This is a genomic window from Pseudomonas sp. RL_15y_Pfl2_60, from assembly GCF_963970595.1.
GTDB lineage: Bacteria > Pseudomonadota > Gammaproteobacteria > Pseudomonadales > Pseudomonadaceae > Aquipseudomonas.
Window position 1 is genome coordinate 288,358 of sequence record NZ_CAXAOE010000005.1, and the last position, 57,671, is coordinate 346,028.

48 protein-coding genes (2 of these 48 only partly in view) are annotated in these 57,671 nt (G+C 56.1%); 27 read left to right on the forward strand and 21 right to left on the reverse strand.

The features are described from left to right. Both AACY26_RS15575 and AACY26_RS15580 read right to left on the reverse strand, forming a co-directional pair. Nucleotides 1–516, reverse strand: partial view of an efflux RND transporter permease subunit gene (locus AACY26_RS15575; RefSeq protein ID WP_339515510.1) — the start only. The gene continues 2,622 nt to the left of window position 1, outside the view; 516 of the gene's 3,138 nt are visible here — the first part of the coding sequence; the start codon lies at nt 514–516; its stop codon lies off the left edge, out of view. 12 nt (nt 517–528) lie between these two features. Next, the gene (locus tag AACY26_RS15580) at nt 529–1,713 is read right to left on the reverse strand and encodes an efflux RND transporter periplasmic adaptor subunit (protein ID WP_339515511.1); all 1,185 of its coding nucleotides are present in this window, start codon (nt 1,711–1,713) and stop codon (nt 529–531) included. A gap of 207 nt (nt 1,714–1,920) precedes the next feature. Between AACY26_RS15580 and AACY26_RS15585 the strand changes: the two genes are divergently transcribed. Beyond that, nucleotides 1,921–2,292, forward strand: coding sequence for a MarR family winged helix-turn-helix transcriptional regulator (locus tag AACY26_RS15585; RefSeq protein ID WP_339515512.1), 372 nt, complete (start codon nt 1,921–1,923; stop codon nt 2,290–2,292). Between the two features lie 67 nt (nt 2,293–2,359). On the opposite strand, the gene AACY26_RS15590 is transcribed toward AACY26_RS15585, so the two are convergent. From AACY26_RS15590 to AACY26_RS15610, 5 genes are all read right to left on the reverse strand, one after another. Then, on the reverse strand, nt 2,360–3,217 hold the full coding sequence (locus tag AACY26_RS15590; RefSeq protein WP_339515513.1) for a glycine betaine ABC transporter substrate-binding protein: 858 nt from the start codon (nt 3,215–3,217) through the stop codon (nt 2,360–2,362). Nucleotides 3,218–3,445: 228 nt separating this feature from the next. Next, nucleotides 3,446–4,390: a choline ABC transporter substrate-binding protein gene (locus AACY26_RS15595; RefSeq protein WP_339515514.1), complete on the reverse strand. Its 945-nt coding sequence runs from the start codon at nt 4,388–4,390 to the stop codon at nt 3,446–3,448. 36 nt (nt 4,391–4,426) lie between these two features. After that, nucleotides 4,427–5,311 (reverse strand): ABC transporter permease, encoded by an 885-nt coding sequence (locus AACY26_RS15600; RefSeq protein ID WP_339515515.1) that lies wholly within the window; start codon nt 5,309–5,311, stop codon nt 4,427–4,429. A 2-nt stretch (nt 5,312–5,313) separates the two neighbouring features. Next, nucleotides 5,314–6,510, reverse strand: coding sequence for a quaternary amine ABC transporter ATP-binding protein (locus AACY26_RS15605; protein ID WP_339515516.1), 1,197 nt, complete (start codon nt 6,508–6,510; stop codon nt 5,314–5,316). 758 nt (nt 6,511–7,268) lie between these two features. Then, nucleotides 7,269–7,526, reverse strand: coding sequence for a hypothetical protein (locus tag AACY26_RS15610; protein WP_339515518.1), 258 nt, complete (start codon nt 7,524–7,526; stop codon nt 7,269–7,271). A gap of 26 nt (nt 7,527–7,552) precedes the next feature. Between AACY26_RS15610 and AACY26_RS15615 the strand changes: the two genes are divergently transcribed. Together AACY26_RS15615 and AACY26_RS15620 are read left to right on the forward strand one after the other, a co-directional pair. Then, nucleotides 7,553–8,932 (forward strand): L-serine ammonia-lyase, encoded by a 1,380-nt coding sequence (locus AACY26_RS15615; RefSeq protein WP_339515519.1) that lies wholly within the window; start codon nt 7,553–7,555, stop codon nt 8,930–8,932. Between the two features lie 515 nt (nt 8,933–9,447). Next, complete coding sequence (locus tag AACY26_RS15620; protein ID WP_339515520.1) at nt 9,448–10,551, forward strand: GlxA family transcriptional regulator; 1,104 nt, start codon at nt 9,448–9,450, stop codon at nt 10,549–10,551. A gap of 111 nt (nt 10,552–10,662) precedes the next feature. Here AACY26_RS15620 and AACY26_RS15625 read toward each other — a convergent pair whose 3' ends face one another. The 8 genes from AACY26_RS15625 to AACY26_RS15660 form a co-directional block, all read right to left on the reverse strand. Continuing rightward, on the reverse strand, nt 10,663–10,914 hold the full coding sequence (locus tag AACY26_RS15625) for a hypothetical protein (RefSeq protein ID WP_010485833.1): 252 nt from the start codon (nt 10,912–10,914) through the stop codon (nt 10,663–10,665). Nucleotides 10,915–10,937: 23 nt separating this feature from the next. Continuing rightward, entirely contained in the window at nt 10,938–11,732 is a 795-nt protein-coding gene (etfB, locus tag AACY26_RS15630; RefSeq protein ID WP_339515521.1) for an electron transfer flavoprotein subunit beta, read from the reverse strand. Further along, nucleotides 11,722–12,945 (reverse strand): electron transfer flavoprotein subunit alpha, encoded by a 1,224-nt coding sequence (gene etfA, locus AACY26_RS15635; RefSeq protein WP_339515522.1) that lies wholly within the window; start codon nt 12,943–12,945, stop codon nt 11,722–11,724. Before etfA ends, etfB begins: the two co-directional genes overlap by 11 nt. Further along, the gene (dgcB, locus tag AACY26_RS15640; RefSeq protein ID WP_339515523.1) at nt 12,942–14,891 is read right to left on the reverse strand and encodes a dimethylglycine demethylation protein DgcB; all 1,950 of its coding nucleotides are present in this window, start codon (nt 14,889–14,891) and stop codon (nt 12,942–12,944) included. Before dgcB ends, etfA begins: the two co-directional genes overlap by 4 nt. Before the next feature lie 170 nt (nt 14,892–15,061). Continuing rightward, nucleotides 15,062–17,122 (reverse strand): dimethylglycine demethylation protein DgcA, encoded by a 2,061-nt coding sequence (gene dgcA, locus AACY26_RS15645; RefSeq protein WP_339515524.1) that lies wholly within the window; start codon nt 17,120–17,122, stop codon nt 15,062–15,064. Nucleotides 17,123–17,161: 39 nt separating this feature from the next. Next, a complete protein-coding gene (locus tag AACY26_RS15650; protein ID WP_339515525.1) occupies nt 17,162–17,692 on the reverse strand; it encodes a DUF5943 domain-containing protein in 531 nt (176 codons plus the stop codon). A gap of 88 nt (nt 17,693–17,780) precedes the next feature. Further along, nucleotides 17,781–18,758 (reverse strand): dipeptidase, encoded by a 978-nt coding sequence (locus tag AACY26_RS15655; RefSeq protein WP_339515526.1) that lies wholly within the window; start codon nt 18,756–18,758, stop codon nt 17,781–17,783. A gap of 241 nt (nt 18,759–18,999) precedes the next feature. Then, nucleotides 19,000–19,941 carry a GlxA family transcriptional regulator gene (locus tag AACY26_RS15660; RefSeq protein WP_339515527.1) on the reverse strand — a complete coding sequence of 314 codons (942 nt, stop codon included), beginning with the start codon at nt 19,939–19,941 and terminating at the stop codon, nt 19,000–19,002. A gap of 268 nt (nt 19,942–20,209) precedes the next feature. On the opposite strand from AACY26_RS15660, the gene choX reads away from it, so the two are divergent. From choX to AACY26_RS15680, 4 genes are all read left to right on the forward strand, one after another. After that, on the forward strand, nt 20,210–21,145 hold the full coding sequence (choX, locus tag AACY26_RS15665) for a choline ABC transporter substrate-binding protein (protein ID WP_339515528.1): 936 nt from the start codon (nt 20,210–20,212) through the stop codon (nt 21,143–21,145). A gap of 75 nt (nt 21,146–21,220) precedes the next feature. Further along, nucleotides 21,221–22,105: a 3-keto-5-aminohexanoate cleavage protein gene (locus AACY26_RS15670; protein WP_339515529.1), complete on the forward strand. Its 885-nt coding sequence runs from the start codon at nt 21,221–21,223 to the stop codon at nt 22,103–22,105. Nucleotides 22,106–22,150: 45 nt separating this feature from the next. Next, nucleotides 22,151–23,116 (forward strand): L-carnitine dehydrogenase, encoded by a 966-nt coding sequence (locus AACY26_RS15675; protein WP_339515530.1) that lies wholly within the window; start codon nt 22,151–22,153, stop codon nt 23,114–23,116. Nucleotides 23,117–23,307: 191 nt separating this feature from the next. Then, nucleotides 23,308–23,781: a thioesterase family protein gene (locus AACY26_RS15680; protein WP_339515531.1), complete on the forward strand. Its 474-nt coding sequence runs from the start codon at nt 23,308–23,310 to the stop codon at nt 23,779–23,781. A 273-nt stretch (nt 23,782–24,054) separates the two neighbouring features. Here the strand turns inward: AACY26_RS15680 and gbcA are convergent, their stop codons facing one another. Beyond that, the gene (gene gbcA, locus AACY26_RS15685; RefSeq protein ID WP_339515532.1) at nt 24,055–25,347 is read right to left on the reverse strand and encodes a glycine-betaine demethylase subunit GbcA; all 1,293 of its coding nucleotides are present in this window, start codon (nt 25,345–25,347) and stop codon (nt 24,055–24,057) included. 364 nt (nt 25,348–25,711) lie between these two features. On the opposite strand from gbcA, the gene gbcB reads away from it, so the two are divergent. Beyond that, nucleotides 25,712–26,815 carry a glycine-betaine demethylase subunit GbcB gene (gene gbcB / locus AACY26_RS15690; RefSeq protein WP_339515533.1) on the forward strand — a complete coding sequence of 368 codons (1,104 nt, stop codon included), beginning with the start codon at nt 25,712–25,714 and terminating at the stop codon, nt 26,813–26,815. Between the two features lie 14 nt (nt 26,816–26,829). Here gbcB and AACY26_RS15695 read toward each other — a convergent pair whose 3' ends face one another. Further along, entirely contained in the window at nt 26,830–27,612 is a 783-nt protein-coding gene (locus AACY26_RS15695; RefSeq protein WP_339515534.1) for a 3-hydroxybutyrate dehydrogenase, read from the reverse strand. Between the two features lie 28 nt (nt 27,613–27,640). After that, nucleotides 27,641–28,042 (reverse strand): GFA family protein, encoded by a 402-nt coding sequence (locus AACY26_RS15700; RefSeq protein WP_339515535.1) that lies wholly within the window; start codon nt 28,040–28,042, stop codon nt 27,641–27,643. A gap of 435 nt (nt 28,043–28,477) precedes the next feature. Between AACY26_RS15700 and AACY26_RS15705 the strand changes: the two genes are divergently transcribed. The 5 genes from AACY26_RS15705 to AACY26_RS15725 all read left to right on the forward strand — a co-directional run bounded on the left by AACY26_RS15705 (nt 28,478) and on the right by AACY26_RS15725 (nt 37,044). After that, nucleotides 28,478–28,993, forward strand: a complete 516-nt coding sequence (locus AACY26_RS15705) for an Hcp family type VI secretion system effector (RefSeq protein ID WP_339515536.1) — start codon at nt 28,478–28,480, stop codon at nt 28,991–28,993. A 278-nt stretch (nt 28,994–29,271) separates the two neighbouring features. Continuing rightward, nucleotides 29,272–31,353 carry a type VI secretion system Vgr family protein gene (locus AACY26_RS15710; RefSeq protein ID WP_339515537.1) on the forward strand — a complete coding sequence of 694 codons (2,082 nt, stop codon included), beginning with the start codon at nt 29,272–29,274 and terminating at the stop codon, nt 31,351–31,353. Beyond that, a complete protein-coding gene (locus AACY26_RS15715; RefSeq protein WP_339515538.1) occupies nt 31,350–32,153 on the forward strand; it encodes a DUF4123 domain-containing protein in 804 nt (267 codons plus the stop codon). The genes AACY26_RS15710 and AACY26_RS15715 overlap by 4 nt, the downstream gene beginning before the upstream one ends. Next, nucleotides 32,150–35,962: a hypothetical protein gene (locus tag AACY26_RS15720; protein WP_339515539.1), complete on the forward strand. Its 3,813-nt coding sequence runs from the start codon at nt 32,150–32,152 to the stop codon at nt 35,960–35,962. Before AACY26_RS15715 ends, AACY26_RS15720 begins: the two co-directional genes overlap by 4 nt. A gap of 20 nt (nt 35,963–35,982) precedes the next feature. After that, on the forward strand, nt 35,983–37,044 hold the full coding sequence (locus AACY26_RS15725; RefSeq protein WP_339515540.1) for a hypothetical protein: 1,062 nt from the start codon (nt 35,983–35,985) through the stop codon (nt 37,042–37,044). A gap of 235 nt (nt 37,045–37,279) precedes the next feature. Here AACY26_RS15725 and AACY26_RS15730 read toward each other — a convergent pair whose 3' ends face one another. Together AACY26_RS15730 and AACY26_RS15735 are read right to left on the reverse strand one after the other, a co-directional pair. Next, nucleotides 37,280–38,323: a threonine aldolase family protein gene (locus AACY26_RS15730; protein ID WP_339515541.1), complete on the reverse strand. Its 1,044-nt coding sequence runs from the start codon at nt 38,321–38,323 to the stop codon at nt 37,280–37,282. 122 nt (nt 38,324–38,445) lie between these two features. Next, on the reverse strand, nt 38,446–39,303 hold the full coding sequence (locus AACY26_RS15735; protein ID WP_339515542.1) for a DMT family transporter: 858 nt from the start codon (nt 39,301–39,303) through the stop codon (nt 38,446–38,448). Between the two features lie 525 nt (nt 39,304–39,828). Here AACY26_RS15735 and glyA point away from each other — a divergent pair. The 7 genes from glyA (at nt 39,829) to fdhA (ending at nt 48,664) form a co-directional block, all read left to right on the forward strand. Further along, nucleotides 39,829–41,082, forward strand: a complete 1,254-nt coding sequence (glyA, locus tag AACY26_RS15740; RefSeq protein ID WP_339515543.1) for a serine hydroxymethyltransferase — start codon at nt 39,829–39,831, stop codon at nt 41,080–41,082. 37 nt (nt 41,083–41,119) lie between these two features. After that, entirely contained in the window at nt 41,120–42,370 is a 1,251-nt protein-coding gene (locus tag AACY26_RS15745; RefSeq protein WP_089360846.1) for a sarcosine oxidase subunit beta, read from the forward strand. Between the two features lie 15 nt (nt 42,371–42,385). Beyond that, on the forward strand, nt 42,386–42,712 hold the full coding sequence (locus tag AACY26_RS15750) for a sarcosine oxidase subunit delta (RefSeq protein WP_339515544.1): 327 nt from the start codon (nt 42,386–42,388) through the stop codon (nt 42,710–42,712). Further along, complete coding sequence (locus AACY26_RS15755) at nt 42,709–45,726, forward strand: sarcosine oxidase subunit alpha (RefSeq protein WP_339515545.1); 3,018 nt, start codon at nt 42,709–42,711, stop codon at nt 45,724–45,726. Before AACY26_RS15750 ends, AACY26_RS15755 begins: the two co-directional genes overlap by 4 nt. Continuing rightward, nucleotides 45,719–46,348 (forward strand): sarcosine oxidase subunit gamma, encoded by a 630-nt coding sequence (locus AACY26_RS15760; protein ID WP_339515546.1) that lies wholly within the window; start codon nt 45,719–45,721, stop codon nt 46,346–46,348. Before AACY26_RS15755 ends, AACY26_RS15760 begins: the two co-directional genes overlap by 8 nt. 83 nt (nt 46,349–46,431) lie before the next feature. Next, nucleotides 46,432–47,289 carry a formyltetrahydrofolate deformylase gene (gene purU / locus AACY26_RS15765; protein WP_339515547.1) on the forward strand — a complete coding sequence of 286 codons (858 nt, stop codon included), beginning with the start codon at nt 46,432–46,434 and terminating at the stop codon, nt 47,287–47,289. A gap of 175 nt (nt 47,290–47,464) precedes the next feature. Continuing rightward, on the forward strand, nt 47,465–48,664 hold the full coding sequence (fdhA, locus tag AACY26_RS15770; protein ID WP_339515548.1) for a formaldehyde dehydrogenase, glutathione-independent: 1,200 nt from the start codon (nt 47,465–47,467) through the stop codon (nt 48,662–48,664). Nucleotides 48,665–48,736: 72 nt separating this feature from the next. Here the strand turns inward: fdhA and AACY26_RS15775 are convergent, their stop codons facing one another. Next, nucleotides 48,737–49,633: an acyltransferase gene (locus AACY26_RS15775; RefSeq protein WP_339515549.1), complete on the reverse strand. Its 897-nt coding sequence runs from the start codon at nt 49,631–49,633 to the stop codon at nt 48,737–48,739. Nucleotides 49,634–49,893: 260 nt separating this feature from the next. Between AACY26_RS15775 and rloA2 the strand changes: the two genes are divergently transcribed. The 7 genes from rloA2 to AACY26_RS15810 form a co-directional block, all read left to right on the forward strand. Continuing rightward, nucleotides 49,894–50,418, forward strand: coding sequence for a retropepsin-like aspartic peptidase RloA2 (rloA2, locus tag AACY26_RS15780; RefSeq protein ID WP_339515550.1), 525 nt, complete (start codon nt 49,894–49,896; stop codon nt 50,416–50,418). A gap of 304 nt (nt 50,419–50,722) precedes the next feature. Then, nucleotides 50,723–51,406, forward strand: coding sequence for a hypothetical protein (locus AACY26_RS15785; protein ID WP_339515551.1), 684 nt, complete (start codon nt 50,723–50,725; stop codon nt 51,404–51,406). Between the two features lie 268 nt (nt 51,407–51,674). Next, the gene (locus AACY26_RS15790) at nt 51,675–53,705 is read left to right on the forward strand and encodes a methyl-accepting chemotaxis protein (protein ID WP_339515552.1); all 2,031 of its coding nucleotides are present in this window, start codon (nt 51,675–51,677) and stop codon (nt 53,703–53,705) included. A 118-nt stretch (nt 53,706–53,823) separates the two neighbouring features. Next, nucleotides 53,824–54,519: a two-component system response regulator CreB gene (creB, locus tag AACY26_RS15795; RefSeq protein WP_339515553.1), complete on the forward strand. Its 696-nt coding sequence runs from the start codon at nt 53,824–53,826 to the stop codon at nt 54,517–54,519. After that, the gene (gene creC, locus AACY26_RS15800) at nt 54,519–55,946 is read left to right on the forward strand and encodes a two-component system sensor histidine kinase CreC (RefSeq protein WP_339515554.1); all 1,428 of its coding nucleotides are present in this window, start codon (nt 54,519–54,521) and stop codon (nt 55,944–55,946) included. The genes creB and creC overlap by 1 nt, the downstream gene beginning before the upstream one ends. Nucleotides 55,947–56,048: 102 nt before the next feature. After that, nucleotides 56,049–57,401, forward strand: a complete 1,353-nt coding sequence (creD, locus tag AACY26_RS15805) for a cell envelope integrity protein CreD (protein WP_339515555.1) — start codon at nt 56,049–56,051, stop codon at nt 57,399–57,401. A gap of 46 nt (nt 57,402–57,447) precedes the next feature. Beyond that, on the forward strand, nt 57,448–57,671 hold the 5' portion of the coding sequence (locus tag AACY26_RS15810; protein ID WP_339515556.1) for a hypothetical protein. It continues 79 nt past the right edge of the window; 224 of the gene's 303 nt are visible here — the first part of the coding sequence; the start codon lies at nt 57,448–57,450; its stop codon lies beyond the right edge, outside the window.

Sequence of the window (57,671 nt, forward strand, 5' to 3'; positions counted from 1 at the left end):
TACACCTTTGGCCCGCAGTAGCGGATCCTGGATATTGGAGACAATGTAGTCGGCGAGATCGTCGCGATCCATGCTGCCATCTGTCGAGACCACGCCGACAATCATCAGGAAGTTACGCACAGCCTTGGTGACACGAATGCCTTGCTGCTGCACCTCTTGTGGCAGTAGCGGCGTTGCCAGTTGCAGCTTGTTCTGCACTTGCACCTGGGCGGTATCGGCATCGGTGCCCTGATCGAAGGTTACTGTGATGGTCATGGTGCCATCTGAGTTACTTTCCGAGGAGATGTAGCGCAGGTTGTCGAGGCCGTTGAGTTGCTGCTCGATCACCTGGGCGACAGTATCCTGGACGGTTTGCGCAGACGCACCGGGGTAGTTGACTCTGATGCCGATGGCCGGTGCTGCGATGCTGGGGTACTGGTTGATCGGCAGATTGAGGATGGCCAGGCTGCCGACCAGCATGATCATCAGCGCAATGACCCAGGCAAAGATCGGCCGGTCGATAAAAAAACGAGACATGCGTGCCGCTCCTTATTGAGGGTCAGCGGCAGGTGCCGGAATGGTGGCGGGGTCGACTTCGGTCTCAACCTCGGCTTGCGGTTCAGCTTCAGATTCGGCTTTGATGTTCTGCGCAGGTACTGGCTTGACGCTGTCGCCAGGCAGCACATATTGCAGCCCTTCGGTGATCAAGCGGTCGCCATCCTTGAGTCCAGCGGTGACCAGCCAGTTGCTGCCGGAAGTGCTGTGAGTCGTGATTGGGCGCAGCCCCACTTTGTTATTGGCATCCACCAGCATGGCAACAGGTTCGCCCTTGTGGTCGCGGGTAATGCCTTGCTGCGGTGCGAGAATGGCCTGTTTACGCACGCCGCTGATCAACTTGGTGTGCACGAACATTCCGGGCAGCAGGATGTGGTCGGGGTTAGGGAATACGGCGCGCAGTGTGACCGAGCCGGTTGTTTCATCAACTGAAACCTCGGAAAACTGCAGCGTGCCGGTGTGCTGATATTCACTGCCGTCCGGAAGAATCAGCCGGGCTTTCGCCTGGTTCTTGCCAGCCTTGTCGAGCTCTCCCGCGGCGATGGCCGAGCGCAGTGCCAGTTGGTCTTTGACCGACTGGGTAACGTCGACATAAATAGGATCGTATTGCTTGATGGTGGCCAGGGCAGTGCTCTGGCCATTGGTCACCAGCGCGCCTTCGGTAATGGCCGAGCGCCCGATGCGGCCGCTGATGGGAGCTGTGATCTTGCTATAGCGCAGGTTGATTCGGGCTTGGTCTGCGGCGGCTTCCGCTTCGAGGCTTGCAGCGCGGGCGGCTTCGTAATCCTGTTGACTCACCGCCTGGCTGGCGACCAGTAACTGATAACGCTTGGCTTTGGCCCTGGCTGAAGCCAGCGTCGCCTCGGCGCTCTTCAGCGTTGCTTGATACGTGGCCGGGTCGATCTGGTAGAGCAACTGGCCTGCTTTGACATCATGGCCTTCTTCGAACAGGCGCTTGAGGATGATGCCATCAACCTGAGGACGAACCTCGGCGATCCGTAATGCCGTGGTGCGGCCCGGCAACTCGACCGTTTGCTCGAAACGTTTGGCCTTGAGGGTGACTATGCCAACCTGTTGTGGCTTTTTCTCTGTCGGAGCGCTGGTTTCGTTGCAGCCAGTTAACACAAGACTCAATGCAACCATCGAGCTAATCAGTATGGATTTAAAGAAGCCTTGCATGCCCTGCTCTCCATTACGACCTGCTGGTAGTCAGCGCTGCTGTATCCAGCGGGCGGGTCCAGCTTATATGGCGATATAGTTGATAGGGTCAACATTCTCGCGATAAGGTTGACAGAGTCAACATTGTTTACAGAATCCTTACTTCCGAGTGTTTCCGCCGTGACCAACCAAGCGTTATCCCGCACTTTGCGTCGTCTGATCATGGGTATGAAGCACCGTGTTCTACGCGATATGCGTGAAGCTAATCTTGCGCTTAATCCGCCTGATGTCTTGTTGCTGGAACAGTTGGCGGAGCAGCCGGGCCTGAACCCGCTCGCGCTGACAAAACTCAATGGCTGCGACAAAGCCTTGATTACGCGCCGGGTGCGTACCCTTGAAGGGCGCGGCTGGATAAAGCGCGAGCCAGACCCGCAAGATCAACGCAGCGTGCAGTTGAGCGTTACCGAACAAGGCGCGCAGGTGAAGGATCTGGCTCTGACAATTTTTTATGAAGCTGAAACGGCTGCATTCGCCCCCCTTAGTGATGCAGAACGCGAGACTCTGCTGGCGCTGCTGAACAAGTGCGTGCCAGCTGATTAAGCCAGCTGTGCTTGCCCAAAAAAAAGCGGACCGAAGTCCGCTTTTTTAATGGTGAGCTTGATACGGCTTATTTAAGCCATTCAGCGACGCGTTCAGGGTTGTCGGCAATCCACTTTTTGGCTGCGTCTTTAGGGTCAGCGCCTTCACGGATAGCCAGCATGACCGAACCCACTTCTTCGCCACTCCAGGAGATTTTCTTCAGGAAGGCTGCGGCATCCGGTGCTTTAGTTGCCAGTGCTGGGTTGGCTACTGTGTCTACGTGCTCGTCATCGCCGAAGACTTTTTTCGGGTCATCAAGAAAGCGCAGTTTCCATTTGGCGAACATCCAGTGTGGAATCCAGCCGGTTACAACGATTGCCTTCTTGTCTTTCTCGGCGCGCGCCAGGGCAGTGGCCATGCCTGGGCCAGAGCTTGGCATCAGCTTGATGTCGAGGTTGTACTGCTTGATAGCGTCTTCGGTGCGGCGCATAACGCCTGCACCTGCATCGATACCGGTAATCTTGCCGTCGATGTCTTTGCTGTACTGGTTCAGGTCTTCGATGCTTTTAGCTGCGAAGTAGTCGGGCACGATCAGGCCGATTTTAGCGCCTTGATAGTTGGTGCCCAGGACTTCAACCTTGTCTTTGAAACGCTTGAAGTATTCACCATGGGTGGTCGGCAGCCAGGCTGAAAGGGTGACATCAAGGTCACCACGGGCCACGCCTTGCCACATGATTGCAGGTTCTACCGCTTGCAGCTTGACGCTGTAGCCGAGTTTGCTTTCGAGTACTTCAGCCGCGACATTGCTGACCGCGACGCTGTCGTCCCAGCCGTTTACGAAACCGATTTTCAGCTCTGGCTTGTCAGCCGCCATTGCCGATGACATGCCAAGTGCCAAGGCTGCGACGCCGAGGCCTTGCAGGCACAGTGATTTGATTCTACGCATAGGGTTTTGCTCCGTCAGTGTGAGTGGCAGTTGTTATAGGTTTACTGGCTCGTTCTGATTGCGGGCCTTGTGGCAGCCGACGACATGCTGGCTACACCCTCTTGGACCACAGGGACACTCATTGCGAAATGAGTCGTCCAGCAAGCTGGCAAACAGGGTTTGCCTGGCTTTATCAAACCTTCGCGCCAATATTTATTGGCGCGAACGTGTTGATCCTGATCGGCAATTTTACAGGCCGACGAATTTCTTGACGGCAGCAACACCGTCTTCACCGTCAACGGTGGTTACACCGGCAAGCCACTTGTCGAGTGCTTCGGGGTGCGCCTTGATCCACTCTTTGGCCACGGTGGTCGGGTTCTGCTTGTCGAGCACTTTTTCCATCAACTGGCTTTCGATTTCGACAGTGAACTGCAGGTTGTTGAGCAGCTTGCCAACGTTAGGGCATTGCTCTTCGTAGCCTGGCGAAACCACGGTATAGACCTTGGCTGCGCCGTAATCCGGGCCAAATACATCGTCGCCGCCGGAGAGGTAAGTCAGGTCAAACTGAGTGTTCATCGGGTGCGGTGCCCAACCCAGGAAAACCACTGGCTCTTTCTTCTTCACAGCGCGCTGAACCTGGACCAGCATACCGGCTTCGCTGGACTCAACCATACGGAAGTCGCCGAGGTCGAACTGGTTACCTTTGATCATCTTCTCGATCAGCAGGTTGCCGTCATTACCGGGTTCGATACCGTAGATCTTGCCGCCGAGCTGATCTTTGAACTTGGCGATGTCCTGGAAGCTCTTGAGGCCAGCTTCTGCTGCGTAGGTTGGTACCGCCAGCGTGTACTTGGCACCTTCGAGGTTGGCTTTGGGCAGAACCTTGACCCCGCCGTCCTTGAGGAAAGGTTCAATGACCGCATCCATCGAAGGTGCCCAGTAGCCAAGGAAGACATCGATTTGTTTCTTTTTCACGCCAGTGAACGCGATAGGCACTGAAGCGAGGATTTTGCGCGGCTGATAGCCCAAGCCTTCAGTCAGGGTCATGGCCACGCCGGTGGTGGCTGAGATATCGGCCCAGCCAATCTCGGCAAACTTGACCTGTTTACAGCTCGCCGGCTCTGCCGCCCATGCGCCTTGCATCATTGCGCAAGCCAGCAGGCCAACTCCTGCAAGTGTCTTGATCGTGTTCATCGGCAACTCCCTAGTCTTTTAGAATGTAAGGCTTATTTATTGGCGTTGTAGTTTTGCGCTCAACCAAGTGACAACGCTGCTACGACTATTCTCTTGCTTAGGTGTGCCGAAGCTTTCAGTAATGCGGTCAAGGATGATTGCCAGCAACACCACGGCCATGCCGCTTTCAAAGCCTAGACCGATATCCAGACGTTGGATGCTCGCCAGCACGTCGTTACCCAAGCCGCCCGCGCCGACCATCGAGGCAATAATCACCATCGACAGGGCCATCATGATGGTCTGGTTAACGCCCGCCATGATCGACGGCATCGCATTTGGCAGCTGTACCTTGAACAATAATTGGCGACCGTTACAGCCAAACGACTGGCCGGCTTCGACGATTTCCTTGTTCACCTGACGAATACCCAGGCTGGTCAAGCGTACTGCTGGCGGCATCGCGAAGATCACCGTTGCGATGATGCCGGGTACGCGGCCGAGGCCGAAGAGCATGGCCGCCGGAATCAGGTAAACGAAGGCTGGCATGGTCTGCATGAAATCGAGGATGGGGCGGATAATCATCGCCACGCGCTCGCTTTTCGCTGCCCAGATGCCCAGCGGAATACCAAGAATCAAACTGATAAGCGTTGCCGAGAAGGTCAGGCCCAGGGTGACCACCGTCTGCTCCCAGAAGCCGGTCATTACGATCAGCACGAAAGAGATGGCGGTGAAGATTGCGAAGCGTAAGCCGATGCGCCAAATGCCCAGGGCAACAAAAATAGCGATCAACAGCCAGGCTGGCGGGAACATCAAGATGGCTTCAATGGCTTCGGAGAAACCACTGACAACCTGGCCAATGCTGTCGAATGCGCCGCTGTAGTTGTCCAGCAAATGCTGAACAACATCATTTACCCAGCTGCCAAGGTCGAGTTTTTTATCGCTCATAATTAGTCTCCCTGCATGCGGGTCAGCAGACGACCCTTGCTGATTGCACCGCTGTAGCGACCATTTTCATCTTTGACCGGAATCGGGCCTTCGTTATCAACCAGGCGCTCAATCACTTCGTTAAGCGGCATGTCTTCAGGGGCGCACTCAATCTTCTTGAGGACATCAGCATCCAGAGCATGTGGCTGGCCGTCTTCGACCAGCAGGGCGATTTTTTCGAGGCTGATAGAACCTTGGAAAACGTTGTCCTGGTCGACGATGAATGCGTAATGCTTGTCCATGTCTTGCAGCTTTTGGCACACCATCTGCGCGTCAGGTGCGCTGCCGTTGTGGACGAACAGCGGCACGCTGTCGGCCTTGAGTTGGCCAGCGGTCAGGTAGCGGTTGGTGTCCACGGTGTCGAAGAAGTTACGCACATAGTCATTGGCCGGGTTGTCGACCAACTCTTGCGGGGTGCCGACCTGAATCAGCTTGCCGCCTTCCATGATGCCGATGCGGTTACCGATGCGCATGGCTTCTTCAATATCGTGGGATACGAAGATGATGGTGCGGCGATGGGTCTTTTGCAGCTCTAGCAGCACGTCTTGCATTTCACGGCGCTTGAGCGGATCGAGTGCGGAGAAGGCCTCATCCATGATGATCATCGACGGGTCGACGGCCAGTGCGCGGGCCAGGCCAACACGTTGTTGCATGCCGCCGGATAATTCATGGGGATGCTTATGGGCAAAGGTGTCGAGACCCACCTGGGTGAGCACTTTCATTGCCCGTTCTTCGCGCTCTTTGCGGCTGATGCCAGCCACTTCAAGGCCGAAGGCTGCGTTGTCCAGCACGGTGCGAGAGGGCATCAACGCGAAGGACTGAAAGACCATGCTCATGTCACGACGACGCAGGTCAATCAATTGCGACTTAGGCAGCTTTGCAACGTTCTGCCCATCGATGAAAACATCACCTGCGCTGGGTTCAACCAGGCGGTTTATCAGTCGAATCAGGGTGGATTTACCCGAGCCGGACAGGCCCATCAGTACAAAAATCTCACCTTCCTCGACGCTAAAGGATACGTCGCTGACCCCGATTACAGAGCCCTTTTCCGCAAGGATTTTATCTTTGCTCCAACCTTCTTTAAGCAGGTCGATTGCTTCTTGTTCATTTTGGCCAAAAACCTTGTACAGGTTCTTTACGACGATTTTTCCAGACTGCATGGGATTTGTTCCCCTTCAGAAGACATCCAGATCAGTTACGCGGAACCCTGCAAAGCAGGGTGATGCCGACTGTTCGTGTCTGTGTGGGTTTACGTGGTTCCAGGATATGGTTGGCCAATTGCTGCGCTGCGCTTGAGGTTTTATCGGACGCCACCACAGATTCGCTCCATGTGCCGTTAAGGCGGTGGACGATTCAGTGTAGTGATTGTGATAAACCTTCGTTGTGCCGTGCTGCAAACTGCTTTCCAAACCCTCTGGCAGTGTTTTGAAGCCCAATCCTTTGGGTGAACACATCTCAACCTGAGATGCGCGTACATCCGAATTTTCTTGTTGGGCTGGCGCCCGCTCGGTGGTTGGCCAGCACGTTTTTATTACTTCGGTCCAAGGCAGTTTGCCTCGGTCTGTTTGCTCGGTTTCAAGCAACAGCGACGAAATCGGCTGACTCAACGATATAGGCTTCTAGTGGCGACAATTGTCGATTAGCGACCCTGACGTGTTGGGCGGCGACATTGCGCATACCTATTAAAACCATAACAGACTTTTTAGTCTCAAGGCCAAGGCTGGAAGCCGCGCCGTACGTGGTTTTCAGCATTTGAGTCGGACGCAGCCGCCGTAGGCCGGGGCCTGTGGCGTAAATAAAAAAAACTGAAAAAAATCTGTTTTTTTGCGAATTTTCACACCTGAGTGTAGTTTTTATTGCACATTTTTACCGCTGCTGCGAGGCGTATTTAGTCGGTCATTTGTTGTTTTTTTCGCTCTTATCCAGGTTTTTTGTGCATGGATTTTGTTAGATATTTCATTGATTTGGGCAGCTTGATAAACATCATTTCAGACCTTGGAGATGCCTCAGGAACCAAACTGCCAATGTTGTTGAAAAACACCGCATTCGATTGTTGATCGCTATTGGGTATCGAGCCAGCAAAGCAGTGCTGGCGATTGGGCATTGACGGATTTGGATATGAGTAAGTCGGTGTCAGGCGTCTGTTGTGCGCTGAAAACTTGATGATGGCCGCCAAACAACAATTCCCTTGAGGAAACTGTCGTGGCTATCAGTGTATTTGACCTGTTCAAGATTGGTATCGGTCCTTCCAGCTCGCATACGGTTGGCCCCATGCGTGCGGCTGCCTTGTTTTTAGGCGCACTGCAGGAGCGCCATCTGCTGGCGCGAATCGAGCGCATAGAAGTACGCCTTTATGGTTCGCTTGCCGCAACCGGCGTTGGCCATGGCAGTGACAATGCGGTGCTGATCGGGTTGATGGGTGAGCAGCCTGACAGCGTTGACCCGCGTCAGGTGCTGCCACGAATCGAGGTGCTGAAGAACGATCAGTTGCTGCAACTGGGCGGCGGTCCGCTGATCCGTTTTGATTGGCAGTGCGACATGTTGTTGCTCGACGAGAACCTGCCTTACCACCCCAATGCACTGACCCTGATTGCCTTTGGAGCCGAACAACTGGAGTTGCATCGCAACACCTACTATTCAGTCGGGGGCGGCTTTGTGGTTGATGAGGAGCAAGCGGCGACCGGCAAGCTGGACCAGGACGACACCTTGCTGCCTTATGATTTCTCCAGCGCTGCCCAGTTGCTGCAGTTGTGCCAGCAGCACAACTTGCGGGTCAGCGAATTGATGATGGCAAACGAACAAGCCTGGCGCACCAAGGCTCAGATTCGCAGCGGCTTGCTGACGCTGTGGCAGGCCATGCGTGATTGTGTGGAGCAAGGCTTGCGCCATGAAGGTGTGTTGCCTGGTGGCCTGCACGTCCAGCGGCGCGCCGCCAAGTTGCATCGCAGCCTGCAAGAGCTGGGCAAACCGAATGTGATTGGTTCAACGTTGTCGGCAATGGAGTGGGTCAACCTCTTCGCCTTGGCGGTCAACGAGGAAAACGCCGCGGGGGGACGCATGGTCACCGCACCAACCAATGGTGCTGCGGGCATTATTCCAGCCGTTTTGCATTACTACATGAAGTTCAACCCCGACGCGTGCGAAGACGACGTGGTCGATTACCTGCTCAGTGCTGCCGCCATCGGCATCCTGTGCAAAAAGAATGCATCTATCTCGGGCGCCGAAGTGGGTTGCCAGGGCGAAGTAGGCTCAGCCTGCGCCATGGCTGCGGCCGGGCTGGCTGAAATTCTTGGTGCGACCCCGGAACAGCTCGAAAACGCAGCCGAAATTGGTTTGGAACATAACCTTGGCCTGACTTGCGACCCGGTTGGCGGATTGGTGCAAGTGCCCTGTATCGAGCGCAATGCAATTGCGGCAGTCAAGGCCATCAACGCAGCACAAATGGCGCTGCGCGGTGATGGCAAACACTTTATTTCTCTGGATCGAGTGATCCGCACCATGCGAGATACTGGGGCTGATATGCAGGATAAATACAAAGAGACCTCACGCGGTGGTTTAGCCGTGAGTGCCATCGAGTGTTGATAGTTTGAGCATTAGCGGCACAGGAAATAACTCAATGCCCTCTTTAGGTGCGCCAACAACAGCGTGCAATGATTGGCACTCCAGGCAAGCTCGATCGGGACGCTTACCGCTCGTCTGTTACTGCGCTGCTTGGAAATTGAGGCCTGGTTACAAACGGTCGTTTGAATGGTGCTACCGAAATGCTCAAACCCTTATGGTAGCTGGCTTACAGGTCGTTTTTCGGATCGTTTTGTCGCGACTGCGCATGCCGATTTTATGCGGCTTGCAGCGACCTGCAATTTATTATTGAACGGCCAGTCAATTTAGGCATGGCCTTTGCGTTGCGATTAGGGCCAGTCTGGGGCTGCAGTAGGCCAGACGTTGCGTGTTTGATCACGATGCACGGTGTCGATGTTGCGTTAGAAACAATGACTGAACTGTTCCTGACCCGTCTGAGCGTTGCGCTGGAAATCGTAGATCTATTCCAAGAAAGGGCTGATAAAGCTCAACTACGTGCTTGTGTGAGGGTTTGCTTAATGTCGCAGTCCACCGCCGGGGGCCAGCCTCCGAACCCGTTACCTCAGACCATCGGCTTTTTGCTTCTGGATAACTTCACTCTGATTTCTCTGGCCTCGGCAATTGAGCCGCTGCGCATGGCCAATCAGCTTTCTGGCAAAGAGTTGTATCGGTGGTACACCATAACGCTCACGGGGGCGACGGTTTCGGCCAGTGATGGACTGAACATCAGTCCGGATGCTTCGCTTTCCAGCGTGCCCAAACTGGACTCGGTGATTGTCTGCGGCGGCGTTGATATTCAGCGCAGCGTCACGCGCGAGCATTTGCAGTGGCTGCAGCAACAGGCGCGTCATGGGCGTCACATAGGCGCTGTCTGCACCGGTAGTTGGGCCTTGGCCAAAGCCGGTCTGCTCGATGGCTACGATTGCAGCGTGCATTGGGAGTGCCTGGCCTCCATGCAGGAAGCTTTCCCCCGTGCGGCGATTACCACACGCCTGTTTTCGATTGACCGTAACCGCAACACCTCGTCTGGCGGCACCGCACCGATGGATATGATGTTGCACAAGATCGGTCGCGAGCATGGCCGTGAATTAGCGGCGGCCATTTCCGAAATGTTTATCTACGAGCGTATTCGTAACGAGCAGGATCACCAGCGGGTTCCGCTTAAGCACATGCTCGGTACCAACCAGCCAAAGCTGCAGGAAATCGTGGCCTTGATGGAGGCAAACCTGGAAGAGCCCATCGATCTCGACGAGCTGGCTTGTTATGTCGATGTGTCGCGGCGTCAACTGGAGCGGTTGTTCCAGAAGTACCTGCATTGTTCACCGTCGCGCTATTACCTGAAGCTGCGTCTGATTCGTGCGCGCCAGTTGCTCAAGCAAACCTCGATGTCGATTATCGAAGTGGCTTCGGTGTGTGGCTTTGTTTCGACACCGCATTTTTCCAAGTGCTATCGCGAGTATTTCGGTATTCCGCCGCGTGACGAGCGTGCGGGTAATAGTCTGTCGAAGATTGTCTCGCTGGTGCCTGTGACCGAAGACCTGATGCGGCCTTCGTCTTCCAGCGCCATGGCTGCATTGACTCGCGCACAAGGTGAGTCAACCTTTGCCAGTGTGCGCCTTTAGGGCTTGAGTGTAGGGCGGGCAACGCGAAGCTTGTCCGCCGTGGGGGATCGGAACATCAACAACCACGGATGGCGACGAAAGGTGTCTTGTTCCTTAGGCGTAAAAACCGGTTTATTTCGGTTTAGGCACCAACGCCGGCAATAGCGTGCGTGAAACAGCTTCACGCACCGCCGGTAATAGTGTCGCGCTGCCGCCGAGCAACTCTTCAACCACACGGCGTAACGCCACTGCCCGGTCAGGGCTCAAACCACTTACGGCTTGTGCGCAGGCTTGCTCGGCGCTTGCGCCTGATGGGATCGCCAAGCCAATTGCATTGAGGCGTTCGCGCAGGTCTTCCTGGTCGATCAGGTCAGCGTGCATCATGATTAATCTCCTGTGCTGGCGGCTTAACGCAGCACGCCTTCATCCAGTAATAACTTGAAGATAGCCTCGGCGGCCTCGGTTGGCGAGCAGTCTTTAAGCACCTGGCCGCCACCGCCTGATGCCTTGGCCGTGGCGGCTTTCATCCGTTCGGCGCCAGTTTTGGCCTTGATGACTTTGAGTCGTTTAGGTCGCGGCCGCGCAGGCTGTAATTGACCCTCTTTAAACAACTGATCCGGGCAGACATTGGCGGCTTTTACTGTCAGCTCGCCACGCCGTGCGGGGCCGAAAGCACTTTGCCTGGCAAGCGGCGCGGCGTTGTCGACGCTGGCGATAAAGGGCATCTGGACCTGAAGGCGTCGGCGTTGGCCGCGAGGCAGTGCTTGTAATACATGGGCAACGCCCTGGTCGATGTGCTCAACCTCGGCCAGCCCCACCACAATTGGCCAACCGAGCTGCTCGGCCAGCAGATAGGGAAGCATGCCCGAGCCCTCGCCGGTTTCAGCTTGGCTGCCGGTCAGAATGAGTTGGGCATCGCTGTCGAGTAAGTAATCGCTGAGCGCATGGAGTACATCGGCTTGCGGCGGCTGCTCAAGTACATGAAGTTGTTGGATGCCCATGCCCAAGTAGCTTCGCAAGGCTTCTTGTTGCGCGTCGCCAGCATGCACCACTTGCATGGCCTCGCCGGCGAGGCGCAAGCCAAGTTCGACTGCGCGGGCATCTTGTTCAGCGCGCCGGGGCCTGCCGGAGGTCGGATGGGCGCCGATTGAAACCAGCGCCACAACATTGAGCGCTGGTGCGTCTAGGGAGCTAGGCTGCATCGCGAATGCCTCCTTGGCGATGGGCTTCAATGCGGGCAATCAGTGCTTGAAGGATTGCCGCTGAGTCGCCAATGACCGATAAATCAGCGCGTTTAACCATATCGCAGTTGGCGTCCATGTTCACCGCGACCACCTTGTCGCAAGCGCCAATTCCTTGCAGGTGCTGGATGGCGCCTGAAATCCCAACGGCCAGATAGACCCGCGCCGTGACCCAGGTTCCGGTCGCGCCTACTTGCCGATTGCGCGGCATAAAACCGTCATCGACGGCCACCCGTGATGCACCTTCGGTGGCGCCCAGGGTTTCTGCCGCCTGGTGAAAGAGTGACCAGTCTTTAACGCCGTTACCGCCAGACAAGATGAACTCAGCCTCAGCCATTGGAATCAATGCTGGATCAACAGCCACCGCGCCAAGGTCCTTGATGCGTGAGCGACTTGGGTTGATCGCGTCTTGTAGCTGCATGGGTTGCGCCTGATGACGGGTTTCACTGATCGGTTCTGCGCATTCTGCCGAGGCCAGAATCAAGCGCGGTGCCGGGCGTTGCAGGTCCTCCCGACCAGCCCCGGCGCGACCGATGCTTTGCTCATTGGCTACTTGCCAAACACGGGTTGCCGGACGCTCTGACAATCTTGCGGCCAGCCTGCGGCCTAGCTCACCGCCGCCATTGCGGCTGTCAGGCAGTAGCCAGTGGCGCGGTGCAAGCTGGTTTTCAACCCGCGACAATGCCTGCACGCGCTGTTCTGGTGAATAGCCATCAAACACCGCGTCAGTGAAGTGCACAATACGGTCGACGCCTGCGGTGTCGAACCCGCTCTCCTTGTGTTCGGCGAAGACAATCGCAACCACGGCGCCTTCTGTGCCCGCCAGCTTATGGGCAAGGCCCAGCAGGTCCTTGTCGTGGCTGCTCAGGCGACCGCCGACCATGTCCGGCACCACGCAGATATAGAATGCCGGTTGCTCGACAATATGCAGCGGCAACTGCACCACGCTTGGTGCGCTGCTGCGTTTGCCGCTGCTGGTTTGCTGCGCGCCCGAGCGGTCGATGCGCTTGATTCCATTAGGGCCAATGAAGCCAACGGCATGGGGATTTTTGCGGGTTACGCCAGCCGCGCTGAGCCAACTGGCGACGCTAGTTTGCAGGCTGCTGTGCAGTGGGTGCAGGCGATTGCGCGCTATCCACTCGGCACGCGGGTCGCGGCGAATAATGTCACTCATACGGCCTCCACTGCTTCGCGTTGGGCAGGGCGAGTGGCTGTTGTTTCGATTAATACTTCGGCAACCAGCTCGGCGATATCTTTGACTTGCGGGCGAGGTTCAACCACCCCTTCAAGCATGGCGGTGCATTGCGGGCAGCCTACCGCGACGATTTCAGCGCCGGTTTCCTTGATATCGACCATGCGCATGTCTGGAATCCGCTGTTTGCCCGGAATATCAGTGATCGGTGCACCGCCTCCACCACCGCAGCAGCGTGAACGGAAGCCCGAGCGTTGCATCTCCTTGACCTCGATACCAATCGCTTTAAGCACGCTGCGCGGCGCCTCGTATTCACCGTTGTAGCGCCCGAGGTAGCAAGGGTCGTGATAGGTCACCGAGGCGCCCTTGTGTTGGCCCAGCTTGAGCTTTGCGCTGCTGATCAGTTGCTCGATATAAGTGCTGTGATGCAGCACGTTGTAATCACCCCCAAAGGCGCCGTATTCGTTTTTCAGCACATGAAAGCTGTGCGGGTCCGCGCTGACGATGGTGTTGAAACGGTATTGCGCCAAGGTGCTGATATTGCGTTTGGCCAGTTGTTGGAAAGTCGCTTCATCACCCAGGCGACGCGCCACATCGCCGCTGTCGCGTTCTTCCAGCCCGAGTACGGCGAAGTCGACATTGGCGGCTTTAAGCACTTTGACCAGTGCACGCAAGGTGCGTTGATTGCGCATGTCGAAGGCGCCGTCACCGACCCAGAACAACACATCGGCCTGCTGCTTGTCGCGCATCAAGGGTAAGTCCAGGTCTGCCGCCCAGTTCAAGCGTCCACCGGGTGCGAAGCCGCCGGGATTGTCGGTGGCAATCAGGTTTTCCAAAACTTCCGCGCCTTTATTGGGCGTGGCGCCTCTTTCCAGGGTCAGGTGGCGGCGCATATCGACGATGGCATCGACGTGCTCGATCATCATCGGGCATTCTTCAACGCAGGCGCGACAGGTAGTGCAAGACCACAGCGTTTCGGCATCAACCAGCGCCTTGCCGTCCAGCGAGACAATGGGCAAGTGCGGGCCACCGCTGTGTTCACCGATGTTCTTGCCCGGATAGGGCGAGCCGGCAAACTTGGCGTCAGTGCCACCGGCTAGGCCAACGACCATGTCTTGAATGAGTTTTTTCGGATTCAGCGGCTGGCCAGCGGCAAAGGCCGGGCATGCGGCTTCACATTTACCGCATTGCACGCAGGCATCAAAACCGAGTAACTGGTTCCAGGTGAAATCGCTGGGTTTCTCAACACCAAGGGGCGCTTGCGGGTCATCCAGATCAAGCGCTTTCAGGCCAGTGGAACGGCCACCGCCAAAACGTTCGGCGCGCCGGTGCCAAGCCAGATGCAGCGCACCGGCAAAGGCGTGCTTCATCGGCCCGCCCCAGGTCATGCCGAAGAACAATTCGCTGACGCCCCAGGCAATACCTACCAGCAATACGACAGCCAGCAGCCAGCCGCCAAAACCAGCAGGCAGAATCCCGGCCACCGGCAACGTGGCAATAAACAGGCTGGCGGAAAACACCAGCAGGCTTTTCGGCAGACGCATCCACGGCCCTTTTGACAGCCGCGCCGGTGGGTTGAGGCGGCGCTTGGCGACGAACACTGCACCGATAAACATCAACGCAGTCGCAGTCAAAAGGGTGAAGCCCAAAATCCGGTTATGCAGGCCAAAGCCATGCACCAGAATTGCTAGCACAGCGGCCAGCACGAAGCCGCCAGCCGTTGCGACGTGGGTGTTGGCGATATATTTATCGCGCGCCACAACGTGGTGCAGATCAACCATATAGCGGCGCGGCATGGCCAGCAGCCCGCCAAGCCAGTCAACCTGCGCAGCTCTGCCGCGGCGCCACATGGCAAAGCGTTTCAGCGCACCGATCACGGCCAGCGCCAGTGCGGCAAATAGCAGAATCGGCAAAACGGTATGCAACATCATCGGGTCTCCTTGGCGGGACCGCAAAACCTGAAGTGAGACGGCCAAGCGCCAACTCACCAGCTTGTATTCTTCAGCAAAGGCTTGCTGCCTTTGCTCTTAGCCATCAGCCATTCACGTGAGTGCGCTGAGCAAGGTGAACAACGCCGCGCAGCGCTCCCAGGGGCCGATCAAAAGTCTTTACACAGCCTAAGGGCGTCGTAGATGGCTGCATGGGTATTACGCTGGGCTACGCAGTCGCCGATACGAAACAGCAAGTAGCCATCGCCGCTCTCGCTCAGGCAAGGCTGCGGTTGAATGGCGAATAGTGCTTCGACGTCGATCTGGCCTTTGTTGCGCGAGCCGTCCTTGAGTGCGTAGTACAGGCGCTCGTCGGGGCGCACGCCGTTCTCGACAACCACTTGGTCGATCACTCGCTCTTCATGGGCGCCGGTGTATTCGTTCTCCAGCACCGCGACCAGCTTGTCACCTTCGCGATAGACCTTTTCCAGCATCAGGTCGCCGGTCATGATCACTTCCTTGGGGTACATGCTGCGGTAGTAAGTAGGGAACGATGTGCCACCAATGGCGACGCCGGGCTTGATATCGTCGGTGACGATTTCGACCTGCGCGCCTTTGTCAGCGAGGAAATCAGCCACTGACATTCCGGTGAATTCGCAAATGGTGTCGTAGACCAACACGTTCTTACCAGGCGCGACCTTGCCATCGAGAATGTCCCAACTGCTGACGATCAAGCCTTCTTCCGCGCCCCATTGCGGGTTTTGCTCGATAAAGGGGTGACCGCCGTTGGCCAGCACCACAATGTCTGGGCGTAAGTCGAGAATCGTTGCTTCATCGGCGCCTGTTCCGAGGCGCAGGTCTACATTCAATCGTGCCAGTTCGAGCTGGAACCAACGGGTGATACCAGCAATCTGGTCACGCTGCGGGGCTTTGGATGCCGTGGTGATTTGCCCGCCGAGTTGGTCTTTCTTCTCGAACAGGGTCACATCATGGCCGCGCTCTGCCGCGACGCGCGCGGCTTCCATCCCGGCTGGGCCACCGCCGACCACCACCACTTTGCGTTTGACCCCGCTGGTTTTCTCGATGATATGCGGCACGCCCATGTATTCACGGGAGGTGGCGGCGTTTTGAATGCACAGCACATCCAGGCCTTGATACTGGCGGTCAATGCAGTAGTTGGCGCCGACACACTGCTTGATCTGGTCAACCTGGCCCATCTTGATCTTGGCGATCAGGTGCGGGTCAGCGATGTGCGCGCGGGTCATGCCGACCATGTCGACATAGCCGCCTTCAAGAATACGCGTGGCCTGGTTGGGATCCTTGATGTTCTGTGCGTGAAGCACCGGAACCTTGACCACTTCCTTGATGCCCGCTGCCAGATGCAAGAAGGGCTCTGGCGGGTAGCTCATGTTGGGAATCACGTTGGCCAGGGTGTTGTGCGTGTCGCAGCCCGAGCCGACCACGCCGATAAAGTCGAGCATGCCGGTGTCGTCGTAATACTTGGCGATTTGCTTCATGTCTTCGTGGGTGAGACCGTCCGGGTGAAATTCGTCACCGCACAAACGGATGCCCACGCAAAAGTCATCGCCGACTTCCGCACGCACCGCTTTAAGCACTTCCAGGCCAAAGCGCATGCGCTTCTCAAAAGTGCCGCCCCATTCGTCTTCACGCTTGTTGACCCGTGGCGACCAGAATTGGTCGATCATGTGCTGGTGCACCGCTGACAATTCGACGCCATCGAGCCCGCCTGCCTTGGCGCGGCGTGCAGCCTGGGCGTAGTTGCCGATCACCCGCCAGATTTCCTCGGGTTCAATTGTCTTGCAGGTGGCGCGGTGAACCGGCTCGCGGATGCCCGATGGCGACATCAGCGTTGGCCAATGGTAGCCGTCCCAGCGCGAGCGACGGCCCATGTGGGTAATCTGGATCATGATCTTGGCGCCGTGCTTGTGCATGGCGTCGGCCAGATTCTGGAAGTGCGGGATGATGCGATCGGTCGACAGGTTGACCGAACTCCACCACTGTTGCGGGCTGTCGATGGCAACGACCGATGATCCACCGCAAATCGCCAGGCCGATACCGCCCTTGGCCTTTTCCTCGTAATACTTGACGTAACGCTCGGTCGTCATGCCGCCGTCGGTGGCGTACACCTCGGCGTGCGCGGTGCTGATTACACGGTTGCGGACAGTCAGTTTGCCGATCTGGATCGGCTGGAACATTGCCTCGAAAGCCATTTCTTACTCCTCAACAGGTGGCGCTTTAAAACGGCTGGGTCAAACAGGTTTAACAATAAAAAGGCCGTGTTCGTGGCCTTCTTCGGATGCGCCGAATTCTTGTTCGGCAACAGTCCGTAGCGGGCTGCCGCTGGCTTCGAGGATCTGGTCCATGGCCCCGGCAAACCAGCCAGTGAACATGTAGTCGACCTTGCGCCCGCACTTGCCATATACATAAACAAATGCCGAATGTTCGAGACGCACCTCGGCGCTGCCTTTCTCAAGATTGATGTGCTCGATCTTGAACAAGCCCCAGCCGCGCTGCGAGAGACGCTTCATGTAGTGCTCGAATACAGCTACGCCTTTCAGGCCGTGACATTCAGCTTCTTTCTCGCACCAGTGCCAGGCAGATTTATAGCCGGCTTTGTAGAGGATTTCGGCATAGGCATCTGCCCCCAAAACCTCTTCGATACCTTTGTGGTTGTTGACGAAGAAATGCCTTGGAACATAGAGCATCGGCAGGGCATCGGTGGTCCAGACCCCGGTTTCATCATCGACTTGGATTGGCATTTCGGGTGCGTGTGTAGACATGTTCAAACTCCAAAAACTAGGTCTGCAAAGCCGGGGCCTTGCCTTTAAAAATGCGTTGGGCATATCCAAGTGGTTCGGGGAGGCCGGGCTATTGGCCCCAAACGTCGGCGAGCACACGAACCCAGTTGTCGCCCATGACCTTGCGCACTACGCGCTCGGGCATGCCGCGCTTGAGCAGCGTCTCGGTGAGGTTGGGGAATTCGCCCACGGTACGGATGCCCAGCGGGTTAACGATCTTGCCGAAGCTGGTCAGGCGGCGTGCGTAGCCTTTGTCGTGGGTCAGCCACTCAAAGAAATCCTGGCCGTGGCCCTGGGTGAAATCGGTGCCAATACCGATGGCGTCTTCACCGACGATGTTCATCACGTATTCGATGGCTTCGGCGTAATCATCGATGGTGGAATCAATGCCTTTGGCGAGGAAGGGCGCAAACATGGTGACCCCGACAAAACCGCCGTGGTCGGCGATGAATTTCAGTTCTTCATCGGATTTGTTGCGTGGGTGATCCTTGAGTCCGCTCGGAAGGCAGTGCGAGTAGCACACGGGCTTTTTCGATTCGAGAATGACTTCTTCGCTGGTCTTGGAGCCTACGTGAGACAGGTCGCACATGATGCCGACGCGATTCATCTCGGCAACGATTTCGCGGCCAAATCCGGAAAGACCGCCGTCACGCTCATAGCAGCCGGTGCCTACCAGATTCTGGGTGTTGTAGCACATCTGCACGATGCCAACGCCAAGCTGCTTGAAGATTTCGACATAGGCAATCTGGTCTTCAAATGCATGGGCATTCTGGAAGCCAAAGATGATCCCGGTTTTGCCTTGCTCCTTCGCCGCGCGGATATCGGCGGTGGTACGCACCGGGATAACCAGGTCGCTGTTCTCGCGGATCAGTTTCTGGCTGGCACCGATGTTGTTTACTGTTGCCTGAAAACCTTCCCAGACCGACACGGTGCAGTTGGCCGCGGTGAGGCCGCCTTTACGCATGTCTTCAAAGAGTTCACGGTTCCATTTTGCGATGATCAGCCCGTCAATAACGATGCTGTCGGCGTGTAATTCGGCTGGGTTCATCAGGCTGTCCCCTCAAGTTGTGACGTCACATCTATTGATGACGCTTTGAGGTGAGCATATCCCCGAGGGGTGAAGTAACCCGATGCAAAAACGACTGAGGGATTGCCGAAAGCGTCAAGCCCAGGTCGCAAACGGACAGGTCATCTGGTGAAAGGATAAAGCGTGTTCCTCTCTAGCCATCGTCACCACGTAGGGTGCGACAACGCGCAGCTTGTCCACCGTTAATCATCCGATCAAAAGGCTATTGGTGTTCGTGGCGGTCTTGGCTGGGGCTGATCTGAAAGCGCTTGCGGTAGCGCCGCGAGAAATAGGAGGAAGACTCAAAACCGCAGGCGAGGGCGACTTCGAGCACGCTCATGTCGCTTTGACGGAGCAATTGCCGGGCTTTATCCAGGCGCAGATTCAGGTAGAAGTTGGCCGGGGTGTCATTTAGGTGCTGGCGAAACAAGCGCTCCAACTGGCGCGGGGTAATCTGCACCAGGTCAGCCAGCTGTCGCGGGGTCAGCGGGTTTTCACTGCGCCGTTCTATCTCGGCGATCACCAGGCTGAGCTTTTTGTTATGCACACCGTAGCGGCTGGTGACTTGCATGCGCTGATGATCTTGCCGTGAGCGAATGCGCCCGAGTACGAACTGTTCAGACACCTTCACCGCCATTGGCTCACCGTGATCGCGAGCAATCAGCGTCAGCATCATGTCAATGGTCGATGTACCGCCAGCCGTGGTGATGCGTTTGCCATCGATTTCGAACAGCTCTTGAGTCACCTTCAGGCTCGGATACCGCTCCTGGAATGCATTGATCGCTTCCCAGTGCAGGGTGATTCGCTGCTTAGCCAGCAACTTGGCCTCGGCCAGGATAAAGCTGCCGGTATCGATAGCGCCGATCACCACGCCTTCGCGATCCAGCCGGTGCAGCCATGCCGACAATGGCTGGCTGTAGCCGCCGAGCGGTTCAAAGCCGCTGATCACAAACACCGTATGCGGCCGGTCGTCGTGATCCAGCGCGCTTTCAACGTTAAGCGACATGCCATTACTGGCTTGCACCGGGCCGCCATCTACGCTGAGCAGGCGCCAGTCATAGAGCTCGTCCTTGAAGCGATTGGCAACGCGCAGCGGCTCAATGGAGGACATCAAGCCCATCATCGAAAACCCCGGTAGCAACAGGAACCAGAAGGTTGTGGGCATTGCGTTGATTTACCTCCAAACGATGTGTTGAAGCGCAGCTCAGCTGCCGTAAAGCAGTTGGCATCCAGGTCGCTATAGTTCCATAAGTAGTCGCTAAAGTGCGCTTTATCCAGCACGGTCTTGGGTATTGTGGCTGCATCGGGCGTTATCAAGTCCGAACACGGAGGGGCCGAAAGGCCTCTACAGAACAAAATCCGGGCCCTGTCGCAGGCTGTTTCGCGGCACACCGAGGCCTTGGATATAAACCGTAAAGTGAGGGAGCAAAACCATGAAACGTCTAAATGTAATCGCCGGTGGCTGTGTACTCGCCCTGTGCAGCTCGTCGTTGTTGGCTGCGGATCAAGCAAGCTGTAAGAACGTGCGTGTCGGTGCAGTCGGTTGGACGGATGTTGTTGCAACCACCGCTGTGGCCTCCACTTTGCTTGAAGGGCTTGGCTATGAAACCAAGCAGACCCAAGCATCGCAGCAGATTATTTTCGCCGGTATCCAGAAAGACCAGATTGATGTGTTCCTCGGCTATTGGAAGCCGATCATGGACGACAATATCCAACCGTTCCTTGAGAAAAAGGCGGTCAAGGTGATGGACACGCCATCGCTCAATGATGCCGTCGCTGCACCTGCTGTGCCGACCTATGCGGCAGACAAAGGCCTGAACACCATGGCCGATATCGTCAAGTTCAAGGATCAGCTCGATGGCAAGATTTACGGGATTGATGCCGGTTCAGGCGCCAACACCGCAATCAAAAAGATGATCGATACCAACCAGTTTGGTCTGGGCGAGTTCAAGCTGATTGAATCCAGCGAGGCAGGCATGCTGGCTGCGGTCAACCGCGCCACGCGCAGCAACAAGCCAATCGTGTTCTTCGGCTGGAAGCCGCACCCAATGAACCTGCAGCACCCAATCACTTACCTGACCGGCACTGAAGATGTGTTTGGCCCGAATGATGGCGCTGCCACGGTTTCGACCGTTACTGCACCGGATTACGCCGAGCGTTGCCCGAATGTGAATCAACTGCTGAGCAACATGCGCTTCACCAGCGAGCAGGAAAGCCAGTTGATGCAGCCGATCATGGACCGTAAAAAGCCAGAAGATGTCGCCCGCGACTGGATAAAGGCTAATCCACAAATCGTCAGCGGCTGGCTCAAAGGCGTCACCACCTTTGACGGCAAACCAGCAGACAGCGTTATTGCCGCGCTGAAGTAACTCAACCCTGAACAACCCCCATGCGCGGCTTGGCCACGTATGGGTTTTTGTTGCCTGAAATTAGGAGTCACAGCCATGAATTATGAAGTCATTGTCACCTGCGCAGTTACCGGTGCTGGCGATACCGTCGGCCGGCACCCGGCAATTCCCGTGACTCCTAAGCAAATTGCCGATGCGGCAATCGAAGCGGCTAAAGCTGGCGCTACGGTTGCCCATTGCCACGTACGTGATCCTGAAACCGGCAAGCCAAGTCGTGATGTCGAGTTGTACCGCGAAGTGGTCGAGCGCATTCGCGAAAGCGATACCGACGTGATTATCAACCTCACTGCCGGTATGGGGGGTGATCTTGAGATTGGTCCGGGCGAGCAGCCGTTGGAATTTGGCGCGGGCACCGATCTGGTCGGTCCGATGGAGCGTCTCAAGCATATTGAAGAATTGCGTCCGGAAATCTGCACCCTGGATTGCGGCACCCTAAATTTTGGTGATGGCGACTACATCTATGTCTCCACACCCGCGCAGCTGCGTGCTGGCGCTAAACGCATTACCGAGCTGGGCGTTAAAGCCGAGCTGGAAATCTTTGACACCGGCCACCTCTGGTTCGCCAAGCAAATGCTGAAAGAAGGCTTGCTTGAAGATCCGCTGTTCCAGCTTTGCCTGGGCATCCCGTGGGGCGCTCCGGCAGACACCGTGAGCATGAAAGCCATGGTCGATAACTTGCCCGCAGGCGCGACCTGGGCCGGCTTTGGTATCGGTCGTACGCAAATGCCAATGGCAGCGCAAGCCATGTTGTTGGGCGGTCATGTCCGCGTTGGGCTTGAGGACAACATTTGGCTGGATCGCGGCGTCCACGCCACCAACGGTCAATTGGTCGAGCGGGTGATCGAAATCATCCAGCGCCTGGGCGGCCGCGCACTGACCCCGGCTGAGGGCCGCGAAAAGATGAAGCTCAAAGCCGTATAACCACGTTTGCCAGGCCGCTGGCCCTTGCGATTTGAAGGAAGCGATATGAAATTTGTGACTGAAGTAAAAACCTTCGCGGCCATTTGTACCGGTGTTATCGGCAGTGGCTGGGTGGCGCGGGCATTGGCCCACGGCCTCGACGTAGTGGCCTGGGACCCAGCGCCGGGTGCTGAAGCTGCATTGCGTCAGCGTGTAGCCAATGCCTGGCCAGCACTTGAGCAGCAAGGCTTGGCGCCCGGCGCCGCTCAGGAGCGCTTGCGCTTTGCCCAGAGCATTGAAGACTGTGTACGCGACGCGGATTTTATTCAGGAAAGCGCCCCAGAAGTGCTGGCGCTGAAGCTCGATCTGCACGCCAGGATCAGCGCTTCGGCACGACCTGATGTACTGATCGGCTCAAGCACCTCGGGGCTCTTGCCCAGCGAGTTCTACGCCAGTTCGCAAAACCCGCAGCGCTGCGTAGTTGGCCATCCGTTCAATCCGGTTTACCTGCTGCCGTTGGTCGAGGTGGTCGGTGGCGAGAAAACCGCGCCCGAGGCGGTACAGGCGGCGATGCAGGTCTATACGGCCATCGGCATGCGTGCGCTGCATGTGCGCAAAGAGGTGCCGGGGTTTATTGCCGACCGCCTGCTCGAAGCCTTGTGGCGTGAAGCGCTGCACTTGGTCAATGATGGTGTGGCCACCACGGGCGAAATCGATGATGCGATTCGCTTCGGTGCGGGCTTGCGTTGGTCGTTCATGGGTACATTCCTGACTTACACTTTGGCCGGTGGCGATGCTGGCATGCGTCACTTCATGAATCAGTTTGGCCCGGCGCTGAAATTGCCCTGGACCTATCTTGAGGCGCCAGAGTTGACTGAAGGCCTGATCGACAGCGTGGTCGAAGGCACAGCGGCGCAGCAAGGCGAGCGCAGCATTGCCGAGCTGGAGCGCTACCGCGATGATTGCCTGATTGCCGTGCAAGAGGCGATCCGGCAAACCAAGGCTAAACACGGTTTTGATTTCGCTGACTAAGGAATCCCTGAAAAACTACTGCGCTAGGTATTACTGCGTTGAAAAGCTGCTCTAAATGCTCATTTAGGGCCACTAAACTGCGCTTTTTCGCACCTTTTCGCCTTGTACTCCCGTCGCTCGCTACCTTTTTCAGAGGATCCCTAAATATGCGCTGCCGGGCGTGGCTCGGCAGCTCATTGTAAGGAGCATGAATGACTCGGTTAACCACTTACCAAACCGAGGTATTGCCTGAGTGGGTTGATTACAATCAGCACCTGCGCGATGCCTTTTACCTGCTGATATTCAGCTATGCGACCGATTCGCTGATGGATCATCTAGGGCTTGATGAGGCGGGCAGGGCGAGTACCGGCCACACCTTGTATACCCTTGAGTGCCACCTCAATTACCTCAACGAGGTGCGTCTTGGAGCGCAGGTTGAAGTGCGTACGCAAATCCTCGCCCATGACCAAAAGCGCTTGCATATTCATCACAGCCTGCACTTGGCGGGAGTTGACGCTGCCTTGGCCGAGAGCGAACAGATGCTGATGAATATCGACGTCAACACCGGGCGTTCAGCGGTATTTGCCGACGCCGTGCAAGCCCGGGTCGATACCTTGGCCGCGGCACATCAACACTTGCCCGCGCCGGTGTATGTCGGCCGGGTCATAGGGTTGCCCAAGCGCTGATAGCCATCCACCCTAGCGGTAAAGGCCATGCGTAGGGTGTGACAACGCGCAGCTTGTTCACCAGAAGTGGTCATATCAGCAAGTTCAGTGTTGCAAATGGCGGACAGAAAAGCGCTGTTCGCCCTACAGTGGAATCGCTGCGTAGGGTGTGACAACGCGAAGCTTGTCCACCGTGCTTCAGCTACCTAGTCGCTGGGGTTGCTGGGTACCAGCGCTGTTAGTCCGTAAACCAACAACGCAATCACCACGAGCAAGCTCAACGACATGCTTGGCTTACTCCGCCGCGACTTGGCGCAACTGGGGGACTGGCTGAGCACCCAGGTTATTGAGCAGGCGCTCGCTGTACCAGTCGATAAAGTTAACCACTGCGAATTCGTAGGTTTTTGAATAGGGACCGGGTTGGTAGGCGCTGGAGTTGATGCCGCGCTGGTTTTCTTCCGCCAGGCGCCGGTCCTGATTGTTGGTTGCATCCCAGACCTGGGTGAGGCGGGCAGGGTCGTAATCAACGCCTTCGACCGCATCCTTGTGTACCAGCCATTTGGTGGTGACCACGGTTTCCTGCGCGCTAATGGGCCATACCGTGAATACGATCAGGTGATCGCCCATGCAGTGGTTCCACGAATGGGGCAGATGCAGGATACGCATGGAGCCAAGCTCCGGGTTTTGAATGCGGCCCATCAGCTTCTGGCAGCCACGCTTGCCATCCATGGTCATCGACTCGGTGCCTTTAAGCAGCGGCATGCGCACGATACGGTTACGCAAGCCAAAGCTGGCGTGGGCATAAGGAATTTTCTCGGCTTCCCATTTGGCAGCCGACTCGGCCACGTGGTCCTTGAACGCCTGATCGGCGCGCGGATCGGTGACGTCATCCCATTCCAGCAGGCTTTTCAGTAGCTCCGGGTGTGCTCCATTGCAGTGATAGCACTCGCGGTTGTTCTCCAATACCAGCTTCCAGTTGGCCTTCTCAACCAGGGTGGTTTGCGCCGCCACCTTGGTGTTTTCCATGTCGTAAGGCTCCATGTAATGAGCCAGGGTTTCGAGAAAGTCGTCGACCGCTGGCGGGGTTTCGGCCAGCGAGATAAAGATATAGCCCCCCGCGGTTTTGCAATTGACCGGCTTGAGGCCGTACTGCTTCATGTCGAAGTCAGCGCCCATTTCAGTGCCCGCGAAAATCAATCGTCCGTCGAGCTCGTAGGTCCACTGATGGTAGTGGCAGACCAGCTTGGCGACTTTGCCTTTGTCGCTGGTGCACAGGCGTGAGCCACGGTGGCGACAGACGTTGTGAAAGGCGTGGACTGCCCCTTCGGCCCCGCGAATCACGATGATCGGGTTGTCACCGATTTGCAGGGTCAGGTAATTGCCCTTGGTGGGAATCTCGCAGGTCATGCCCGCAATCAACCACTCCTTGTGGAAGATCTCCTGCATGTCGATCTGGAACAGCCGTTCGTCGTTGTAAAAGGGTTGCGGCAAAGAGAAGGTTCGCTCGCGGCTGTGCAGCATCTCGGCTGTGGCCTTGCGTGCCGGCTCAAGAGGATCGCCCAGGCTCAGGGTCGAAGTGACGTCCATCATTAGCTCCTCAATGGCGGTTTGGGCCGCCGTAAAAGTGGTTTTAACTGCAATCGCAAGGCGAACCAACGGGTCTGTTTGCGCCAGCCGAATGGCGGGTTGGCTGAATTAAAAATGCGCATTTGAGCGCAGGCCGTCGGTGCGAATATTTGTGTTTCGGCTGAGGGCGAGTGTGGCTGGGCGGGCGTTGTGATCCATATCCATGGGCGACACGGCCGAATCAGTTTCCGACGCGCTATCGCCCGTGGCACAGGGCAGGTCGCGATAAGTATGTGAGTGTCGCTGACAGGTAAATGGCGGCAATCCACGTTAAGCACAATCCGCCCATCTAGGCCGATAACCGGCCGCGCGCGGAGACACGTGCATGAGCACTAATGATTTTTTAAACCCGGTTACCACCCAAACCTGGAGCAACGGCCGGCACTTGGTGCGCTGCGTCAAGGTTATCCAGGAAACCTGGGATGTGCGCACCTTCTGCTTTATGGCGGATCAGCCGGTGCTGTTCTTCTTCAAGCCGGGGCAGTTCGTCACCCTTGAGCTTGAGATTGACGGTGTGCCGATCATGCGCTCCTACACCATCTCCAGCGCGCCATCGGTGCCGTATAGCTTCTCGATCACGATCAAGCGGGTACCGGGCGGCAAGGTATCCAATTGGCTGCATGACAACCTGCAAGAAGGCCAGGATCTGGCCGTGCATGGCCCTGTAGGTAATTTCAACGCCATCGATTTTCCGACCGATAAAGTGCTGTTTCTGAGTGGCGGTGTTGGCATTACTCCGGTGATGTCGATGGCGCGCTGGTTTTACGACACCAATGCCAATGTCGACATGGTGTTTGTGCACAGCGCACGTTCGCCCAAGGACATCATTTACCACCGCGAACTTGAGCACATGGCCGCGCGGATCAATAACTTCAGCCTGCATGTCATCTGCGAGAAACATGGTCTGGGCGAAGCCTGGGCCGGTTATCGCGGCTACCTCAATCAGCCGATGCTGGAATTGATTGCCCCGGATTATCTGGATCGGGAAATTTTCTGCTGCGGGCCGACGCCCTATATGGCGGCGGTCAAGCGTCTGTTGCAAGCCAATGGCTATGACATGCAGCGCTATCACGAAGAGGCCTTTGGTCCAACCCCACCAGAAGTGCGGGCCGAGGTTAAGGAGCTGGCTGCCGAGGCGGCCGATGCCGCTGAAGTGCCAGCAACTGATCTGCGCCAGGTTGAGTTCGTCCTGACCGGCAAGAGCATTCGTGTGGCACCGGGGGAAACGGTGCACTCAGCGGCTGCGCAGTTGGGGCTGCATATCCCCAAGGCTTGCGGCATGGGGATTTGCGGCACCTGCAAAGTGCTTAAGACTTCCGGCGAAGTGAGCATGGAGCACAACGGCGGGATCACCGATGAAGACGTTGCTGAAGGCTATATCCTGTCATGCTGCAGCGTGCCGCAAGGCGATGTGGCGATTGAGTTCTAGGGGAAATCGCCAGCTTATTCCATGCTCCAGCCATGGCTTACGGTCAGCGATTGACCGGTGAGCGCATTGCTGGGGAAGGCGGCAAACAGCAGGGCTACCCGGGCGACATCCTCCAGACTGGTGAATTCACCATCGACGGTGTCCTTGATCATCACATCGCTGATCACCTGCTCCTCACTAATGCCCAGCTCTTTAGCCTGCTCGGGAATTTGCTTGTCAACCAGCGGCGTGCGTACAAAGCCGGGGCAAATCACATTGGCGTGTATGCCGGCCGGGCCTGCTTCTTTGGCCACAGTTTTGGCCAGTCCCAACAAGCCGTGTTTGGCCGTGACATAAGGCGCTTTGAGTTTGGAGGCTTCTTTGGAGTGAACCGAGCCCATATAGATAATGCTGCCGCCACGGCCTTGGGCATACATGTGCTTGAGGCATGCCTTGGTGGTTAGAAAGGCGCCGTCAAGATGGATCGCCAGCATCTTCTTCCAATCGGCATAGCTTAGATCCTGCACCGGTTGAATGATTTGAATACCCGCATTGCTGACCAGGATATCAATGCCGCCAAAGGTCTTTACGGCCAGCTCGACTCCGGCGTTGACTTGGGCTTCATCGGTTACATCCACTTCTACCGCCAAGGTTTGGCCGCGGCTGGCGGAAAGCAGTTCGGCTGTTTGCTGGGCGGCCTTGAAGTCGAGATCAGCAATAACCACATTGGCACCTTCGGCGGCAAAGACTGCAGCGATTTGTTTGCCAATACCGCTGGCAGCTCCCGTAATAAAAGCGACTTTACCTTGCAGTTGCATAGTCTGATTCCTTGCGTTGTAGGCTGTGCTAGCGGCCCGGCTGCCACTCGGGGTAGCGCGGTATCGCACTGTCGTCAGGTGCAAGCCAGGGCTTGTCATGCGAGCACCAGATATGGTGCGCCGGCCTGCTGCCAGGGTCTTCATCCAGCGTTGCCACCCGAACAATGACATGCCCCTGTGCGGGCCTCTGGGCTATGAGTTGAGAGCCGCAAACCGAGCAAAAGTGCCGGAGCTTGCCAGGCGAGGACTCATAAGTGCTGAGTTTGTCTTGGCCCTTCAGCCAGCGAAAATGCTCGCGCAGAACGCCTGCTGTGGTGGCAAATACTGCAGAATGCGCCTTGCGGCATGTGTCGCAGTGGCAATGACCGATGGGCATGTCGAGTTGCTCGACCTGATATTCAATCGCCCCACACAAACAACTTCCACGCATGTTTCACCTCGCACTGATGCCCTGTCTGTCCGCGCCGAATCTACTTGCTCCTAAGCTGCAGCATTGGGGTCGCCGCGCCCGGTGCGCAAGTGTAGAAGTATCGTTTGTTTGGTTAATCTTTGCGCGGAATTCTGGCCTGATCGCTAAAATCCTGTTGCGCCATTTTCTGCGCATATTTTTTTCTGAATTCCTAGCTGTAGCCGCCGCATCCAACATGACACTAGGGCTGGACAGGGATGCGCAAGAAGTTGCGCAGGAGTGCGCAAGAAGCTGCACAGTTTTTGCGGTTTCTAATGTTTTTTTATAGAAATTGGCTTGCTTGTTTTTTATAAGTATTTGTATTTAAAAAGTATTTTTTAGAGTGGCATGCTTGTTGTGTGTTCTTGGTCACCGGATCATTTTTTCGATCCATGACCCAAGGCAAGGAGAGCTTTCATGCCAACACCTGCGTACCTGTCCCTCGAAGGCACAAAACAAGGTTTAATCACTGCCGGCACTTTCACCGAAGATTCGGTCGGTAATATCTTCCAGGAAGGTCACGAAGACCAGATCCTGGTTCAAGGCTTCAACCACCAAGTCATCATTCCACGTGATCCACAGTCGGGCCAACCGACAGGTCAGCGCGTACACAAGCCGCTGATGATCACCAAGGTTTTCGATAAAGCATCGCCACTGATTTTCAACGCACTGACTTCGGGCGAGCGTCTGAACAAGTGCCGCCTGGAATGGTACCGCACCTCCTCGACTGGTACTCAAGAGCACTACTTCACCATCGAGCTGGAAGATGCTGTTGTTGTGGATGTGCAGTCGCGTATGCCGAACTGCCAAGACCCTAACATGTCGCACTTCACTCACCTCGAAGACGTGTACTTCACCTACCGTAAAATCGTTTGGACTCACGAAGTGTCTGGCACTTCCGGTTCGGATGACTGGCGTAGCCCAATCGCTTAATCACGGATTAAACGATTGTGTAAAAGGTTCGGCCAGATTTACTGGCCGAACTTATTTCTGAAGAGGGATCCCCTGAAAAAGGTAGCGAGCGAAGATAGGACAAGGCAAAAAACTGAGAAAAAGCGGAGTTTAGTTGACCTAAATGAGCATTTGATTCGCTTCGCTCACCCCTCCGGGGCCGCACTAAAGTGCGTTCAGCCTAAAGGCTGTGAGCAGTTTTTTAACGCCGTAATATCGAGCGCAGTAGTTTTTCAGATATTCCAAAAGAGGAACAAAGGATGTTCGCCCCCGCCAACCAGACCCACTTCAGCCTGAATATTGACGGCCTTAGCCACGATTTACAGGTGCTCGAATTCACCGGCCGCGAGGCGATCAGCCAGCCTTACGAATTTGAGTTAGAACTGGTCAGCGAGCGTCCGGACCTCGACCTCGAAAGCTTTTTGCATCAGAGCGCATTTCTCGCGCTGTCCCAGGCTGGCAATGGTGTCCATGGCCAGATTTACCGCATCGCCCAGGGCGATTCCGGCAAGCGCCTGACCCGTTATCACATCAGCTTGCGACCCCAGCTTTATTACCTGTCGCAGCGGGTTAACCAGCGCATCTTTCAGAACCTGAGCGTGGCTCAGATCATTAGCCAAGTGCTTGAAGAGCATGGCATTCAGGCCGATGCCTACCAATTTCAACTCGGCTCGATTTACCCCGAGCGCGAGTATTGCGTGCAGTACGACGAGTCCGACCTGCACTTCGTCCAGCGCCTGTGCGAGGAAGAAGGTATTCACTACCACTTTCAGCACAGCGCCCAAGGCCACATGCTGGTGTTTGGCGATGACCAGACACCCTTTCCCAAACTGGAACCAACCGCCTACCAGCAAGACAGTGGCCTGGTCGCCGATAATCCAGTGATCAAGCGTTTTGGCGTGCGCGTGGAAACCCGCACTAGCCGGGTTACGCGCCGCGATTACGACTTTGAAAAGCCGCGCATGACGTTGGAAGCTGCAGTCAAAAGTGAGTTCAAGCCCGACCTTGAAGACTATGACTATCCGGGACGATTTGTTGATCGTGCGCGCGGCAAACACCTCAGCCAGCGGGCGCTGGAGCGTCACCGTCACGATTACCAATTAGCCGAAGGAGAGGGTGATCAAAGCCTGCTGGTCAGCGGTCACTTTCTGGCGTTTACCGATCACCCGCGCGCAGCGTGGAACGACCTTTGGCTGCTGACTGAAGTCCAGCACGAGGGCAAGCAACCGCAAGTGCTGGAAGAGTCGGTCACCAGCGATACCAAAGCCGCTGATGGCTTTGTCCAAGGCTATCGCAATCGCTTTAAAGCCACGCCCTGGACTGTGCCTTTCCGGCCCAGCTTGCAGCATCCCAAACCACGGATTCTCGGCAGCCAGAGCGCTGTCGTGACCGGCCCGGCAGGTGAAGAAATCTACTGCGACCAATACGGCCGGGTGAAGGTTGAGTTTTTCTGGGACCGCGCTGACCTTGCCAGCGACAAAAGCAGCTGCTGGTTGCGCGTCTCTTCAAGCTGGGCCGGTGATGGCTACGGCGCCATCGCCATCCCGCGCATTGGCATGGAAGTGGTGGTCAGTTTTCTTGAAGGCGACCCGGATCAACCGCTGGTAACCGGCTGTTTGCACCACAAAGAAAACCCGGTGCCATACGAGCTGCCCGCCAACAAAACCCGCAGTGTGTTCAAGAGCCTCAGCTCACCGGGCGGCGGTGGTTTCAATGAATTGCGCATCGAAGACAAAAAGGGCGAAGAACAAATCTTCGTCCATGCGCAAAAAAACTGGGACGAAAACGTCGAGCACGACCAGAAGATCCGCATCGGCAACGAACGCAACGACACGGTCGTAGCCAACAGCTACAGCGAATTCAAAGCCGAAGAACACCGCACCACCCGCGCGGATCGCAAGACCGATGTCAAAGCCAGCGACCACATCACTGTGGGCCAAAACCAGCACATCAAGATCGGTACCAGCCAGTTCATCAAGGCCGGTAACGAAATCCACCTGTCCAGCGGACTGAAAGTCGTGCTCGAAGCCGGCAGCGAACTGACCTTCAAAGCCTCCGGCAGCTTTATCAAATTCGACGCCAGCGGCGTCACCCTCGTCGGCCCAAGCATCAAATCCAACAGCGGCGGCAGCCCCGGCAAAGGCAGTGGCGCAGCGCCGTTGCTGCCGGGCAAGGTCAAGGCGGCGGATGCGGATGTGCCTGGTGCACTGCTTAAGCAGCGTTTGCGTGAGGATGTTCCAATCGTAGAGTTGTGTCAGAAACCGGTTGGCGGAACTCCATTGCAGTGCCCGTTGGCTGATTGTCCATGCAGAGCCGCGATGAATGCAGGGGCGAGTGCATGACAGATTCACAAAGTTGGCTGTTGCTGGAATATGCCGATGATCTACCAGAGAGACTCTACCGTCTTGGGGAAAACCCAGATCCATATCGCTTATTCGACGAAACTGAACTGGAACCTTATGCCGAGCAAAGCCCTTTACTGATCAGTGCTGCGCAAAACCCTTCTATTGCCGCTGAATTTTTTGCGCAGCCAAATGATTGGGCGGGTTTAAAGGTCGAAAGTACTCAGTCTTTGCAGGTGGTTTTACGGCACCTGCGCCATATTCTGTTCGTCGGTTTTGAAGGTGAGCGTAAAGGTGTGCTGCGCTACACCAATCCGCGAACAGCGAGTTATTTCTTTCCGTCCCTTGAGTCATCTGAGCTTGCTACATGGCTTGGACCGATATGTTCGCTCTCTTGGTTCGGTGCAACCTGGCGCGAAAGCGCAGTAAATCACCGGCGCTGGTTTAGCCAGGAAAATCCAAGTGCGCAGCAATGGCGAGTACCCGTCACATCTAGCGCTCTATTTTTGGGCAAGGGTCAAACTGAAGCATTGCAACGTCAACAAACTGAGAAATTTCTGTTCCAGTGGTGGCAAAAGCAATCGCAACTTTCTTTCGACCAAGCCTTTGCCTATCTGCAAGAAGGCATGAATAGTGAGTTTTATTCAGCAGATTCGCTGAGCACGTATCTCGATATTCGCACTAGCTACCGAGGTGTAGCAGCACCTGCCATGCTGCCGTCCGGTAGTGATGAAGCTCGTCTGAGCTACCTGGAACAAAGTTTGAAAGGCAATGCGACCGACAAGGAAAGCAACGCATGAGCGCAACTGTATCTTCACTGAGTGCAGGTGCCGCCTGCGAACCTGCCAAGCTAATTGTTCAAGTAGTGGGGAAGGATCACCCGCAAAGTCAGCGCCTTGTTATTTATGATGAGTCAGGTCAAGAACAGCAAGAGTGGCTAACCCAGCAGGACAAACCTGAGTATCAAGAAAGCGCGACATTCAGCAGTGTGTTGCATGTGTGGGATTGGGAGGGGCAACCTAATCGTCACCTGTGGCTAGAGATCGCGGCAAGCGAAGGTGGCCCCATTCGCCTGCCTTTACTTGACGATATGCGGCCAACGCCGCGCCAAGATGAACATCAGTTGCAATGGAATCAAATAGTCCCTGTAGTGCCAATGACAGCATTACCCGGCAGCAAAAGCTTTTATGATTTGGGCACACCAGTTTCGCTGCGTAGCGGTTTTATTTATGTGTTTTATCGCAATGCCCTTTGGCGAGAGCTTGAGGTGCGGATAGAGGATGATAAAACCACTTATCACGATATAAATGTTGAGCGTTACCGGCAAGGTAGTGGATTCAAAAAAGGTGCGCGTAAAGCCACAGGCCAACCTTTAGAAGATATTTGGCTACCTTCGCAGTGGAACAACAGTAGGCAGAATGATCTTCAACTGTGCTTTTCTGAAGTACAACTGAGTGCTGCTCGTCTCAAACGACTGGAGCAAGATGAGGACATACTTCACGCACGCTGTAAAAGCCCAGACTTGCGGGCGTCTCAACGCAGCTTCAAGCGTATGTATGAAGGCCAGGCAAATGGTCAGGACATGCTCGAGGCCTTTGCCGCTTTTGATGTGCGCGACTACGCCAATCAGAGTGCAGTTGGTAAAGCACGAGTCGTAAGGCTTAATCTTGGAGACCATGTGTTTCCGGTAAGTCTGCCTGCACCACAGCGTGCTCGTGAACCCGGCTATGAATGGCTCTTGAATCACCCAGGCCGCTATATTTGCGACCTGTCAGGCCAGTTCCCGGTACAGAGCAAACAGGCGGCACAGGGTTATCTTGATAGCTGCGAACAGAAGACGCCACAACAAGACACACGCCTGCTTGAGCTTGAGGCGTGGCGTACCTGCTTGGCTGATTTGGTTAAGCGTTCGCAACCCGCCACCAGTGACGCAGCTGAAGACGAGCCAGCCCCTTCGCTTTGGGAAGCTCAACCAGCGGCAGCCGATGTATTGAGTGCTGCGCGCGACCGTCAACTCTGTGGTGTGTTGCTCGAAGACCCTATGCACCGCATGCGTCATCTGGCAGCGCGTATAACGGACCTCCAACAAACACTTCCGCTATGTGCTCAGCGCGCTGCACAGCATGCCAATCACGGCAGTGCAGTATTACTCCAGCAATTGGTCGTACCGAGGAGCTTGCAAGGGCAACGCAATCCTCTGCATGCAGCGCTGGAAAAAATTAATGAGCAAGGCAAGCGTGATATCAACTGTTATACCGCGACCCCCGAGCGAATTATGCTTTGGCGTGAGTTGGCCTATATACAGGACAACCTAAGTGATTACTTGGGGCAGAGCGAATTTCAGCAAACCCTTGCCGATCACTTGAGTCTTGACGGGTTTGATTACTTCGCTGCTTTTTATGCTGTTAGCCAATTGTTTGCAGGGCTGGCTGCGAGCCCCGCGCAAATTGACCCGCTCGCAGTCAATACTGATCTGACTGATGCGCTTACGGGTATCAGCTCCTACAGCCCCACAGCCAGCAAAGGTCAGGTGTTCCTCAGTGAGGTGGCAAACAACTCTCAGCACCCTTTGAACGTAATGCTTTGGCCAACTTGTGATCAAGAGTCGTTGTGCGCTCCCTATCAGGCCCCGGCGCAGAAGGAAGAAAACCAAGGTGATGGGCATTTTCGAGCAACTGAACTGGCTCAGTTTGAAACCCAGGATGCTCCAGCAGCCAAGCCGGAAGACACCTTGGACACAAGCGCACTGATTGGCTTGATGGCTGCGGGTAGTTTGAACAGCACACTCACCGCGCAGCTCAAGGCTGGAGCAGGTGCGCTGGTGAGCATCTATGAAGGGCTTCAAGGCGCGATTAATACCGCTCAAGGAGCGGTGGATAACGCCCATGTTGAGGCGCGGTCTACGCAGCGGGATGCTCAAGCCGCGGCACGCAATCATATTCAAGCAAATGAAGCCTATGTCCAACAGCGCGCTGCTCTCGCCAGCAGAGGCCGGCAAGCAAATATGCGCCTACATGGACAGGGGCTTGGGCTAATGCGCAGCACCCTGCCACAAACCTTTGGCGGCGCAATGTTTATACGGCGCGGCAATGTAAATACTCGGGAGTATTATATTTTCGGGCTGGAGGATCTCCCGGAGGTCACGGCTAATCGGTCTGTACGCATGTACGGCCAGTTCCAGGACGCAGAAGGTAATCTTCTGGCCACAACCAATGGCCGACAGGCCGCGCGTGCCGGACTTTCTCAAACCAGCGATCACATGCTGGTGGCGATTGCGCGAACCGATGCAACCGCCAGGATGATTAGCACCCTGAACCAACAGTTCAATCAGGTTAACCAAGCTGCTGCGCAAGCACAGGCGAGCCAAGTGCGTAGCGCGCGTACCGAAGGCGCATTGCAGCAAGCTGTTGACGAGCTTGATGCGCGCAGTGGGTCTGGGTCTTATCGGGTACTCAACTCAACGCCTTTTGCAGTAGGGGTGTTGATGTTGGAGCTTTGGAATGTTCGGGCTGAATTGAATGCATATCAAACAACTGGCGCAGAAAAGGGGACGTGGCGTGCACGAGGAGGAAGCCTGGGAGCAGGACTGGATTTAGTTATTGCGATGGAAGCATTGACTGTGAAGTTTGTGAGTAATCAGTCGATTTTGACTTCAGCGCGTAAAGAGCTATTCCAGATATCAAGAGCTAGTGCAGTTAAGGTGCTGGGACCGAAGTTGGGTGCACAGGTCGTTAAATCATTCACCGCCCGTTTAATAGCTCAATCCTTTGCAGGCCTTATTTTCCTCGGCATAAACCTCTACGACGCTTGGTATGCGTTTCAGTGGGGGGATGATGCCATGTGGGGTTATTTGTTAATGGCGGGCGGGGCGCTGACAGGAGTGGCGGCAACCTTAATTACCGCCTCGCCAGTTCTTGGCCTTACGCCATTAGGCTGGGTTGCTCTGGTCTTGATAGCCTCAGGTGCGGGTGTAGCGTATTGGCTTAGCAGTACGCCTGTTGAGGACTGGATGGCCAATGGTCCTTTTAGCGACAGCGAGAGTGCAAGTACCGCATATTTGCGTGATCCAGAAGAAGCGTTTTACCGCCTACTAGGGCTATTTGCCGGTATCCGCATTCAGGTCAACCAAAACCCGGACTTTGACGCGAGTGCCAAGCTCGATGTCAACGCAGAATTGCCATACCCAATAAGGGCCGCGAATACCGTGGCCCGTATCGAAAGTAACTTACCAGGCTTGGTTGGGCGCTTAGGCAGCCTTAACCTTAAAACCGAATGCCGCATGCGTACCACCACTTCAACTTCAAGCCACGCAGCCTCGGTAGAAAGCTCCTTGGTCGGCCCGCGTGTTGAACCACTGGCCCAGCGCGCTTGGCCTAATGCCTTGGAGCTCTATTTCACTACCCCAGCGGCCCAGCACAGTACGGGAGGGGGCTATTTAAACCGGACTTCATCCAGTCTGGCAGTCAAAGCGCAGTTCGGATTAACTGACGCCAATGGCAAAACTTGGTACTTTCCTGCGCCTACACCCAAAACGCAGGTGCTGGAGAGCGAGGCCAATAGGCAACCAGACTTTAGCGATGACGAGCAATCCTTCTGGGCCAGTGAATAAGTTTGGATACCTTTTAGATAATGACCGATAACACCTATTACGCCAGTACGGCTTATAACCCAGGCAATATCCCTGATCAGCCTGCCTCAATCGAGCGTTCTTGGTTGCGCAAACTTGGGGCGACTCGCTTGCCTTGGGGGCGTACCCAAGATGTGGCGCCTGAACGATTTTTGCAAGATGACTCACCAGAGAATATGCGTTATTGGGAAGAGGTGTTTAGAGAGCGCGAAGAAGAAAAAAAACTGGGCACCTATAAACCAAAGCCATTTGAAGGTGTAGATCTGCATAATACTTTTGATCATGAGCGTTACCGGTATGCTGTTTTATCTAAACGTTCGCACTTTTGGTGGTATCTGTTTGGGGGGGGGCGATTTTCATTTTATCTTTTTTTAGTTTTATCTGTTTTTGTTTATTTTGTAGAGGTTGTCCAAACTAAACAGTCATGGTTGGCAGTTGCTATTGATAGTGCATCTTTTTATGGCCTTCTCCTGGGGACACCACTTTTTTGCTGGGGCCTCGGCTGGTTAGTTCTCAACAAATTCCCCAAACTATGGTTTAAACCTTCTCGCGGCCCAATTTGGGAATTTAATCGGCGAACGGGGTTGGTTACCGTGTTTGACTATGACAACAACGGTGAATATAAAAAGAACGGGGCGATAGGTGAACTCACCGCACCGTTCTACGAGTTCGATGCCTATTTGCGTACCTCGCCAGATCGGCAAGGTTTGCCGATGAACTTTCTGTATATGGCCCACCGTTATCGCGATATCACCATTAACTTTGCCTCGCTTGTTGCGGCCGATCGCACGCCGAATTTGGCTTTTGCGCTCTGGGATTTTTTGCAGAACTACATGGATGTCACTCGGCCTTTGCCAGAGCTGCCATGTTTTGAAGAGTCCAGGCATAAAGACCCGGTGAGTGCTGAGCACGACAAGCAGATTAATCGCCCAGCGCGTTACTGGATCGACATGGACGATGAAACTTTCAATGATCAGCTTAAAGAAATGTCAGGTCGTATCTTCGGTATCGATACCTTGAGTCGCCCCAATATAATGGCGCAGCATGTTGAGTATGCCGACTGATCAAGCTAAAAGAGGCTTTAATTGTCTCTGTGCAGTGAGTCGCTCAGCTTGTACGGGCTATCAAATATATTAAGTTTTTTAAGTAGTATTAAATAAGGGGCAGGCCACGATTAATTCGCTGGGTTTAGAATATAACGTGGTCTGTCCCTTATTGTTCATTCACAGTAAACAGAAAAACAACCCCATCTGGAACAGTTACTCCAGTTGGGGTTATTTATTCAAACTCTACTCTCGATCAGTCTGTACTCATAGCCGAGCGGATGTCGGCGGCTAGTTGGCGCACGCGTTCTTTATCGGTATCCCACGAGCACATGAAGCGTGCGCCGCCAGCACCGATAAAGGTGTAGAAGCGCCAGCCTTTGTTGCGCAGGGTTTCCAGGGCGGGTTCTGACATTTGCAGGAATACGCCGTTGGCTTGAACTGGGAACATCAGGCTGACGCCGGGCACGTCGCTGACGAGTTCAGCGAGCAGGCGAGCGCAGCTATTGGCATGTTGTGCGTAATGCAGCCAGGCACCGTTTTGCAAAATACCGACCCATGGCGCGGAGAGGTAGCGCATCTTGGACGCTAGCTGACCAGCCTGTTTGCAGCGATAGTCGAAGTCTTCAGCGAGGTCTTTGTTGAAGAACAAAATCGCTTCACCGACCGCCATGCCGTTCTTGGTGCCACCAAAGCACAGCACATCAACACCGGCTTTCCAGGTCAGCTCTGCGGGTGTGCAGCCGAGAAATGCGCAGGCGTTGGAGAAGCGGGCGCCGTCCATGTGCAGGTTAAGGCCGAGTTCGTGGCAGGTATCGCTGATGGCGCGAATTTCTTCCGGGGTGTAGACGGTACCGACTTCCGTGGCCTGGGTCAGGGTTACGACACGGGGTTTTGGGTAGTGAATGTCCTGACGCTTGAGGGCGACTTCGCGGATCGATTGCGGAGTCATTTTGCCGCTTTCGCTGTTTGCGACCAGCAGCTTCGAGCCGTTGGAGAAAAACTCCGGCGCGCCGCATTCGTCGGTTTCGACGTGGGCTGTTTCGGAGCAAATCACGCTGTGGTAGCTCTGGCACAGCGCCGCCAATGCCAGTGAGTTAGCGGCAGTCCCGTTAAAGGCAAAGAATACTTCGCAGTCAGTCTCAAACAGCTTACGAAAGTGATCGGCCGCTCGGGCGGTCCATTGGTCATCCCCGTAGGCCCGGTCGTGGCCGTGGTTGGCTTCAGCCATGGCTGCCCAGGCTTCAGGGCAGATACCGGAATAGTTGTCGCTGGCGAACTGTTGCGTTTGATCGGTCATCTTGGGTCCTTCTGGCCGTTGCCTGAATGCCCCTCGTGAGGGCGGGCGGTATGGCCGCATTTTACGCGAGGTTGAGCGTGGGTGGGCAAGCTTCGTGTTGCTTGCCCACCCACTTGCCCAGGTCAGGTTTTAGATTGGCGAAACACCAACCCCAGCCCCAGCAGAATAGCCAGCATTCCGAGCAGGCTCAGGCCTGAAAGCAGGTTGCCGAGGAACACATAGTCCATGATGGCGGTTACCACCGGAACCAGATAAAACAGACTGGTGACATTGACCAGATTCCCCGCGCGGATCAATCGATACAACAACAGCTGCGCGACCACTGAAATCACCAGTCCCAGCCACAGCAGCGGAATCAAAAAGCTGATTGATTGCTCAAAGTGAAAGGGTTGGCTCGGGGCCACTGCCAGGCACAGCAACAGGCTGATTGCATATTGCAATGGCAGCACTTGGGCAGGTTCTTGTTGAATACTTTTTTGTGCAATTGCGCCGCTGGTGACGCAAAGCAATGCGCCAAGAGCAAAGGCAATACCGGCGAAGGAAAAATCAGCTTTAAGCAGGCTTTGCAGCACCACCAAAACCAGTCCCGTCAACGCCAATCCCAGGCCAAGCAGGCGGTGTGCAGGAAAGCGTCGTTCCAGTACCAGCAAAGTGAGAATGGGCTGTACACCCAATAAGGTTGCCAGCACGCCGGGCGTGATGCCTTTGTCGAGTGCCATCAAATAGCACACCGAATACCCGCCGATCATTAACAGGCCAGTAGCTGCAACCTGTTTGCGCGTGCCGTTGTCCGGCAGCAGGCGTTTGCGATAGATGCCAATGAGCATCAAGGCGCCGAATGCGATTGCAAAGCGTAGCAAGAGAAAGGCGAATGCCGATGAGTGGTCAAGCCCCCATTTGGCGAAAATTGCACCGCTGCTCCAGAGCAATACAAATACCGTGGTGGTGGCGTATGCCCCCAGTGCTTGGTTGAGTTTCATTGGGTTGATCCTGTCGTAAAGCCATAGGCCCCAGGCACGGGCTGATTAACAGCAGGCGCGTTAGGTTGGAGCCAGAAAAAGTGTCGGTGTCAGGCGAACGCTTATGGCGCCGGCGGCGGGCAAACGCCGCTTGGGCTGGTTGCGACAGGTGGTGGCGCGATGGCAAAAGGCAGCGGTCGCGCAAGCTCAGCGGTCAGGATAACCGTGGATTTCTGAGTAAATGCATGCGCGAAAGTCATCAGTCTTCAGCCATTTTGATTGAAAGGCAGCGGGCAGTTTGTTGACGCGACTCACCTGCTGTGCCGCGACTATAGCACGGGTTTTTTGCCCGGCCACGGGCCGCCGCTAATCTTTTCAGACGCGCGGCGGGGTCGGAAGCGTGCAGTTACCGATTTGCGACATCGGCATGTCGTAAACGAATTTCCCCATGACGTACATAGGCATCTGGTTGCCTGAGCCGAGTCATACCATCGCTGCAAACGGCAACACGCCGTGCCTAACAATCTGTGCCGCAGGAGATCAGCGATGTTCAGCAAGCATGACCAAATTCAGGGTTACGACGACGCCTTGCTCAGCGCAATTAATGAAGAAGAGCGGCGTCAGGAGCATCATATCGAACTGATCGCCTCGGAGAACTACACCAGCCAGCGCGTGATGGAAGCGCAAGGCAGCGTGCTGACCAATAAGTACGCTGAAGGCTACCCGGGCAAGCGCTATTACGGCGGTTGTGAGTTTGTCGACAAGGTCGAGCAACTGGCGATCGATCGTGCCAAGCAACTGTTTGGTGCTGATTACGCCAACGTGCAGCCGCACTCTGGCTCATCCGCCAACTCGGCGGTGTATCTGGCGTTGCTCCAGGCTGGCGATACCCTATTGGGCATGAGCCTGGCCCACGGTGGCCACCTGACCCACGGTGCCAAAGTCAGCTCATCCGGCAAGCTTTACAACGCCGTGCAGTACGGGATCGACACCAGCACCGGTTTGATTGATTACGACGAAATTGAACGGCTGGCGCTTGAGCACAAACCCAAGATGATAGTGGCTGGGTTCTCGGCCTACTCGAAAACCCTGGACTTCCCGCGTTTCCGCGAAATTGCCGACAAGGTTGGCGCTTATCTGTTTGTGGACATGGCGCACGTAGCTGGCTTGGTCGCCGCAGGCCTGTATCCGAATCCGCTGCCATTTGCCGATGTTGTGACCACCACAACCCATAAAACCCTGCGCGGCCCGCGTGGTGGTTTGATTCTGGCTAAAAGCAACGAAGAGATTGAGAAGAAGCTCAACGCTGCAGTGTTCCCCGGCGCGCAAGGCGGGCCGTTGATGCATGTAATCGCGGCGAAGGCTGTGTGCTTCAAGGAAGCGCTGGAACCGGGGTTTGTTGCCTATCAAGCGCAAGTCATCAGCAATGCCCAGGCCATGGCCCGGGTGTTTATCGAACGCGGCTTTGATGTGGTTTCCGGTGGCACCGATAACCACCTGTTCCTGGTCAGCTTGATCAAGCAAGGCATCACCGGCAAAGACGCCGACGCTGCCTTGGGACGCGCCGGTATCACGGTAAACAAGAATGCAGTGCCCAATGATCCGCAGTCACCTTTTGTCACCTCTGGCCTGCGTATCGGCACGCCAGCGGTCACCACGCGGGGTTTCAAGGAAGCTCAGTGTGTGGCCTTGGCGGGCTGGATTTGCGACATCCTCGATCACCTAGGTGATGCCGATGTTGAAGCACAGGTGGCGGCGCTGGCGGGTGGGCTCTGTGCGGATTATCCCGTTTACCGTTGATTGGCTGGGTTGGCAGGTTCAAATTTAGGAGCATCACATGCAACGATATTCTGGCTTTGGCCTGTTCAAACATGCCTTCAGTCATCATGAAAACTGGCAGCGCATGTGGCGCAACCCGACGCCGAAACCTGTCTACGATGTAATCATCGTCGGCGGTGGCGGTCATGGTTTGGCAACCGCGTATTACCTCGCCAAGGAGTTCGGCGTAAAAAACGTCGCCGTGGTTGAGAAGGGCTGGCTGGGCGGCGGTAATACCGCACGTAACACCACCATTGTGCGCTCCAACTACCTTTGGGATGAGTCGGCGCATCTTTATGAGCACGCGATGAAGTTGTGGGAAGGCTTGTCCCAAGACCTGAACTACAACGTCATGTTCTCGCAGCGCGGTGTCTATAACCTGTGCCACACCTTGCAGGATATGCGCGACTCAGAGCGTCGTGTCAGCGCCAACCGGTTGAACGGGGTTGACGGTGAATTGCTCGATGCGCGCCAGGTCGCCGAAGAAATCCCCTACCTTGATTGCAGCAAAAACACGCGCTATCCAATCATGGGCTCGACTGTACAGCGGCGCGGCGGTGTAGCGCGCCACGATGCTGTGGCCTGGGGCTATGCGCGCGCCGCCGATGCTTTGGGCGTTGACCTGTTGCAACAGACTGAAGTGACCGGTTTTCGCAAGGAAAACGGCGTGGTGATCGGGGTTGAAACCAATCGCGGTTTCATTGGCGGCAAGCGTGTTGGCGTGGTGACTGCGGGCAATTCCGGGCACATGGCCAAGCTCGCTGGATTCCGTCTGCCGCTGGAGTCGCATCCGTTGCAGGCATTGGTGTCTGAGCCGATCAAGCCGGTGATCGACAGCGTAATTATGTCTAACGCGGTTCACGGCTACATCAGCCAGTCAGACAAAGGCGACTTGGTGATCGGCGCCGGTATCGACGGCTGGAATGGCTACGGCCAGCGCGGTTCTTACCCGACCATCGAGCACACCTTGCAAGCCATTGTCGAAATGTTCCCCGTGCTTTCGCGGGTGCGCATGAACCGCCAGTGGGGCGGCATCGTCGACACCAGCCCGGATGCCTGCCCGATTATCTCGAAAACGCCTGTGCCTAATTTGTTCTTCAACTGCGGTTGGGGCACCGGTGGTTTCAAGGCGACGCCAGGCTCGGGCCATGTGTTTGCTGCCAGCCTGGCCAAGGGTGAAATGCACCCGCTGGCCAAACCATTTGCGATGGACCGTTTCCACACCGGCGCATTGATCGACGAGCACGGCGCTGCTGCCGTTGCTCACTAACTGGGGCCAAAGACCATGCTCAATATTTATTGCCCTCATTGCTCAGAGATGCGTTCTGAAGAAGAGTTTCATGCCCACGGCCAGGCCCATATCGCTCGCCCGGAAGACCCAGGCGCGTGCAGCGATGCCGAGTGGGGCGACTACATTTTCTTCCGCGACAACCCGCGCGGTATCCACCATGAATTGTGGGTACACGCTGCCGGTTGCCGGAAGTTTTTTAATGCGACGCGCCATACCGTGACCTACGAAATTCTTGAAACCTACAAGATCGGCGAGAAGCCGAGCGTTACCGAGGCCAGTGTTGCAGCGGCAAAAGCCAGCGCTGAAGGAGTCACGGCATGAGCCAGATCAATCGTCTTGCAAGTGGTGGCCGGGTTGACCGCAGCCAGCCACTGAGCTTCAGCTTTAACGGCCAGTCCTACCAGGGCTTTACCGGCGACTCGTTGGCGGCAGCACTGCTGGCCAATGGTGTGGACATCGTCGGGCGTAGTTTCAAATACTCGCGTCCACGGGGCATCGTTGCCGCCGGAAGCGAAGAGCCCAACGCGGTTCTGCAAATCGGTTCGACCGAAGCGGCGCAAATCCCTAATGTGCGTGCCACCCAGCAAGCCTTGTATGCGGGGCTGGTTGCCAACAGCACCAACGGCTGGCCGAGCGTCAATACCGACATGATGGGGATTCTCGGTAAAGTCGGCGGCAAGATGATGCCCCCCGGCTTCTACTACAAAACCTTTATGTACCCGCAAAACCTGTGGCTGACCTACGAAAAATATATTCGCAAGGCCGCAGGTCTGGGGCGTGCGCCGACTGAGGTTGACCCAGACAGCTACGACTACCTCAACCAGCATTGCGATGTGTTGGTCGTGGGTGCAGGCCCGGCGGGTCTGGCTGCTGCATTGGCTGCCGGGCGCAGCGGTGCGCGGGTGATCTTGGCCGATGAGCAGGAGGAGTTTGGCGGCAGCTTGCTCGATACCCGTGAGCAACTTGAGGGTGAACCTGCAGCGAAATGGGTGGCCAAGGCTGTGGCTGAGTTAGAGGGCATGCCGGAAGTTACCTTGTTGCCCCGCTCAACGGTAAACGGTTACCACGACCACAACTTCCTGACCATTCACCAGCGCATGACCGACCATCTCGGTGAGTTGGCGCCAATGGGCAGCGTGCGTCAGCGTATGCACCGTGTGCGGGCAAAACGTGTGGTGCTGGCAACCGGGGCACATGAGCGGCCGCTGGTTTACGCCAATAATGATGTGCCGGGCAATATGCTCGCAGGCGCAGTGTCGACCTATGTGCGTCGTTATGCCGTGCTGCCGGGGCGCAAGCTGGTGCTGTCGACCAACAATGATTACGCCTACCGCGTGGTGCTCGACTGGCTGGATGCCGGTCAGCAAGTGGTGGCGGTGGCGGATGTTCGCGCCAACCCACGTGGCGCTTGGGTGGAAGAGGCGCGTGCCCGTGGTGTGCGGATTCTGACCGGCAGCGCCGTGGTTGAGGCCCGTGGCAGCAAGCGGGTGAATGGGGCGCGCATCTGTGCGATTGATGTGGCTTCATTCAAGGTCACCAGCCCTGGCGAAGTGCTCGATTGCGACTTGATTGTCAGCTCCGGTGGCTACAGTCCCGTGGTGCACCTCGCTTCACATCTGGGCGGGCGACCTACTTGGCAAGAAAAGCTGCTGGCATTTGTACCCGGCGAAGGCTTGCAGAAGCGTGTTTGCGCAGGCGCTGTGAAGGGTGTTTTTGCCTTGGGTGACACCTTGGCTGACGGCTTTGAGGCAGGTGTTTTGGCCGCCTCGGAGTCCGGCTTCAAAGCGGTGGTCGGCACCCTGCCAAGCGCTGAAACGCGACATGAAGAGGCCAGTCTTGCGCTGTTCCAGGTGCCGCACGACAAACCAACAGCCCGTGCGCCGAAGCAGTTTGTCGACTTCCAGAATGACGTCACCGCAGCCGGTATCGAGCTGGCAACCCGTGAAGGTTTCGAGTCGGTCGAGCACGTTAAGCGCTACACCGCCCTGGGTTTTGGTACTGACCAAGGCAAACTCGGTAACATCAATGGCTTGGCCATTGCTGCGCGTTCGCTGGGTATCAGTATCGAGCAGATGGGCACCACCATGTTCCGCCCCAACTACACGCCGGTGACCTTCGGCGCGGTGGCTGGGCGTCACTGTGGCGCGCTGTTCGAGCCTAATCGCTACACCGCCATGCATGCCTGGCATGTCGCCAACGGCGCCGAATTTGAAGATGTCGGCCAGTGGAAGCGGCCTTGGTACTTCCCGAAGAACGGCGAGGATCTTCACGCTGCGGTCGCGCGCGAGTGTCTGGCCGTGCGTAATGCGGTCGGTATTCTGGACGCTTCGACACTGGGCAAGATTGATATTCAGGGTCCGGATGCGCGTGAGTTCCTCAACCGTGTCTACACCAACGCCTGGACCAAGCTGGATGTGGGCAAGGCGCGTTATGGCTTGATGTGCAAAGAAGACGGCATGGTCTTCGATGACGGTGTTACGGCGTGCCTGGCGGATAACCACTTCCTGATGACCACCACCACCGGCGGTGCCGCGCGTGTATTGGACTGGCTGGAAATTTATCACCAGACCGAGTGGCCCGAACTGAAGGTTTATTTCACCTCTGTCACCGACCACTGGGCAACGATGACGCTTTCTGGCCCGAACAGTCGCAAGCTGCTGGCAGAGGTGACGGATATCGACCTCGACAAAGAGGCGTTCCCCTTCATGACCTGGAAAGAGGGTGAAGTCGGTGGCGTGCCGGCGCGGGTATTCCGGATTTCCTTTACCGGCGAGCTGAGCTACGAAGTCAACGTGCAGGCTGATTACGCCATGGGCGTGTGGCAGAAGATCATTGATGCCGGCAAGAAGCATGGCTTGACGCCTTACGGCACAGAAACCATGCATGTGCTGCGCGCCGAGAAGGGTTTCATCATCGTTGGTCAGGACACCGACGGTTCGGTGACGCCAGACGATCTCAACATGGGCTGGTGTGTCGGGCGGACCAAGCCGTTCTCCTGGATTGGCTGGCGCGGCATGAACCGTGAAGACTGCGTGCGTGAACAGCGCAAGCAACTGGTGGGATTGAAGCCGATCAACCCTGATCAGGTGTTGCCGGAAGGTGCGCAGTTGGTGTTCGACCCGAACCAGTCGATACCGATGACCATGGTTGGCCATGTCACCTCAAGCTACATGAGTGCGGCCTTGGGGTATTCCTTTGCGATGGCGGTGGTCAAGGGTGGCCTGCAGCGCATCGGCGAGCGGGTGTTTGCGCCGTTGGTCGATGGCAGCGTGATTGAAGCCGAAATCGTCAGCTCCGTGTTTTATGACCCGAAAGGGGATCGCCAGAATGTCTAACGTCAATGTCTACAAGCAGCGTCCAGATGCGGCTCAAGCGGAGTCGCCACTGTTTCACGCCAGCCTGCACGAGCTGGTTGGCAAAGGGGCAAAAAGCGCCGCTGTGAATCTGTGCGAGAAAAAGTTGCTGGGTCATTTGACCCTGCGCGGCGATGCCAGTAACCCGGTTTTTGCCAGTGGTGTGCACAGCGCCTTGGGTTTGGAGTTGCCGGTTGCGCTGACTCTGACGAGCAGCGGCGGCACCTCTTTGCAATGGATGTCGCCAGACGAGTGGTTGCTGATCGTGCCCAGTGGCGAAGAGTTCGCCGTTGAACAGAAGCTGCGCGAGGCGTTGGCTGGCCAGCATATCTCGATCGTCAATGTCAGTGGCGGGCAAACGCTGCTGGAACTGAGCGGCAACAAGGTGCGTGAGGTCTTGATGAAGTCGACCTCCTACGACGTGCACCCGAGCAACTTCCCGGTCGGCAAGGCGGTGGCAACCCATTTTGCCAAGGCGCAACTGGTGATTCGCCACACAGGCGAAGACACCTGGGAGTTGGTGATTCGGCGTAGCTTCTCAGATTATTTTTGGCTGTGGTTGCAGGATGCCAGCGCCGAATTCGGGCTGAATATCAGCGAATAACCATGTTTATCGAAGATTGGCGCAGCGCTGCCAGTATGGGTTGACGCTGCGCTGATGCCGCGTGTGAATGCAGGGAGATTGTAATGAGCAGAACCCCGGATACCTGGATTTTGACAGCGCAATGCCCAAGCGTGCTGGGCACGGTGGATGCGTTGACACGGTTCCTGTTCGAGCAGCGCTGCTATGTCACCGAGCATCACTCCTTTGATGATCGGCTGTCGTCGCGTTTCTTTATTCGCATTGAGTTTCGCCAGCCAGAGGGTTTCGACGAGCAGGCTTTTCGCGAAGAGCTGGACCAGCGCAGCGCAGTGTTCGAGATGCAAACCGAGCTGACCCCGCCGGGCTACCGCGCCAAAGTGGTGTTGATGGTCTCCAAGTCGGATCACTGCCTGAACGACTTGCTCTATCGCCAGCGCATTGGTCATTTGCCGATGGACGTGGTTGCGGTGATTTCCAACCACCCGGACCTGGAGCCGCTGGCGCGCTGGCACGACATCCCCTATTACCACTTCGCCCTCGACCCGAATGACAAGCCGTCTCAAGAGCGCAAGGTATTGCAAGTCATTGAAGATACCGGTGCCGAGTTGGTCGTGCTTGCCCGCTATATGCAGGTGCTGTCGCCAGAACTGTGCCGCAAGCTGGATGGCTGGGCGATCAATATTCACCACTCGTTGCTGCCGGGTTTCAAGGGCGCAAAGCCCTATCACCAGGCTTACCAAAAGGGCGTGAAACTGGTCGGTGCAACCGCGCACTACATCAATAACGATCTCGATGAAGGGCCGATCATTGCCCAGGGCGTTGAACCGGTTGATCACAGCCACTACCCCGAAGACTTGATTGCCAAAGGACGCGACATCGAGTGCCTGACCTTGGCCAAGGCCATTGGCTATCACCTCGAGCGCCGGGTCTTTTTAAACGCAAATCGCACGGTTGTGCTCTAGCACAGCCTGCCTTTTCTCCAAGCTGAAACAGTTGTTTCACACTGCCTTAAGAGTTTCTGGTTTAGCGCTTAATTCAGACTCTTTGTGAATGCTTCAGCCGCTGCAAATGCTCCAGTGCAAGGCCGCGTGGCCGTTGGCTGCGCTTTTGTTACGACAACAAGAAGGAGAGCAAACGATGTCTGATAATCGTGGTGTGGTGTATCTCGGTGCTGGCAAGGTCGAGGTGCAAAGTATCGACTATCCGAAAATGCAGGATCCGCGCGGCAAGAAGATCGAGCACGGCGTCATCCTCAAAGTCATTTCAACCAACATCTGTGGTTCCGACCAGCACATGGTGCGTGGCCGTACCACGGCGCAGGTTGGCCTGGTGCTGGGCCATGAGATTACCGGTGAGGTGATCGAGAAAGGCCGCGATGTTGAGCACTTGAAGATAGGTGATCTGGTTTCGGTGCCTTTCAACGTGGCTTGCGGTCGCTGCCGTAGCTGTAAAGAGCAGCACACCGGCGTTTGCCTGACCGTCAACCCGGCGCGTGCCGGTGGCGCCTATGGCTATGTCGACATGGGTGACTGGACTGGCGGCCAGGCCGATTACGTGCTGGTGCCATATGCCGATTTCAACCTGCTGAAGTTGCCTGATCGCGACAAGGCGATGGAGAAAATTCGCGACCTGACCTGTCTTTCAGACATCTTGCCGACCGGTTATCACGGCGCCGTGACTGCGGGCGTCGGCCCAGGCAGCACTGTGTATGTCGCTGGCGCCGGTCCCGTGGGCTTGGCTGCGGCTGCGTCTGCACGGCTGTTGGGCGCTGCGGTGGTGATTGTTGGTGATGTTAATCCTGTACGCCTGGCCCATGCCAAGGCCCAGGGTTTCGAGATTGCCGACCTGTCGAAAGACACGCCGCTGCACGAGCAGATTGCTGATCTGCTTGGCGAGCCAGAAGTTGATTGCGCGGTTGATGCGGTTGGTTTCGAAGCACGCGGTCACGGGCATGCCGGCGCGCAGCATGAAGCGCCCGCGACTGTGTTGAACTCGCTGATGGGCGTGGTGCGGGTGGCCGGTAAAATTGGTATTCCCGGCTTGTATGTGACCGAAGATCCGGGCGCGGTGGATGCTGCGGCGAAGATCGGTAGCCTGAGCATTCGCTTTGGTTTGGGCTGGGCTAAATCGCACAGCTTCCATACCGGGCAAACACCGGTAATGAAATACAATCGCCAGTTGATGCAAGCGATCATGTGGGATCGGATCAATATTGCTGAAGTGGTGGGCGTGCAGGTGATCAGCCTCGACCAGGCGCCGCAAGGCTATGGTGAATTCGATGCCGGTGTGCCAAAGAAATTCGTTATTGATCCACACCGTTCCTTTAGCGCGGCCTGATTCACGGGTTGCGGTCTGAATCAAGCTCGCCGTTGTTCTGGGCGGCGAGCTTTTTAGCTTTCCATGCGGGGTTCAGGGCTGCTGCAATTCACTGCGAATCTGCGCAATACGCGCGTCTTTGCGTTGCCACATATCCGTCACCCACGCCTGTACTTGCTGACGAAACTGCTCATCGTTCTGGTAATCGCCTTGGTGCAATGCAGGGTCGAGTTCCAGGGTTTGAATATCGATGATGACTTTCGGCACCTGGCCGCTGATCAAGGTCCAGAAGCCCGGAATCTGCGTGCTTGGGTAAACCACGGTGACATCCAGTACCGCATCGAGTTGCTCACCTAGCGCAGCCAGTACAAATGCCACGCCACCGGCTTTGGGCTTCAGCAAGTAGCGATAGGGCGATTGTTGCTGCGCTTGTTTGGCCGGTGTGCAACGTGTGCCTTCAAGGTAATTGACCACTGTCACCGGAAGGTCTTTGAATTTCTCGCAGGCGCGCTTGGTGATCTCAAGGTCTTCACCGCGACGCTCGGGATGTTTAGCCAGATAGGCTTTGGAATAGCGGCGCATAAAGGGATAGTCCAGCGCCCAGAACGCCAGACCGAGAAAGGGTACCCAAATCAGTTGTTGCTTGAGGAAGAATTTGAAGTAGGGCGTCTTCCGGTTGAAGACCTGCACCAGCGCCGGAATATCAACCCATGACTGATGATTGCTGATGACCAGGTATGAAGTGGTCTTGCGCAATTGCGCATTGCCGCGAATATCCCAGACCGTGGGCAGCAGGCAGGCAAAGATCAACTTGTTGATTTCAGCCCAGGTTTCCGCCACCCACATCACCCCGCGAGAGCAACTCGCCTTGAGCTGCTTGCCCGGCAGGATAAATTTACCCAAAGCAATCAATAGCAGCGGGCCGATCAAAATCAGGGTGTTTAGCAGCAGCAAAAGGGTGACGCTCAGGCCAGTGAGCAAGCGGCGCATGGCAGCTCCTTGATATACAGAGTCGCCTACATCATAGGCTTGGCGGCCTGCCAAGGCCAAGCCATGCTCAGGCTGCGCGAAGGCTGCTGCGGCCGTCACCTGCAACCATCGCGCAACATCTTTACCTGTAAGAGCGCTCTTGTGGCTTTGCCTGTGACGTTTTTCGCTGCCCGGGGTGCGACATTATGTGTTGCAAATTGGGCAGAACCTCTGTCAGCCATCCGAGTCAGATGCACCAGACTTTTATGGAGAAATGACGTTTGAAGACTGTTATTGCGCTGACTGCTGCACTATTGACCCTGCCAGTGATGGCTGCTGAAAAAACTGATACCGAGCTCAATACCTACGGTCGCTACGAGATGGTCACGCTGCCGCAAATTGGCCAAACCTTGAAGGCCAAGATGGATACCGGCGCAATGACCGCCTCTTTATCTGCCAAGGATATTGAACGATTCAAACGTGATGGCGGCGAGTGGGTACGTTTCCGTTTGGCCATTAAAGATGCTGACGATACTGTGTATGAACAGCCGTTGGCACGTATTACCGAAATCAAGAACCGTGCGGAAGAGGGCGCTAATGTGACAGCCAGCAGCCCTTCGACCACTGAACGCCCGGTGGTCAATCTTGAAATTTGCGTGGGGCATCAATTGCGCACTGTCGAAGTCAACCTGACCGACCGCACGCACTTTGATTATCCGTTGCTGATCGGTGCCAGCGCGATTCGTAAGCTCGATGCGGCCATCAACCCGGCCGAGCGCTACACCGTCGAACGCCCGGAATGCTGAGTGCGTAGGGTGTGACAACGCGAAGCTTGTCCACCCAGTGTGGTACATCGATGAACCACCAACTCAGATGCATACCGTCAACAATGGCGGATGAAAAAAGCGTCATCCGCCTCCGATTGGCGTCACTAGGGGTTTGAGACTTGCAGGTGAGTGTTCTATGTTGTCGGTATAACAATACTGACAGCTCATTAGAATTGAGCTGTTGACCGCATACAAGGATGACTCAGGTGCAACAGCAACGCGTACAAAAACGCTCTCCGGACGGGCTTTTGTTCTAGTGCCGGCAGCATCAGGTATCAGGCCCATGGGCTCTGGCTTTTTGCATATTGCTGTGATCGCCCTATTCTGCCTTAACCTGCTCGCGTGCAGCGGGGGGGCGCTTAAGCTGAATAAAGTCGCCAAGACTGATATCGACATGGTCGTCGATATGCACTGGCGCACCATTGATCAAAGCTTGATTGTGCTGATGGGCAAGCTTTATGAGCGCAACCCGGACGAACTCTACAAAACCCCTAACGCCACCATACTTTCCCGCCAGCAACAGTTGTGGGCAACGCCGCTTGACCAACAAACCGCTTATCTTGGCAAAAGTGAATTGTCAGCTATGGATGCTGCCCTTGATGTGCACTTTCAGGGCGACCGGGTGTATGCCGTAATGGCCGGGCTGCGCGGCATGCTTAGCCGCTCCTATGGTTACATTGATGACTTCTATTTGTTCGATACGCCTGACCAGCAGGCGCTTTATAACAGTGCGCGCAACGTTGAAATCCTGGTCTGGCGCCTAAAGCATCGCCTTGATGCCAGCGGCGCACGCCTGGTCTTCACCAATGGTGTTAGTAAGCCGCCGTACAACCTCAGTTTCGAGCGATTATTCGGCAAGATCATCGCTTATCAAGACATGATGGCAACCATCACCTCCGAGCGCTCCCAGCGCAGCATAAATTATGCGACGCACAGCATATTGAGAATGGCTTTCCTGCCGATATAAGTCTTAGCCAAGCGGTACGGCCATCTTGCTGGATAGTGGCACCTTGGCATCGGCGTGGTTCTTGCTTGGACATTAGGGATCCTCTGAAAAAGGTAGCGAGCGTAGATAGTACAAGGCAAAAAAATGCGAAAAAGCGGAGTTTAGTGGTCTAAATGAGTATCTTGAGCAGTTTTTTAACGCCGCAATATCGAGCGCAGTAGTTTTTCAGAGGTTCCTTAGCTTGTTGCGCTTGCCACTGAGCGTGCATTAAGTGTTTTGAGGTGTCGTCATGACTGTAGTACTCAAGCCGGGCGTCAGTTTGCTCGAGCGTTTTAGTTTTGCCCGTAAGTTTCTTATCCTCGCTGTCTTGTTCATATTGCCGCTGACCTATGCCCTGTGGGCTATATGGTCCGAGTACCAGGCCGGCCAGCGCTTGATTGATCAGCAGATCAAAGGCCTTCACGATATTCAGGCCCTGGCTCAGGTTCAGCGCGAGGTGCTTGAGCAACGCACTTTATTGGCGCGCTGGAAAGGCACCGATGATGCTGCCCAAGGGTTATTGACCAGCCGTGAAGGCAAGCTCGATGAAGCGCTGAAACAGGCGTCTGAGCAATTGACTGGCGCCGAAATGTCGAGCCAGGCAAGCGAGCTGTTGCAAACCCTGCAGGCCGATCGCAGCCGCTTGAGTTCAGCCGAACTGAGTAACATTGCGTTACCTGATGCCTTGGAGCGTTACCAAATGAACCTCCAGCATCTCACCGCGCTTCGCGAGCAGATTGCCACCGACAGCGGAATGATTCTGGACCCCCATCTCGACACCTACCTGATGATGGAGCAATTGACTTTCACCTTGCCGCGCTTGCTTGAAAACCTCGCCAGCTTTGCCAGCCGTGGTTATGGCGCTGTGGTTTCCAAGCATTTCACCTTGCAAAGCCGCGTGGGGATTCGCGACCTGCGGCGTAGCATCGATGAATCAAGCGCTCAACTGCTCAAGGCGCATAACACCCTTGAACGAACGGCTCCGGATTCGATGAAAACACTGCAAGCGCCATTTACGGCCGCCGAGCAAGGCATCGAGCTGTTCTTGAAAGAGATCGACCGGGACATGTTTGATGCCAATCCCATGCAGTTGACCCCCGCACAATTTATTCAGCGAATCGAAGCCTTGCAGCAGCACTTGCTCGCGCTGCAGCAGGCGCAAGTGGAGCAATTCGAGCAGAGCCAAAACGCCTATCAGCACGTAGCAACAGCGCGCATGCTTAATATTGTCCTGGTATTTGCACTGCTGACCTTTGCTGCACTTTATGGTCTTGTCTGTCTTAATTGGTCGATTCGTCGCAGCGCCCGCGAAATTATTGCAGCGGCCCAGGGCCTGCGCGATGGCGACTTGCGCGTGCAGATGCAGGTGTACGGTAAAGATGAACTGGCGCAAATAGCCTTGGCGCTCAATACCGCCGTGGTTCAACTGCGCGGCTCGCTGCAGGGCGTCAACCATGAAAGCGAAGGCTTGGGCGGTACGGTTCAGGTGCTGAGTCGCCAGGCACAAAATTCATTGCAGGCCGTCGAGCGCCAGCAAGGCCAGATGAGCCAGATTGCCGCTGCTGCCACGCAAATGGCGGCAACTGCGCAAAGTGTCGCCCAAAGCTGCGAGGAGGCTGCAGTCGAAGCGGTGCAAACCCAGGAAGTGGCCAATCAAAGTAACCAGCGCAGTGAGCGCACCAGCTCCAGCATGCGTCAGCTCAGTGTACGCCTGGGTGATAGCTCGGCAACCTTGAAGCAGTTGCAGCAGCAAACCGAGCAGATTACCCGGGTGGTTGATGTGATCAAGGGGATTGCCGAGCAGACCAACCTGCTGGCGCTCAATGCGGCAATTGAAGCAGCGCGGGCGGGCGAGCAAGGCCGAGGCTTTGCCGTGGTTGCCGATGAGGTGCGCAGCCTGTCGCAGCGCACACAAAACTCCACCGCCGAAATTGCGCAGACGGTCGCCGACTTGCATAAGGTGGTCGGTGAGTCTGTTGAAATGATGGAACAGGCCGTGGCTCAGGCTGAGGGCGATGTCAGCAGTGTGCTGGCGATGAGTGATGATCTGAGCGGTATTGTCGAGTCGGTCCAGCGTGTGAGCGACCGTCTGGCGCAGATCGCAACTGCAGCCGAGGAGCAAGCCGCCACGGCGGATGAGGTCAGCGGCAATATCCAGCAGGTTGATCAGGACGCCAGCACCTTGCTCGATGGCGCACAAGCGGTGAGTCAGGCCTCGGAGCAGCTGCGCATGGGCAGCCTGGAGCTGGCGCAGAATACCGGGCGTTTCCGCCTGGGTTGATCATCAAGCCAGGCGTCTGCCCAGGTCTTTTTATTCACGGCCCGGGCAGGTGTTGGCTTGACGCTGTCGGGCGCCTGTCGCAGTCTGCTCGCCGGGACCGCCAATACGCAGGACGCTGATGCCACACATTCTGATTGTCGAAGACGAAGCCGCCATTGCGGACACCCTGATCTATGCCCTGCAATCAGAGGGTTTCACCACCACTTGGCTGGCATTGGGGCAGGCCTGTCTTGAGTTCGTGCAGCAAACGGAGCCTGATCTGCTGATCCTGGATGTTGGTTTGCCGGACATCAGTGGTTTTGAGGTGTGCAAGCAGTTGCGTCGCTTCAGCGAAGTGCCGGTGATTTTCCTTACCGCGCGCGACGGCGAGATTGATCGGGTGGTGGGGCTTGAAATTGGCGCCGACGATTATGTGGTCAAGCCTTTTAGCCCACGTGAGGTTGCCGCGCGAGTCAAAGCGATTCTGAAGCGCGTCGCGCCGCGTGAGGTTGCCCGCAGTGAGACCGTGCTGCGCTATCAAAGCTTTGAGCTGGACAGCCAACGTGATCAGGTGCATTACTTTGGGCAGCCCTTGAGCCTGACCCGTCATGAGTTCAAGTTGCTCAGCGTGCTGCTTGAACAGCCAGAACGCGTATTTTCTCGTGAGCAACTGCTTGATGGCCTGGGGATCGCCGCAGATGCGGGTTATGAGCGCAATATCGACAGTCATATCAAAAGCCTGCGCGCCAAGCTGCGCCTGGTGAATGCGGCCCGTGACCCGATCCAGACGCACCGTGGCCTGGGCTACAGCCTCAAATGCCTGAGTGACGGCTGATGCCCATCGCGATTCGTATCTTCTTGGTGTATTTCCTGTTTGTTGGCTTGTCTGGCTGGTTCGTGCTGAGCACTGTCATGGACGAGATCCGCCCCGGCGTGCGCCAATCAACCGAGGAGACCCTGGTTGATACCGCCAATCTGCTGGCCGAGGTGCTGCGCGATGATGTGCAGGCTGGAAAACTCAGCCAGAGCCACTGGCCGCAGTTGCTGAAAACCTACGGTGTGCGCTCGCCTAACGCTGATATTTGGGGCGTGCAAAAAACGCAGGTGAATCACCGTATCTATGTCACCGATGCCAAGGGCATTGTCTTGCTTGATTCCACGGGGCAGGCGGTTGGCCAGGATTACTCGCGCTGGAATGATGTGTATCGCACGCTGCGCGGTGAGTACGGTGCACGCTCAACCCGCGAAGACCCGAACGATCCAGAAAGCTCGGTGATGTATGTAGCGGCGCCGATCAAGGAGGGGCAACGGATTATCGGCGTCGTTACGGTGGCCAAGCCCAATCAAACCTTGCAGCCGTATATCGAGCGTTCACAGCGGCGTCTTTCTTGGCTTGGCTATGGCTTGATTGCCCTTGGCTTGTTGGTCGGTGGCTTACTGAGTTGGTGGCTAAGCTCGTCGCTGCGCCAACTGACGCGCTATGCGCAGACGGTGAGCGAAGGACGGCGTGCAGAGCTACCGCGCATGCCGGGTGGTGAAATGACGCAACTGGCCTTGGCGGTCGAGCGCATGCGCACCGAGCTTGAAGGCAAGGCCTATGTTGAGCGTTATGTGCATACCTTGACCCACGAACTGAAAAGCCCGCTGGCGGCGATTCGTGGCGCGGCTGAGTTGTTGGATGAAGATTTGCCCCATGATTCGCGCAAGCGGTTTGTCGCTAATATCAGCCAGGAAAGTTCGCGCTTGCAGCAGTTGATCGAGCGGTTGCTGCACTTGGCTCAGGTTGAGCAGATGCAAGCCTTGGAGACGCGCGTCAAGGTGCCCTTGGCCGAGTTGCTGGAGTCACTGCTTCAAGCACAGGCCCCCGCAATTGAGCAGGCCAGGTTGCGCCTGGACCTGGCCGTTGCGCCAGACCTTGTGCTATTGGGTGATCAGTTTTTGCTGCGCCAGGCCTTGGCCAATATTCTCGATAATGCGCTGGCGTTTAGCCCGGTCCACGGCTTGATTTCTATCAAGGCTGAGCGTTGTCAGCAGGCGGTGCAGATCTGCTTTTTCAACCAAGGTGAGGCCATTCCTGAATACGCGCTTGAACGGTTGACCGAGCGCTTTTACTCGCTGCCTCGGCCACAGACCGGGCGTAAAAGTACCGGGCTGGGTTTGAACTTCGTTGAGGAAGTCATCGAGCTGCATGACGGCCAACTGCATATTGCCAATGTTGAGGGCGGTGTTGAGGTCCGGGTATTGCTCCCGCTTGCAGGCTAGGCCAACACACAAGCTCCACAGAGTCTCCATACAGGCTCCATAAAGCCACCATTTCGACGGCGCAAAGTGCTCTCCATCAACCCACGCATGGAGAGCTGCACCATGAATCGTCCTTTGTTATTCAAGCTGGGCACCATCGCCCTGTTAGTTGTGCTGTTGTTTATTCCGTTATTGATGATCGGCAATCTGGTCAACGAGCGGCAGAGTCAACGTGATCAAGTGGTTCAGGACATTGCTCGCAGTTCAAGCTTTGCCCAGCAACTGACCGGGCCGATTCTGGTCGTGCCCTATGCCCAAGCCAAGCGTGGCTGGAAAACCAACGAAAAGACCGGTGAGCGCTACTGGGATGAATGGCAAGTACGCGGACGCATGTACTTTTTGCCTGAGCAGTTCAACCTCAATGGCTCGATGCGCACTGAACTGCGCAATCGTGGCATCTACCAAGCGCGCCTGTACCACAGCGATAACCGTATCAGCGGTTCGTTCAACCTGCCTGCTCACTATGGTGTCAGCGGAAAACTTGAAGACTACAGCTTCGACCCGGCATTCCTGGCCGTAGGTATCAGTGATATCCGCGGTATCAATAACGACCTCAAGCTAGAGCTGAATAATCAGCGACTGAGTTTTCAGCCGGGCAGTGGCGAGCCGATATTGGGGAGCGGGGTGCATGTGCCTTTGCCGGCCATGGATCTGGCAAAGGAGCAGAACCTGAGCTTTGCCTTTGACCTCAAGCTGCAAGGCACCGCAAGCCTGCATGTGACCCCCATTGGCCGTGACAGCGTAGTGGAACTCTCGTCGGATTGGCCGCACCCAAGTTTTAGCGGACTGTATTTGCCGACTGAACGCTCGGTGAGTGCAAAAGGCTTCAAGGCCAAGTGGCATACCAGTTTCTTCGCCACCAATATGGAGGAGACCTTGGCTGGCTGCCGCTCGGGAGGCCAGTGCCAAGCCTTGTCGTCACGCAATATGGGGGTGAGCTTTGTCGATCCGGTCGATCAATACCTCAAGGCTGATCGTTCGATTAAATACGCCCTGCTGTTTATCACCCTGACGTTCGCGGTGTTCTTCCTCTTTGAAGTGCTCAAGCGCATGGCCGTGCATCCGATGCAGTACGCCCTGGTTGGCTTGTCGCTGGCGCTGTTCTACCTATTGCTGATTTCACTTTCCGAACACATTGGATTCGCCTTGGCCTACTCAATCTCGGCCTCTGCCTGTGTGGCGTTGATCAGTTTCTATGTCAGCTATGTATTACGCAGCGCTACGCGGGGCATTGGCTTTGGCCTGCTGCTTGGCATGCTCTACGCCATGCTTTATGGCTTGCTCAGTGCGGAAGACTACGCATTGCTGATGGGTTCGATACTGGTCTTCGCAGTGCTCGGCGGCTTTATGGTGCTGACCCGTAATCTCGACTGGTACGGCGTCGGCAAGGGCTCGGCTGCGACCCCTCTCAACTAATCAGCCTGCGGCGCGGGCAAACCGCGCCGCTCACGGAGTATCGAGCATGCGAGTCTTAATGCGCTTTTCGCTGTGTTGTTTTCTGGGGGCGGTTCTCAGCCTGTTTCTGTTGATCAGCCTGATGTTCCTGCGGCGCTTTGACCTGATTGGCGGGCTGACATTAACCGGCGCCCCCCTGAGTTGGCTGGTCTTGAGCGTTTTGCCAGCGGACTTCCTGAGTAGCCTGACCGGGGTCGCCAATGCGCCAGGCAACCCTTCGGTGCAGTCTTT

Coding starts and splice junctions, on each gene's coding strand:
- AACY26_RS15580 (WP_339515511.1), bottom strand. CDS start 1,713: ATGCAAGGCTTCTTTAAATCCATACTGATTAGCTCGATGGTTGCATTG.
- AACY26_RS15585 (WP_339515512.1), top strand. CDS start 1,921: ATGAAGCACCGTGTTCTACGCGATATGCGTGAAGCTAATCTTGCGCTT.
- AACY26_RS15590 (WP_339515513.1), bottom strand. CDS start 3,217: ATGCGTAGAATCAAATCACTGTGCCTGCAAGGCCTCGGCGTCGCAGCC.
- AACY26_RS15595 (WP_339515514.1), bottom strand. CDS start 4,390: ATGAACACGATCAAGACACTTGCAGGAGTTGGCCTGCTGGCTTGCGCA.
- AACY26_RS15600 (WP_339515515.1), bottom strand. CDS start 5,311: ATGAGCGATAAAAAACTCGACCTTGGCAGCTGGGTAAATGATGTTGTT.
- AACY26_RS15605 (WP_339515516.1), bottom strand. CDS start 6,510: ATGCAGTCTGGAAAAATCGTCGTAAAGAACCTGTACAAGGTTTTTGGC.
- AACY26_RS15620 (WP_339515520.1), top strand. CDS start 9,448: ATGTCGCAGTCCACCGCCGGGGGCCAGCCTCCGAACCCGTTACCTCAG.
- AACY26_RS15625 (WP_010485833.1), bottom strand. CDS start 10,914: ATGATGCACGCTGACCTGATCGACCAGGAAGACCTGCGCGAACGCCTC.
- etfB (WP_339515521.1), bottom strand. CDS start 11,732: ATGCAGCCTAGCTCCCTAGACGCACCAGCGCTCAATGTTGTGGCGCTG.
- etfA (WP_339515522.1), bottom strand. CDS start 12,945: ATGAGTGACATTATTCGCCGCGACCCGCGTGCCGAGTGGATAGCGCGC.
- dgcB (WP_339515523.1), bottom strand. CDS start 14,891: ATGTTGCATACCGTTTTGCCGATTCTGCTATTTGCCGCACTGGCGCTG.
- dgcA (WP_339515524.1), bottom strand. CDS start 17,122: ATGGCTTTCGAGGCAATGTTCCAGCCGATCCAGATCGGCAAACTGACT.
- AACY26_RS15650 (WP_339515525.1), bottom strand. CDS start 17,692: ATGTCTACACACGCACCCGAAATGCCAATCCAAGTCGATGATGAAACC.
- AACY26_RS15655 (WP_339515526.1), bottom strand. CDS start 18,758: ATGAACCCAGCCGAATTACACGCCGACAGCATCGTTATTGACGGGCTG.
- AACY26_RS15660 (WP_339515527.1), bottom strand. CDS start 19,941: ATGCCCACAACCTTCTGGTTCCTGTTGCTACCGGGGTTTTCGATGATG.
- choX (WP_339515528.1), top strand. CDS start 20,210: ATGAAACGTCTAAATGTAATCGCCGGTGGCTGTGTACTCGCCCTGTGC.
- AACY26_RS15670 (WP_339515529.1), top strand. CDS start 21,221: ATGAATTATGAAGTCATTGTCACCTGCGCAGTTACCGGTGCTGGCGAT.
- AACY26_RS15675 (WP_339515530.1), top strand. CDS start 22,151: ATGAAATTTGTGACTGAAGTAAAAACCTTCGCGGCCATTTGTACCGGT.
- AACY26_RS15680 (WP_339515531.1), top strand. CDS start 23,308: ATGACTCGGTTAACCACTTACCAAACCGAGGTATTGCCTGAGTGGGTT.
- gbcA (WP_339515532.1), bottom strand. CDS start 25,347: ATGGACGTCACTTCGACCCTGAGCCTGGGCGATCCTCTTGAGCCGGCA.
- gbcB (WP_339515533.1), top strand. CDS start 25,712: ATGAGCACTAATGATTTTTTAAACCCGGTTACCACCCAAACCTGGAGC.
- AACY26_RS15695 (WP_339515534.1), bottom strand. CDS start 27,612: ATGCAACTGCAAGGTAAAGTCGCTTTTATTACGGGAGCTGCCAGCGGT.
- AACY26_RS15700 (WP_339515535.1), bottom strand. CDS start 28,042: ATGCGTGGAAGTTGTTTGTGTGGGGCGATTGAATATCAGGTCGAGCAA.
- AACY26_RS15705 (WP_339515536.1), top strand. CDS start 28,478: ATGCCAACACCTGCGTACCTGTCCCTCGAAGGCACAAAACAAGGTTTA.
- AACY26_RS15710 (WP_339515537.1), top strand. CDS start 29,272: ATGTTCGCCCCCGCCAACCAGACCCACTTCAGCCTGAATATTGACGGC.
- AACY26_RS15715 (WP_339515538.1), top strand. CDS start 31,350: ATGACAGATTCACAAAGTTGGCTGTTGCTGGAATATGCCGATGATCTA.
- AACY26_RS15720 (WP_339515539.1), top strand. CDS start 32,150: ATGAGCGCAACTGTATCTTCACTGAGTGCAGGTGCCGCCTGCGAACCT.
- AACY26_RS15725 (WP_339515540.1), top strand. CDS start 35,983: ATGACCGATAACACCTATTACGCCAGTACGGCTTATAACCCAGGCAAT.
- AACY26_RS15730 (WP_339515541.1), bottom strand. CDS start 38,323: ATGACCGATCAAACGCAACAGTTCGCCAGCGACAACTATTCCGGTATC.
- AACY26_RS15735 (WP_339515542.1), bottom strand. CDS start 39,303: ATGAAACTCAACCAAGCACTGGGGGCATACGCCACCACCACGGTATTT.
- glyA (WP_339515543.1), top strand. CDS start 39,829: ATGTTCAGCAAGCATGACCAAATTCAGGGTTACGACGACGCCTTGCTC.
- AACY26_RS15745 (WP_089360846.1), top strand. CDS start 41,120: ATGCAACGATATTCTGGCTTTGGCCTGTTCAAACATGCCTTCAGTCAT.
- AACY26_RS15750 (WP_339515544.1), top strand. CDS start 42,386: ATGCTCAATATTTATTGCCCTCATTGCTCAGAGATGCGTTCTGAAGAA.
- AACY26_RS15755 (WP_339515545.1), top strand. CDS start 42,709: ATGAGCCAGATCAATCGTCTTGCAAGTGGTGGCCGGGTTGACCGCAGC.
- AACY26_RS15760 (WP_339515546.1), top strand. CDS start 45,719: ATGTCTAACGTCAATGTCTACAAGCAGCGTCCAGATGCGGCTCAAGCG.
- purU (WP_339515547.1), top strand. CDS start 46,432: ATGAGCAGAACCCCGGATACCTGGATTTTGACAGCGCAATGCCCAAGC.
- fdhA (WP_339515548.1), top strand. CDS start 47,465: ATGTCTGATAATCGTGGTGTGGTGTATCTCGGTGCTGGCAAGGTCGAG.
- AACY26_RS15775 (WP_339515549.1), bottom strand. CDS start 49,633: ATGCGCCGCTTGCTCACTGGCCTGAGCGTCACCCTTTTGCTGCTGCTA.
- AACY26_RS15785 (WP_339515551.1), top strand. CDS start 50,723: ATGGGCTCTGGCTTTTTGCATATTGCTGTGATCGCCCTATTCTGCCTT.
- AACY26_RS15790 (WP_339515552.1), top strand. CDS start 51,675: ATGACTGTAGTACTCAAGCCGGGCGTCAGTTTGCTCGAGCGTTTTAGT.
- creB (WP_339515553.1), top strand. CDS start 53,824: ATGCCACACATTCTGATTGTCGAAGACGAAGCCGCCATTGCGGACACC.
- creC (WP_339515554.1), top strand. CDS start 54,519: ATGCCCATCGCGATTCGTATCTTCTTGGTGTATTTCCTGTTTGTTGGC.
- creD (WP_339515555.1), top strand. CDS start 56,049: ATGAATCGTCCTTTGTTATTCAAGCTGGGCACCATCGCCCTGTTAGTT.